Raw genomic sequence first — 53,505 nt, forward strand, 5'->3', positions numbered from 1 at the left:
CCGCGCTTTCCTGTCGATCCCCGCGCGGCACGATGTCGCGCGCCGCGTCGATTGCGCCTTCCTCGCGCGGCTGGTCGCGGAGGGGCGGATGCAGGATTGGGAAGCGGCGGAACTGGCACACGACCTCACCTCGACGCTGGTGCGCAAAGCCTATGGGCTGGACCCATCGCCGCCGGTCGCCGGGGCCGCATGACCCACCGCTTCGCACCGCCCACCTTGCATCGAGACCTGACACCGGTTACCTGGAACGCATTGCCATCATGCTTTATGGGGACGCGCAACGTGGCCGGAATCGCGCCGCTACCCCGCCACCCCCGATTACGAGAGGATTTGAGATCATGAAGATCGCGCTGATTACCGAGAACAGCCAGGCTGCCAAGAACGGCGTCATCCACGACGCGCTGACCGCCGTGGCCGAGCCGCTGGGCCATCAGGTGTTCAACTATGGCATGTATTCGGCCGAGGACAGCGCCTCGCTGACCTATGTCATGAACGGCCTGCTCGCCGGCATCCTGCTCAATTCCAAGGCGGCGGATTTCGTCGTTACCGGTTGCGGCACCGGCATGGGTTCGATGCTCGCCTGCAACGCCATGCCCGGCGTATTCTGTGGCCTGGTGATCGACCCGACCGACGCCTTCCTGTTCGCCCAGATCAACGACGGCAACGCGATCTCGATGCCCTATGCCAAGGGCTTTGGCTGGGCCGCCGAGCTCAACCTGCAGGACGTGTACCGCAAGCTGTTCGACGGCGAGCGTGGCCTTGGCTACCCCAAGGAGCGTGCCGAGATCATGCGCAAGAACCGCGGCATCCTCGCGGACCTCAAGGCGACGACCTGTCACGACATGCTGACCGTGCTCAAGAGCGTCGATCAGGACCTGCTGCGCGCCGCGATCGCGGGCGAGAAGTTCGCCGAGCTGTTCTACGCCAACTCGCAGGACGACGCGATCAGCGCCTACCTCAAGAGCGTGACCGCGCAGCCCGCGCTCGCCTGATCGCGACCGCATCAGCACCCTGAACGGAGAGGCCATGTTCGACCGCACTTATTATGCCACGCATCCCGACATGATGGAGTGCGTGTCGAACGACGAGCTTCGCGACCGCTACCTGATCACGGACCTGTTCCGTGAAGGCGAATGCGTGCTCAACTATACCCATGCCGATCGCATGGTGATCGGCGGGGTGCTGGTCGGGTCGGGCGCGGTCAAGCTGCCCGACCAGACCGAACCGCCATCGGCGGCAGGGCATCCGTTCCTTGAGCGGCGCGAGCTGGGGATCGTCAATGTCGGCGCTGTCGAAGGTGTCGTCACCGTCGATGGCGAGACGTTCACGCTGGACAACAAGGATTGCCTGTACGTAACAATGGGCGCGGCGGACGTGCAATTCGCGGGCGCAGGAGCACGCTTCTACCTCGTCTCCTGCCCCGCGCATCAGGCATTCGCGACGCGTCAGCTGGGCATTGCCGACGCCAACCGGCTTGATCGCGGCAGCCTCGCCGAATCGAACGAACGCTCGATCTATCAGCTGGTGATCCCCGGCGTGTGCGATAGCGCGCAGCTGGTGATGGGCCTGACCGTGCTCAAGGAAGGCAGCGTGTGGAACACCATGCCCCCGCACATCCATGAGCGCCGCAGCGAGATCTATTTCTACTTCGAGCTCGACAATGCCGACACCGACCGCGTGATGCACTTCATGGGTGAGGGCGAGGCGACCCGCCATATCGTGATGCAGAATGAAGAAGCGGTGATCAGCCCGCCCTGGTCGATCCATATGGGCGCGGGGACCAAATCCTACGCCTTCATCTGGGCGATGGCGGGCGAGAATCAGGACTATACCGACATGAATGTGCTGGACATCTGCCAGCTGGCGTAACGCCCAAGGACGAGGTTACCCATGAATCCCTTCGATCTCACCGGCCGCGTCGCGGTCGTCACTGGTGCGAACACCGGCATCGGCCAGGGCATCGCCCTCGCGCTGGCACAGGCGGGCGCAGACATTGCCGCAGTAGGCCGCTCCGCCGCCACCGAAACCGTCGAAAAGGTCCGCGCGCTTGGCCGCAAGGCAGAGATCATCAGCGCCGACCTCTCGACGATCGAGCCTGTGGGCCGAATTGTGGACGAAACTGTGGAAAAGCTCGGCGGGCTGCACATCCTCGTCAACAATGCCGGCATCATCCGCCGTAACGACAGCGTCGACTTCACCGAGGAAGACTGGGACGCGGTGATGGACACCAATTTGAAGTCGGTGTTCTTCCTGTGCCAGGCGGCGGCGCGCCACATGATCCCCAATGGCGGCGGCAAGATCATCAACATTGCCTCGATGCTGACCTTCCAGGGCGGCATCCGCGTGCCAAGCTATACCGCGTCGAAGAGCGGCGTCGGCGGGCTGACCAAGCTGCTGGCGAACGAATGGGCGGGCAAGGGCATCACCGTCAACGCGATCGCGCCCGGCTACATCGCCACCAACAACACCGATGCGCTGCAAAAGGACGAGACGCGCAACCGCCAGATCATGGAGCGCATCCCCGCCGGTCGCTGGGGCGATCCGGCGGATCTGGGCGGCGCGGCGGTTTTCCTCGCGTCGCGCGCATCGGACTATGTGCAGGGCCACATCCTCGCGGTAGACGGCGGCTGGCTGGCGCGCTGACGCCGGTTTAGCTGAGGAGACATCATGGCCGGCCGTATCGTCTGTTTCGGGGAATTGCTGCTCCGCCTGACCGCTCCGGGGCGCGAGCTGCTGATGCAGACCGGCAGCCTCGACGTGCATGTCGGCGGTGCGGAGGCCAATGTCGGGATCGGCCTCGCCAATCTCGGCCATGACGTTGCGATGGTCAGCGCGGTGCCCGACAATCCGCTCGGTCAGGCCGCGATCCGCTTCGTGCGCGGACAGGGCGTCGATACGCGCCATGTCCAGCTGCGCGACGGGCGCATGGGGCTGTACTTCCTGTCGGTCGGCGCTGGCCTCCGCGCATCGGACATCGTCTATGACCGCGCCGCATCGAGCTTCGCCACCGCGCCCGCCGATGCGTTCGACTGGGCCGCGATCCTCGACGGCGCGGCGATGCTGCACCTGTCGGGCATCACCCCCGCGCTCGGCCACGCGACCGCGCAGGCCGCGCTTGCCGCCGCGCGCGCCGCCAAGGAGCTGGGCGTCGCGGTCAGCTTTGATGGCAATTACCGCGCCCGGCTGTGGGAAGCATGGGACAGCGATCCGCGCGCGATCCTGACCGAGCTGGTCGGCCTCGCCGACACGATGTTCGGCAACCATCGCGACGTGTCGCTGCTGCTTGGCAAGACCTTCTCGGGCGACGGCGCCGATCGCCGCCGTGAGGCCGCCGAGGCCGCCTTCGCCGCCTTCCCCAACCTTCAGCGCATCGCCTCGACCGCGCGCCATGTCGATGACGCCGACAGCCACCGCATCGCCGCCCGCGTCGATACGCGCGAACGCGGCTATCAGACCGACGAGGTCGTGGTTGCAGGCATCGTCGACCGCATCGGCGGCGGTGACGCCTTTGCCGCGGGCATCCTCCACGGCGTATTGTCGGGACAGGATCTGGAGGCAACCGTCGCCTCGGGCCTCGCGCTGACCTGCCTCAAACACTCGCTCCCCGGCGACGCCTCGCTGTTCGGGCAGCGCGACATCGATGCGTTCCTCGAAGGCGGCCTGGACGTGCGCCGGTGATGGATCGGCGGACGCTGCTGGGGGCGGGAGCGGCGCTGTCCGCCCTCCCCTCCGCCGCGTTCGCCAAGGGCGATCCGGTCGCCACCGGCACCACCGGCCGATGGCAGGGCAAGGCCGACGGCGCGACCCACGCGTTCCTCGGCATCCGCTACGGTAGCGACACCAGCCGCACCCGCTTCCGCGCGGCGACCGCGCCCGCCCGCATGCGCGAGACGATCCGCGCGACCGAGTTCGCGGTGAACTGCCCCCAGCGCAGCAATCTGCCCAATCAGGCCGAGGACTGCCTGTTCCTCAACGTCTGGACGCCGCACGCCAACCCGAACGCGCGCCGCCCGGTGATGGTCTATTTCCACGGGGGCGCTTACTCCAACGGCACGGTGATCGAGCCACAGGTGTTCGGCCAAAAGCTGGCGGAACAGGGCGATGTCGTCGTCGTCACGGTCAACCACCGGCTCAACGCGCTCGGCTATCTCTACCTCGCCCGGCTCGCCCCGCGCTTCCCCGACAGCGGCAATCTGGGACAGCTCGACCTGATCCTCACGCTGCGATGGGTGCGCGACAATATCATCGGCTTTGGCGGCGACCCCAATCGCGTGATGGTGTTCGGCCAGTCCGGCGGCGGCGCGAAGATCGCGACGCTGATGGGGATGCCCGCCGCCAAGGGCCTGTTCCACAGCGCCGCGACGATGAGCGGCCAACAGGTCACCGCCAGCGGCCCGCTCAACGCCACCGCCCGCGCCAAGGCGCTGCTCGCCAAACTCAACGCCACCCTCGGCGACCTGATCGACATGCCGGTCCAGCGGCTGATCGAGGGGCTGTCCGCCGAAGACCCGATCCTGGGCGGCGGCGTCTATATGGGCCCGGTGCTCGACATGAAGTGGCTGGACCGCCACCCCTTCTGGCCCGACGCCAATCCCTTAAGCAACGGCATCCCGATGATCCTCGGCAATACCCGCGATGAGACCCGCGCCTTCATCGACCCGAAGGGCGAGGCGGTCCGCACGCTCGACTGGTCGAACCTCGCCGAACGCATCACCCCGCAATTGCGCATCGGCGCCCACCCCGAATGGGTCGTCGCCGAATATCGCCGCCAGTTCCCTGACTGGACCGCGCAGGACATTTTCTACGCCGCCACCACCGCCGGACGCAGCTGGCGCGGGCAGGTGATCGAGGCGGAGGAGCGCGCCAGAGCCGGCGTCCCCGCCTGGGTCTATCAGCTCGATTTCCAATCCCCGGTCGCACCCGAACGCGGCGCGGCGCACACCCACGACATTCCGATGGTGTTCGGCACGATCGGCGCAGAGGGCACAGTCTCCGGCACCGGCCCGGGCGCGCAGGCGGTCTCGGCAGCGATGCAGCGCGCCTTCGTCAACCTCGCCGCCACCGGCAATCCCAATGGCGCAGGCGTGCCCGACTGGCCCAGGCACACCCTGCCCGAACGCCAGACAATGATCTTCGACGCCACCAGCCGCGTCGAGAGCGACCCGCGCAAATGGCAGCGCGAGCTGTTCGCCCGCATCCCCTATATTCAGCCCGGAACCTGATCGGCCAGCACCGGCGCGAGCACCAGCCGGTCGAGCATCGCCGCCACATCGTCCGCCGCCGTCTCCGGCGCGCGGTCGAGCCACCAGGTCAGGATCGTCAGCGTCGCGCCGACCAGATGCGTCACCGCCAGCTCGCGCGGCAGCCCGCCCGGCGTCTGCGTCGGCGCGGCCATCGCCTGATCGATCGCGCGCCGCGTGATCGTCTGCCGCATCGAATCCCCCGCTCCAGTCAGCAACGCATGGGCGAGCTGCCGCCGCGCCGCCACTTCGGCGGTCAGCGCCCGCATCACCGCCAGACCGTCACGGGCGCGCAGCAGCGGCACCAGCAACTCCAGCAGCTCTGCGATCAACCCATCGGCGACTTCGGCCAGCACCGCAGCCAGATCGGGATAATGGCGAAAGAAGGTTGCATAGCCGACCCCCGCGCGCTCGGTCACCGCCGCGACGCTGATCTCCGCAAAGGGCCGCTCGCCGACCAGATCGACCAGCGCCGCACGGAGCGCCGCCCGCGATCGGACCACGCGCGCATCGCTTGAAACTGCGCCGCGCTTCGCTATCTTATGATCCATAGTGTATCATATATCGGAGTTCGTCATGTCCGCCCAGCTGCAACCCGCATCGGCCCGATGCCCGATCGACCATGCGCGCGACGACCGCAAGTCTGCAAGCGCGGCGCAGGGCGGCCTGCTCGCCGCACCCGAACTCACCAGCTTCGATGCGGTCCGCGCCGTGCTGCGTGACACCGATGCGCGCCAGGCGGGGTTCAAGGCGGAGGTGATCCTGCGCTATCGCGGCCGGGCCCGCCCGCCGATCCTGTATCTGCATGGCGAGGCGCATCGCCGCCAGCGCAGCGGCACCGCGCGCTTCTTCACCCCGCGCGTGGTCGAGACGCGCTATCGCGACCTGATGGAGCGGACCAGCGACGCGCTGCTCGCCCGTCTCGTCCGCGACGGCAGCGCCGATCTCGACCGGCTGTCGCTCGAAATGGCGGTGACGGTCGCGGCGGAGATCGTTGGGCTGACGGAGAGCGACATTGCGGGCATGAGCCGCCGCCTCGACGCATTCTTCAGTACCGCCTTCCAGACCGGCGGCGGCAAGTTCGCCGAAATCATGAGCTTCCTGCTCGGCCAGTGGCGGATGCGCCGCTTCTACGCCAAGGACGTGAAACCCGCGATCACCGCCCGCCGCGCCAGCCCGCGCGAGGACGTGATCTCGCATCTGCTGTGCGAAGGCTATACCCCGCTCGACATCCTCACCGAATGTTTCACCTATGGTGCGGCGGGGATGGTGACGACGCGTGAGTTCATCACCATGGCCGGCTGGCATTTGCTCGAACGGCCCGAGTTGCGCGCCCAGTTCCTCGCGGCCGATGCCGATGGGCAGATCGTGATCCTCGAGGAAATCCTGCGGCTCGAACCGGTGGTCGGCACGCTATATCGCCATATCGAGGGCGGGACGGTCGCGCTCGATATCCGCGCGGCCAATGGCGACGCCGCTGCGGTGGGCGTGTGCCCGCACGCGCTCGACCCGGAGCGGGAGCGCGCGCCGCGCGTCACCGGCCCGGGACTCGCCTTTGGTGACGGCGAGCATCGCTGCCCCGGCGCGGGCGTGGCACTGCACGAATCCGCCGTGTTCCTCGACCGGCTGCTGCGCATTCCCGGACTGCGGCTGGAGCGCGCGCCCGATGTCGGCTGGAACCCGCTGGTCGCGGGGTACGAGCTGCGCGGCTGCCGGCTTGTCGTCGACGCAACCTAAGAGGCGCTGCGCAGCGCCCCGATCAGCGTGACCATGTGATCGATATAGGTGCCGGTCGAAATCCCGATCGGCCCGTCCTTCACATCGAACGGCGACGTGTCGCTGCTGTCGCCGACATTGGTCGATCGGAAATCGCCGGGTACCACTTCCTTCGATCCGGGGCCGCGATAGGGGTGGCTGATCGCCTTGAGCTGGGTCGGCCACCAACCCTCATCGTTGAGCGAAGCGACCAACTCCGCCGCGCTCTTGCCGCCCGCGACGTTCATGTCCGACCCCGGCTCGACCGCCGCGACCCAATAGGGCGACAGCGGCTGGCGCCCCTTCAGCAGCGGCGAGTCCTTCGACACCGGCCCGCCGGGGATTGCGCGCAGCTTTTCATACTCCCGCCGCAGCTTCGTCACATCGACCGACCGGCGCGGATTGTAGTGGCCGATCGTGTTCGCGGGATCGTGATCGGCATAATATTCGCCGTTGACCACATTCGATCCCCGGCGATGCACCCATAGCGGCTTGTTGGTGCCGATCTCGACAAAGGTCGGGAAATGCCGGTTCCCCACGCGCAATTCCTCGGGCAGCCGGACGCTGTTGAGCCAGTCGAGCGCCGCCGGAATCGGCGCCAGATACTTGGCGTTCCCGGTGAGGCGGTAGAATTCCATCAGGTCTTCGATGTTCGACGCGGTGGTGTGCGTGACCAGCGCCTCGGGCTCATAGGTCCGCGCACCGGCAGGCGAAAAATCCGCGCGGTGCTGCAGGCCCCAACCCGCTTGTGGCGCGGGCTGCTGGGTCTTGAGGTAAATGTCCATCGCCCGCTCGATCGCCGGCAGCACACGCGGATCGCCGATTGCCTGGTGATAGCTCAGCAGGACATCGATATTGTCGTGGATGACCCCGTCGTTGAACGTGATCAGCCCGGTGTAATCGGGTTTGCCGTGCAGCCCGCCGTTGCGCACGTGCGGCCAGCGCTGCGGCCATCCGCCATTGTCGAGCTGGCTGGCGAAGATGAAGTTGATCGCCTTGTCGAGCCCGCGCTTGAACCGCGCCTCGCGCTTTTCGACATAGAGGCGGATCAGGAAGCGGATCGCCTCGCCGGTCCCCTGATCGTCGAACGTCGCGTTGCCCCAATGGTGCTGGAATTCCTCCATCCGCCACGCATTCTTGCCGATCGTCTCGTACCAGCGCTTGGTCGAGGCCGGCCCGCCAAAGTCGATGAAATAGCCCCAGCCGCCGGTCGGCAGCTGGCCGTCGATCAGCGCCTGTGCCGCCTTCGCCGCCGCCTGATAATAGTATTCGTCGCCGGTCGCATGATAGGCGTCGAGGTACAGATGCCCCATCGTCGCGGTGCCAGGCGGCTGCACCCACACCATCGTCTTGTACGCTTCCAGCTCCCCCCAGACGCGCGAGCGGTCGGGCAGGTACGACCAGAGATAGCCGCCACGATAGGCGAGCTTTTCGACCATGAACTGCGTCGCGCGCTTCATCGTTGCTGCGATTTCGGCGCTCGCCGGCGCCTGCGCGCGCGCCATGGCAGGGGTCAGCATCAGTGCGGCGGATGCGGCGAGCAGCTGGCGGCGGGCAATCATTTACGCGGTACTCCTTCAAGCGGATAAGAGACGATCAGCACCAAAGGTGCCTCGCCGATCTGGCGAATGCCGACCTGCGCGCCGGTGTAGAGATAGGCGGTCATGCCCGGCTTCAGCCGCGCGGTCGTGCCGTCGGAGCTGACCTCGCCCTCGCCGGAGACGACCGCATAGACCTCGTCATGGTCGATCGGATGCACGCCGATCGCCGCGCCCTTGTGCAGCGCGCGCTTGCGATACTCCATCATCCGGCCGGGCACGCCGTCGGTGATGCGCCATGCGGTGCTCATGCCGATGCGGCCATGCGGCGGCGGCTCCTCGACGCGCTTGGCCGCCTCGTCGATCACCACCATCGGCCGCGCGCCGCGCTTCGCCGCCCAGTCGATCCCACCCAAGACGTGATCGACCACGCGCGGATCGCTCCACGAGTCTTTGGTGTGACCAAGCCCGGTGTAGAAGACCTGCCCGCCCTCGAAGCGATGCGCCCAGGCGATCGCGCGCGGATTGACGCCCTTCTCCCCGATCGACGCCGGATCGAGCGTCAGCAACGGGCGCAAACGCGGATCGAGATCGTCGAACCAGTACCACTCGTCCACAAGTTCGGCGGTATCCGGAAAGGCGCGGATCGCGGGATGATCGAGCGGCGCGCGGGTCACGACGCCCTTGGGCGTCCCCGCCGGATGCCGGGCAAAGCGCGCACCCATCATCCGCCCATACCAGTCCCAATGGTAATGCGAATCTGCCGCGCCATGCACCCCGACGATCCCGCCGCCGCCGCGCACATAGGCGATCAGAGCGTCACGCCGCGCGCCGGTGAACCACTCGCTTGCCGGGTCGTTCGACCTGGTCGTGGTCGACAGCAGCACGATCGCCGCGAAGCCCTTCACCTGCGTCGCATCATCGAACAGCGCCGGGTCTTCGCTTGCCACGACATGATAGCCCTTGGCCTTTGCGGCCTTGGTCAGCGCCGCAACCGCGGGCTCGATCGAGTCATGCCGCCAGCCGGTCGTGTGGCTGAACAGCAGGACTTCCGGCGGTCGCGGAGGCAGCGACGCACCGCCGAGCAGGATCGCCGCCAGCAGCGTCAGGATCGCCCGCATGTCCCACTCCTTCAAACGCACACCCGCTGGCCGCCACACTGCGGCGCGCGAAGCTTCAGCCCCCGGCCAGCTCGTTCAGATAATCCTCGACATCGCTATAGCCGTTGCCATCGCGATCGCCCGCGGAATCGTCGCGCTTCGGGTCCAGCCCGCGTTTGCGTTCCCACGCATCGGGCATGCCGTCACCATCGCTGTCCTGTGGCGCGGTGCCGCTTCGCAGCACTGGCCAGCCGCCGACGTCGCTCTGGCGATCGATCTGCTTCCCGGTGCGGGTGCGGACGCCCTCGATCACCGCAGCATCGACGCTGTCGCGGCTGCGCGAAGCACCCGCGCGCGCCAGTACCGTCGCCTCGACGCCCGCCGAACCGGCGCAGCCAACCTTGGGCATCTCAACTGGAGCCGACAGCTTCTGCGCTGGGTCGGTGATGCCGCTCACCAGCGACCACGGTTCGGCCGGGACCATCCCGTCCATCGCATTGTCGGCGAAGAAGGATTTCGCGACCGGATTGCCTTCATGAAACGCGATGGCCTTGGTCGATTGCGGCCCGCGGACATAGGCGTTGCCCACGAAATTATACCGCGACAGGCTATCCTTGTCGGCATTGTAGCCAGACCGCCCGCCGCCCCAATTGTAGAACAGGTTGCAGCGGAAATCGAAGAATGCGCCCTCGGGATCGCTCGCCGCCGGGGCGTAATTGCCCGGTCGCGGCATCCGCGCGCTGTGGTTGGCCCACAAATTATGGTGGAAACTCGCCCGCGCCCCGCGCCCGCCGCGCACCAGGCTGCCATAGCCATGCTCGCCCTTCGCGTGCAGCGATTTGGTCAGCGAATCCGCGATGATCGACCATTGCACGGTGACATCGTACCAGCCCTCGCCCGGCTCGGCATAATTGCCCGATACCGACAGCGTCTCGTCCACCGACCAGCTCGCCGAGACATGGTCGAGGATGATCCGCCGCCCCGCACGGATCCAGATCGCGTCCGCCTCGGTCTTCGATTCATCGCCCAGCCGCGACCGGATGAAGCGGATCACCACATCATCGGCCTGCACCACCAGCGGATGGTCGCGCAGCGTGATGCCGCCGCCCGGCGCGCTCTGCCCCGCGATCGTCACCCGCCCCTCGCGCACCGTCAGCGGCTTGGTCAACTGGATCGTGCCGGAGACCGCGAACACGATGATCCGCGGCCCCTTGGCCTCGACCGCCGCACGCAGGCTGCCCGGCCCGCTATCGGCCAGCGTGGTGACGGTCAGCACCTTGCCGCCGCGCCCGCCCTGCGCCAGCGCCCCCGCCCCTTCCGCGCCGGGGAAGGCGGGGAGCGAAGTCCCCGCCCCCGCTGCGGCGGACATCAGGAGCAGCGCACTCAGCATCAGAACGCCGCGCGCACGCCGAACGTCACGATCCGGCCCGTGCTGGCATAGCTGCTCGACACCGGGTTCGCCTCATACATCGTGCGATATTGCGCGGTATTGGTCAGGTTGCGCCCTTCCAGCGAGAAGCGGATCTCCTTGGTGACCGCGTACGACATCGAGAAGTCGAGGTTGAACGTATCCTCGTTATACCCGAAGTCCGCGACGACCGGCGAGTTACACACCCCGCCGCCATTGGTGGTGGTCCCGACCGCGCACGTGCCCGACGACAGCGGGAAGCGGTTCACATATTCCTTGCGATACGCCCCCGACACGCGCGCCTTGAGCGGGCCATGCTCGTAATACAGCGTCGCGTTGAACGAATGCGGCGAGGTGTTGAGGAAGGGCGCAGTCGCGAAGTCGTTGACTGCGGTCGATCCGGTCTGCCCCTGCGTCGTCGAAAGCGCGGTTCCGGTCAGGTAGTTCAGCTCGGACTTGATGTAGGTGTAGTTGGCCGTCACGCCGAACCGCTGAAGGAAGCCCGGCAGGAAGAAGAAGTTCGACTGGACGTTGAGCTCCAGCCCCTGAATCTTGCCACCCGGCGCGTCGTTGAACTGGCGCACCGCGAACACGCCGCCATCGGTGATATATTGCGCCAGCGTCGGGCTGGTCACGCTCGCCAGGATCTGGTCGATCAGCGCCTGCTCATACACGTCCTGCAGCGCGAATTCGCCCGCGACCTGTTGCGGGAAGGAGCCGATGTCCTTCTGGAACAGCGCGAGGCCGACAAAACCGTTGGTGCCCCAGTAGTGTTCGAAGCTGAGGTCGAGATTGGTCGATCGGAACGGGCTGAGATACGGGTTGCCGACGGTGATCGACGGCGCCGCACCCCCGGCGTTGAGGCCGGTCGGGAACGACGTGGTTCCCGGGGTCAGCGCCGCAAGCTGGGGCCGCGACATCGTCTTGGCTGCTGCGAAACGGATCTGAAAATTGTCGCTGACTTCATAGGTCAGGTTACCCGCAGGGAGCACGTCGGTATATTCGTTGCGCGCGGTCACGATCGTGCCAAGCGCGCCGTTGGCGGCACCGCCGACCGAGCCCGTGCCGTCGACGCGGGTGTTTGCGACGCGCACGCCGACATTGCCGCGCAGACGGCGGTCCATGACGTCGAGGTCAAAGTCCATCTGGACAAACCCCGCCATGTCGCGCTCGGTCACCGCATTGCGTTCGCGCCCATCGGTCTGCGCGCGATAGTCGCCCCACTGATTGATGCAGTTGCAGTCGATTGAAAAATAGCGGCGGAACGCGTCGAGATTGGGCGCATAGAAGCTTGTCGGCGTTCCAGCCGGCACGTTCAGCCCCTGGCCAAAGCCAACCGTCTGGCCCAGATCGGTGATCTGCAGCCCTGCTTCGACCAGCGTCGGGTTGATCGCCTCGATCCCCGAATTGCGCCGTCCGCCCAGGCTGTCGAAGTTGAACGTCTTGTAGGTACCGCCGAACTGCAGTGTGAATTGTTCGGACAGGTCCAGCTCGAAATTGGCGCGGCCGACGCGGAATTCGTTGTTCACCTCGTTAGTGAAATAGCGGATCGTCGACAGCCCCTTGACCAGCGTCCACTGGGTCGGATCGGCGACGTTGAAGCCGGGATTGAACACCGGCATGTTGCCGCCGCCGCGCTCATCGAAGACATAACCGTCGCGGTCGATCGCGTTGAATTCGACCAGCATCCCTTCGGCGCGGAACTCGGATTTTGACCAGCCGCCGGTCACCGCGACGCGAAAATTGTCGCTGAACTCATGGTTCACGTTCAGCGTCGCCTGCTTGAAGTCGGTCTGGCCGATCTGCGCGTCGGCAAAGCTGCGCCAGTCGACATTGTCGAGCACCAGATAGTCCGCCTGGCCGGCCGCATTGACATGTGCCGCGCGAATCTGGGTCGAGGGGCGACCGATCAGTTCATCGTAAAAGGCGATACTGTTGGCGTTCGGAATGTAGCCCCGCGACACCGTCGAATTGTAATAGTCGAACGGGTCGAGATTGTTTGGATTGTAGCTCGCACGCGTTCCGGCAACCAGCGTGTTGCCGTACAACGACTGACCGCAATCGAGCGAAGCGTTGGCGTCACAGCGGGCGTAGAGCGCACGCCGGTCCGCAAGGCCGTTGGCGGTGTTGAGCGCACGCAACGTATTCTGCGCGGCACGGGTATTGGTGCCGTTGCGGTTGAGGCCGATCGTGGTGATGCCCTGCGAATTCGAATCCTGACGATAGCGCGAATAGACAAAGTCGCCGATCACCTCGGTGCGCGACGTCGGTTGCCACTGCGCGGTAAACGTCACGCCCAGCCGGTCATATTCCAGATCCTGCCGCCCGATCGAGGGCAGCGCGGGAATGATCGTCTCCGGCGTCACCAGCGCATAGGCGGCGGGGTCCGAACCAAAGGTCGCGCCGGTGCCAGTGCCGGTCGGGCGCGCAAAGCCGAATACGTTCGGGGACACGCCGGCATGCTGCGAGTTGCGATAGGCGAATTCGAACTGGCCGGGATTGCGGCGATAGGAATCGATCTGCTGGCGCTGGTCCTGAAAGGCGACGGTGCCGAGAATGCCGAAGTTATCCGCCAGCTTTTTCGAGAAAAGCGCGGTCAGCCGCGGGTTCCAGCTGTCGCCATTCTCGCGATACTCGGCTTCCGCGCCGATCGCGATGCGGTCGCCCTTATAGGCCAACGGACGGCCGGTAATCAGATCGATGATCGCGCCGAGCGAGCCTTCCTCGTTCGCAGCCGTCACCGACTTGGTGATCTTGACCCCGCTGAACAGCTCCGAGGCAAAGGTGTTGAAGTCGAACCCGCGTGAGCGATTGGCGCCCGCGTCCGACTGGTTGCCGCCCGAGATGTTCTGCGCATCCGCGCCGTTCAGGAACACGCTCTGGAAATCGCCACCGAGCCCGCGCACGGTGATCGAGCGCCCCTCGCCATTGTCGCGATCGATCGAGATGCCGGGAAGGCGCTGGATCGATTCGGCGATATTGGCATCGGGGAAGTCGGCAATGTCTTCGGCTGTGATCGAATCGACGATCTGGTCGGCCTTGCGCTTGTCGCTCAGCGCATTGGCGAGACTGGCGCGGAAACCGGTGACCACCACCTCTTCGCTCTCGGCATCCGACTGACCTTCTGCAGCCGCACCATCGGTCTGCGCAGCCCAGGCCGGGCCCGCCGCAGCAAGTGCCAGCGCAAGCGCCAGCCCGGAGCTCGAGCGACGCACGATATGAAGATGACGAACGGCCATGGGATCCCCTCTCTGATGTCACATCGCGGACATGTTGCCTGTCCGTCGAATGACACCGGTATCAGGCAGTTTTGGGTTTTTCAATCGTCAATCGCGATGCGTAACGACCTTGCGCACTGAAATGGTGCACATTTGTGCGCCACTCCTGCTCGCAATATCGGCCCGACTACCGGACTTCCCCGGGTTGACACCTGGGAAGGAATGGCAGAGAACCGCGATGACACCGGTTTCTCAAGCATGAAACTCGTGTTCGACCGTGAGAACACGGCGAATTTGGAGAGGATCAGGCCGGACGCACGCGATTCGCGACCCGGCACCCCCTCCGCACCGACATCCGGCCTTGAGCGATCCGCAAGGCCATTTGCAGCTACCGGTGTCATCGACACCGTTTGAGAGGGGAATTTCAATGCGGTTCACTGTTCGCCGTGGCGGCGCCCGCCTGCTGGCAGCCACTTCCGCCCTTGTTATCGCTACCGTCGCCCAGGCGCAGGACGCGCCGGCCGATCCCGCGGCCGACGAAGACGAGGAAATCGTCGTCACCGGCTTCCGCGCCTCGCTCGACGCCGCACTGACTGTGAAACGCGATTCGGTCGCCGCGGTCGATGCGATCGTCGCCGAAGACATCGCGAAGTTCCCCGACCAGAACCTCGCCGAATCGCTCCAGCGCATTCCCGGCATCGCAATCCAGCGCGACGGCGGCGAAGGGCGCGCAATCACGGTGCGCGGCCTTGGTTCGCAATTCACCCGCGTCCGGGTCAACGGGCTCGAGACGATCACCACCAGCCATGACGGCGCCGCCTCGAACCGCGACCGCGCATTCGACTTTAACGTGTTCGCATCCGAACTGTTCAGCTCGATTGTCGTCCACAAGACCGCTTCGGCGGACCTCGATGAAGGGTCGCTCGGCGCCGTCGTCGATCTCAACACCGGCAATCCGTTGAAGGGCAAGTACGGCTTCACCTTCGCCGCCTCGGCACAGGGCAGCTACAACGACCTCTCCGACACCTGGGGCCCGCGCGCCGCCGGTCTGATCGGATGGAAGTCGCCCGACGGAACGCTCGGCGCCTCGATCTCGGCTGCCTATCAGAAGACGACGACCAAGGAGATCGGCAACAACACCGTACGCTGGGCACAGGCGCGCTTCGATTCGGTCAATGGCACCAACTGCTGGACTACCGCCAACAGCGGCGGCACCTATGTCCCCAGCGCGGCATGTAATCAGGCCGCAACCTCGTTCCACCCGCGCATCCCGCGCTACGGCGAAGTCACGCATGATCGCGAGCGCCTGGGCCTGACCGGCAGCATCCAATGGTCGCCGAGCGACGCGACGCAGGTTTCGATCGACGCGCTGTATTCGAACTTCAAGGCCGACCGCCGCGAGAAATGGGGCGAAGTGCTGCTGCGCTCGAACGAACGGTCGATCAACGTCGTCAATCCGGTCTACGACAGCAACAACAACATGATCGCTGCGACGCTCAACGACGCATGGGTGCGGACCGAACATTACCTCAAGCAGAGCGAGACCGAATTCTACCAGATCGGCGCGAGCTGGGACCAGGACGTCACCGACAAGTTCCGCTTTACCCTGATCGGGGGCTATTCGCGCTCGAACGCGGATGTACCGGTCGAAACCACGGTCGTGTTCGATGACCGCGATGCGCAAGGCTATAGCTACGACTATCGCAACATGCAGGCGCCGACGCTGACCTTCGGCACCAGCGTCACCAACCCGGCAAACTTCCAGCTTGCTGAAATCCGCGACCGCCCGTCGAACGTGCTCAACCAGTTTCGCAACGCCCAGCTGCGCACCGAATGGGACGTGACCGAGAGCTTCACGGTCAAGGCGGGCGCAGTCTGGCGGCGCTATAACTACGACATCGTCGCCTTTACCCGCGACACGGCGGTGTGCGGTAATGGCGGTGTCGATCGCGTGCTCGGCACCCTCACCTGCTCGCCGACCAGCCTGTTCGGACCCACCGCAGTCTACGGCTTCCCCGTCACCGCGGCCCTTTCGGAGCTGTTTACGCTGACCGGGTCCAATGCGCCTTCGGGCACGACGACCCAGTGGCTGATACCGAACCTCGAAGCTGCCACAGCCTACACCAACCTCTACGGTCGCACCGCGGCCCTCGACGTCGGCAACAATCGCGGTGTCGTCGAAGAGACCACCGGCGGCTATCTCCAGTTCGATGCCAAGGGCGCGCTCTTCGGGCTCGATTATGCGTTGAACGCCGGCATTCGCTACGTCCGGACCGACCAGTCGTCCTACGGGATCAACAGCGGCGTCGTAGTGACCGTGGAGCGCGATTATGAGGACTGGCTGCCCTCGTTCAACCTCGCGCTCTATCCGTCAGAAAACATCATCATCCGCGGCGCAATCGCTAAGGTGATGACCCGTCCCTCGCTCGGCAACCTGACGCCGGGCGGATCCGCCGATGGCTTCAACTATCGTGTCACCAGCGGCAACCCGTTCCTGCTGCCGTTCCGCGCGACCAATTTCGACGTTGCGCTCGAATGGTATTTCGCGCCGCAGTCGATCTTCTCGGTCGCGCTGTTCAAGAAGGATGTGGCGAGCTTCCCGGTCTCGATCACGCGCACCGGAACGTTCACCGAAACCGGGCTCTCGCCCTCGGTGCTCGTGCCTTCGTCTCCCGCAGCACTCAACCCCGCGCAGCTGTCGCAGCCAATCTGGACGATCGCGACCACCGGCAACGGCACCGGCGCATCGCTGGAGGGCGTCGAAATCGCGCTGCAGGCGCCGTTCAAGTTCCTGCCCGGCTTCCTGTCGAACTTTGGCGGCATCGTGAACGCGACCTTTGTCGACAGCTCGGCCACCTATACCCAGCAAGGTCCGGCCACCACGCCGGGCGGCTCGCTTCCGTCGGTATCGCTTGAGAACACGCTCTACGGGCTGTCGAAGAAGCAGTACAACGCGACCCTCTATTATGAGGACAGCAAGTTCAGCGCACGCGCTTCGGTCAGCTATCGTGACGGCTTCACCGATGCAGGTTCGGGCACCGGCAACGTCTTTGAAGGCTATGAAGCGATCACCAATGTCGATGCCTCGGTGCGCTACAAGCTGACCGACTATCTTGAGTTCTCGGTCGAAGGGACCAACCTGACCGACGCCTATCGCGAGCGCTGGACCGACATCACTGCGCGTCGCAATTACGAAAACAACCATTTCGGCCGCACGATCCTGGTGGGCGCGCGGATCAAGATGTGACCGAGAGAGGGGACATGGCGGCCGGGGATGAGGTTCCCCTTCGGCTCGGCCGCCGTGAGTTTCTCGTGACCGCCACGGGCGGCGCGGCGCTGATCGCGTCCGCCGCCCGCGGCCAGACTGCACCGCCGGCCACCGGAACGCCGGGGCCGGCGGGGCTTCCCGACCCGACCGAGACGATCGACCTGTGGCCAAAGGGCGCGCCCGGCCCGCCCGCCACACCCCCGTTCGAAACCGTCATCGAACGCAGCACCGACCGCGACCTGTCCGATCGCTCGGTACTCGGCATCACCCGCCCGCGCCTCGTCGTGTTCCGCCCGCATCGCGCCAATGGCGCGGCGGTGATGATCACGCCCGGCGGCGGCTATCGCCACATCGTCATCGATAAAGAGGGCTATGAGCTCGGCCGCTGGCTGTCGGCGCGCGGCTTCACCGTCTTCGTCCTCTTCTACCGCCTGCCCGGCGAAGGCTGGGCCGCCGGACCGAACGTCGCGCTCGCCGATGCGCAGCGCGCGATGCGCCTGATCCGCCACCGCGCGCGCGGCTATGGCATCGACCCGCAGCGCGTCGCCGCGATGGGCTTTTCCGCCGGCGGGCATCTGTGCGCTGACCTGCTCACCCGCTTCGACACACGCGTGTACGACCCCGTCGACGCCGCCGACCGCCACAGCGCGCGCCCCGATGCCGCTGCCCCGATCTACCCCGTCATCACCATGACCGCCCCGCACGCCCATGCCGGATCGCGCAACTTGCTGCTCGGGGCCGGTGCCGATGCGGCGCGGGAGGCCGCGCATTCGCCCGACCGCAACGCCCCCGCCAACGCCCCGCCAGTGTTCCTGCTCCACGCCGAGGACGACAATGTCGTGCCGGTCGAGAACGCCCTGCTGCTCCGCGCGGCACTGCGGGCGAAGGGCATTCCGGTCGAAACCCATCTCTTCGCCCATGGCGGCCATGGCTTTGGCCTGCGCAAGACTTTGGGCAAACCCGTCGCCGCATGGCCCGAGTTATTTCTTGCCTGGGCCGGCGGCATCCTCGTCTGAACAAAAGGGAAGTACTCATGCGTATGAACCGCCGCGACCTGATCGGCGCAGCCTCGGTCGGCAGCGCGCTTTCGACCCTTCCTTCGGCGCTGGCGGCGCAGACCCCGAAACCAGCAGCCCCCGACTGGAAGCGCGGCTTCGACAATCAGCGCATCCCGGACCTTGGCGACGGCCGCTTCCTCAACCCGCTGATGGCGGGCGACCATCCAGATCCGACGATCCTCAAGGACGGGAAGGACTATTACATGACCTTCTCGACCTTCGATTCCTATCCAGGCCTCGTCATCTGGCACTCGCGCGACCTGATCAACTGGCAGCCGGTCGGCGCGGCGCTGACCAAGAACATCGGTTCGGTGTGGGCGCCGGAACTGTGCAAGCATGATGGCCGCTATTTCCTGTACATCCCGACCAAGGGGCCGAACACCAGCTGGGTGATCTGGGCCGACAAGATCGAAGGGCCGTGGAGCGAGCCCGTAGACCTCAAGCTGCCCAACCATATCGACCCCGGCCATGCGGTGGGCGAAGACGGATCGCGCTGGCTGTTCCTGTCCGGCGGCGACCGCGTGCGCATGTCCGACGACGGCCTCAGCCGCATCGGCGAGCCCGAACATGTCTATGACCCGTGGCGCTATCCCAAGGACTGGGTCGTCGAGGGCTTCGCGCCGGAGGGGCCGAAGATCACCCGCCATAAGGGCTGGTTTTACATGATCACCGCGGTCGGCGGGACGGCGGGTCCGCCGACCGGCCATATGGTTATCGCGGCGCGCTCACGCTCGATCCACGGCCCGTGGGAGAATTGCCCCGCCAACCCGCTGGTCCGCACCACCTCGCTCGAGGAAAAATGGTGGTCGCGCGGCCATGCGACATTGGTCGAGGGGCCGGCGGGCGACTGGTGGAGCGTCTATCACGGGTTCGAGAATGGCTATTGGACACTCGGCCGTCAGGCATTGCTCGATCCGATCGAGTGGACCGATGACGGCTGGTTCCGAATGAAGGGCGGCGATCTGTCGCAGCCGCTGGCCAAGCCCAAAGGCGGGACCAAGACCGGTCCCCACGGCATGGCGCTGTCGGACGATTTCTCGACCCTCGCCATCGGCACCAAATGGAACTTCTTCCGCCCCGCCCCCGATGAGCGCAGCCGTGCGCGCGTCGCGAACAATGTCCTCCACCTCGACGCACGCGGCACCGCGCCGTCCAGCTCCGCGCCATTGCTGCTGATCGCCGGCGACCCCGCCTATCGCTTCGAATGCGATATCGAGATCGCACCGGGCGGCACCGCCGGCCTCATCCTGTTCTACGACGACAAGCTCTATTGCGGCCTCGGCTTCGATGAAAAGCGCTTCGTCACCCACCAGTACGGCATCGAACGCGGCCGCCCCGCCAATCCGCACGGGCGCAAGATGCGGATGCGCGTGACCAACGACCGCCACATCGTCACCTATGACACCAGCGCCGATGGCGGAAAGACCTGGCACCGCTTTGATCGCGGCATGGAGGTATCGGGGTACCACCACAATGTCCGCGGCGGTTTCCTCATGCTCCGCCCGGGACTCTATTCTGCGGGCGCCGGAACGGCAAAGTTCAGCGATTTCCGGTTCACAGCGTTGGGCTGAAGGCCACGCTTCGCAGAGGACTCACAATGGCTGGGTTGGAGCCGGTCAGCCGCCGCTTCCGCCTGAGGCGGCCCCGTCGCTCCTGAGCGCTGCGCCCAGTGACGCCAGCTTGTGGTTCAGCGCCTGCAACTCCTCAGGACGCATTCCCGTCGCCTCCAGAACCGCAGCGGGAATGCAACCGAGCGCCTCGTCGGTCAGACCGCGGCCCGCATTGGTCAACGCAAGCCGGACGACCCGCTCATCCTGTTTGTCGCGCGTTCTCGTCACCAGCCCGGCGGCTTCAAGACGCTTGATGAGCGGGGTGAGGGTGTTCGACTCCAGATGCAACTTTGCGCCGAGCGCACTCACTGTCTGGCCGTCCGCGCCACGCAACGCCACCAGCGCGAGATATTGCGGATAGGTGATGCCGAACCGGTCGAGCAGCGGCTTGTAGACGCGATTGAATGCGAGCCCGGCGGCATAGACCGAGAAACACAGGAACTGGTCGAGCGGTTCGCCTTCGGAGGCGGGGGGGAGCGTATCAGTCATACTGCGGACAATAAATCGCACGCGATTTAATCGCAAGGGTTGACAGTGTGAATCGCCCCGCTATTTAGATCGCACACGATCTAATCGTGTCCGACTCAAATAAGGGACCTTGATCATGCACACCATGCCTCGCCTCGCTGCTCTCGCTTCCACCGCACTGCTGGCCCTGTCGGCTGCCCCCATTTCGGCGCAGACGCTCGAACCGTCGGCCAAGGCGTTCGCCGATGCCGCCGCCGCAGGAAAGCCGATCTACGACCTTCCTTATGCCGACGCCCGCGCCGTTCTGGCGAGCGTGCAGGCCGACAAGGTCGCCGCCTCCGCTGCGACCAACACGCAGGATCTTGTCTGGAAGATCGGCCCCACGGGACAGGTCCGCGTGCGAATCGTGCGCCCGGCCGACGCCAAAGGCGCGCTCCCCGCCGTCCTTTATTATCACGGCGGCGGCTGGGTGATGGGCAATCGCAACACCCACGACCATTTGATCCGCGAACTGGCGGTGCAGGCCCGCGCTGCGGTGGTGTTCGTCGAATATGACAACGCACCGGAGGTCCGCTACCCGATCAACAACGAACAGGCCTATGCCGCGCTCGACCATGTCGCATCGCACGGCGCCTCGCTCGGCATCGACCCGTCGCGACTGGCGGTGGCGGGCGACAGCGCCGGCGGCAACATGGCGATTGCGGTCACGATGATGGCCAAGGATCGCGCCGGGCCAAAGATCGGGCATCAGCTGCTTTTCTATCCGGTGACGGATGATGTGTCGGACAACGCGTCCTACCGCGCGTTCGGCAACGGCCCGTTCCTGACCCGCCGCGCGATGGATTACTTCCTTGAGGCGAACTACCCCGCCGACCGCCGCAAGGATGTGCTTGCCTTCCCGCTGCGCGCCACGCTCGACCAGTTGAAGGGCCTGCCTGCCGCCACAGTAATCGTCGCCGAAAACGACCTGCTGCGCGATGAGGGCGAAGCCTATGGCCGCCGTCTGATCGAAGCGGGCGTGCCGGTCGCGGTTACCCGCTACAACGGCACGATCCATGACTTCGTGATGCTCAACGCACTGGCCGGCAGCGAACCCGCCCGTGCCGCCATCGCCCAGGGCGCCGCGCGCCTGCGCAGCAGCTTTGCCCGCTGATCGCTCCACCAGAAAGGAAGACTGAAATGACCAAGATTCTCTACTCCACCCGCGCCACCGCCACCGGCGGACGCGATGGCAAGGCGCGTACCGATGACGGTGCCTTCGAAGTCGCGCTGGCAACGCCCAAGGAACTGGGCGGCAACGGCCAGGGCAACAACCCGGAACAGCTGTTCGCAGCTGGCTATGCCGCCTGCTTCCTGAGCGCGATGAAGTTCGTTGGCACTCAGGGCACCCATGCCCGATTGCCCAATGATGCCAGCGTCAGCGCGACGGTCGGCATCGGGCCACGCGCGGACAAGGGCTTTGGCCTTGCCGTGACGCTCGACATCTTGCTTCCCGGCCTCGATCGGGCCGACGCCGAAGCGCTGGTGGCGGAAGCCGACACGGTATGTCCCTACTCGCACGCGGTGCGTGGGAATATCGAGGTCACTCTCAACATCGCGGGGAACAGCTGAGCCCCGGCGCGCATGGCCAGGGCATTTATGCCCGAGCCATGCGCGCGACCTTCGCAGACCCTAGTCTGCGGTCGCCCTGGCATCGAACTCAGCCTGGCTGGCATGGATCGTCCGTTCGTGATCCACCACCCAGCGGCCCAGATCCTGGCCAAGCGCGGCCAGCGAATGACCCAACGGGGTCAGCGCATATTCGACCATCGGCGGAACTGTGGGGTGCACCGTTCGGGTCACCACGCCATCGCGTTCGAGCCGGCGCAGCGTACGGGTGAGCATCTGTTGCGAGATCCCCGCCACCGCCCGGCGCAGCCCGTTGAAGCATAGCGTCCCCGTCGCGAGGACGACCACGACCGGCAAGGTCCATCGATCCCCGATCCATCCCAGATGACGCGCGATGTCCCGACACCTGGCGGGATCGTGGGCGGCGGGGGCGGTCATGTCCATGTGACTAGGTCCCGAAAATATGCGTTCTTGGCCGGCCGAAGGGGCACTCTACGTGGTGTGGGCCACGTAAGACAGGAACAGGCCCCATGCACCTACTTCATCTCGATTCATCGATCCAAGGCGACACTTCCGTCAGCCGCACCATGTCCGCCGCGATTGTCGACGCGCTGCGCCGGTCGTCCGGCGAACTTGAGCTATCCTACCGCGACCTCGGCGCCCAGCCGCTGCCGCATCTGACGCTGCCTGGCTTCGCCACGCCCGAGGCCGCAGCCACGCTCGACGCATTTCTTGCCGCAGACGTCGTGGTGATTGGTGCCGCGATGTACAATTTCGGCATCCCGACACAGCTCAAGGGCTGGTTCGACCACATCCTCGTTTCGGGCAAGACCTTCCGCTACGCCGAGGATGGCGTCGAAGGCCTGGCCGGCGGCAAGCGCGTCTTCGTCGCGCTGGCGCGCGGTGGCCAGTATTCTGACGGTCCTGCAGCCGCGATGGAACATGCCGAAACGCATCTGCGCGCGATGTTGGGCTTCATCGGTATCACGCAGCCCGAGTTCGTGATCGCCGAAGGGGTCGCCTTTGGACCGGACCAGCGAGAGGCGGCAATCACTTCCGCGCTGAGCCGGATTGCTGCGCTCCAGGGCGGGCTCGCCCCGGCCTGATGCCGCCGCCTTAGCCGTGCCGGAATGCGCGCGATCGTTCGCGCGCCAGATCGACGAACACCTTGAACGCGGCGGGCGGATTTCGACGGCTGGGGTAATAGAGGCAGAGTGGCGCCAGCACAGGCGTCCATTCCTGCAACAACGGTACCATCCGCCCCGCTTCGATATCCGCGCGCACGTCGGATTCCATGAAGAACCCGATCCCGACTCCTTCCAGCACGGCGATGCGTGCGACGCTCGCTTCGTCCAAAATGATCGGTCCCTCGACGTCCAGCTGGATCGGCTGGCCGTCCTTCTGAAACGGCCAGCGATACATCGACCCATTGGGCAACCGGATTCGGATGCAGGAATGGGTCAGCAGATCGAGCGGAACACGCGGAAAGGGCCGGTCCGCAAGATAGGCCGGCGCGGCGACGACGGCATAGCGGCGGGCCGGACCGATCGGGATGGCGATCATGTCGGAGGGAACCAGATCCCGGCTGCGAATCCCGAAGTCGAACCCGTTGGCCACGATATCGGTGAGTGCGCCTTCGGTGACCAGATCGATGCTGACCTCAGGAAAGCGCTTCAGGAACTCCAGCACCAGCGGCACCAGCATTTCGCGCGCCGCCGTCGCGAAGCTGTTGATGCGCAACGTCCCGGATGGCGTATGCTGTTGCGACCGCACACCGTCGAGCGCCAGATGAATGTCGCGCAGCGCTGGCGTCATCTGGTCAACGAAGTGGTGCCCCGCCTCGGTCAGCGACACACTGCGCGTCGTCCGGTTGAACAGCCGAACGCCCAATCGCCCCTCCAGCTTCGCGATCGCGTTGCTGAGTGCTGTGGCCGACATGCCCAGATCGATCGCCGCCGCGCGGAACGATCCGCGGCGGGCGATGGCGAGAACGGCGTCAAGCTCGTGCAGACTATATCCGGCCATTGTCCCGAAATCCGAAACTCCTTGTCCCACTTTATCCCGGTTATCTGAACGACCGTAAAGCGCCATCTGCGTGGAACCGCGCGATGTCCGCGCCGGGCCGCGAGGAGAATGACCATGCCCGTGCAACTGCCCAAAGCGATCGCGGCGTATTTCGCCGCCGACAGAAAGGGCCAGCCCCAGGCGACGTCCGAATGCTTCATGCCGGAAGCCGTCGTGATCGATGAGGGCAACCGCTATGTCGGCCGCGATGCCATCTGCCAGTGGATGGCAAATGCGTCCACCCAATACAGCTATACCGTCGAACCATTCGACGTTGCTGGTGACGATGGCCGCATCATCGTCACCAGCCATCTCGTCGGCAATTTTCCCGGCAGCCCGGTCGATTTGCGCTATTGCTTCGTGCTCGATGGCGACAGCATCGCTCAGCTGGAGATCGTCCCATGACGCCGTTCATCACCCTTGCAGGGAAGCGGGCGCTCATCACCTCGGGCACGCGCGGGGCGGGCGCGGCGACGGTTGCCCTGTTCCGCGCGCTCGGTGCGCAGGTGCTGACCACCGCGCGCAGCAGGCCCGCGCACATGCCGGACGCGCAGTTCGTCGCCGCCGACCTCACCACCGCCGAGGGCTGCGCCGCCGTCGCTGATGCAGTCCATGATCAGCTCGGCGGTGTCGACGTCGTTGTCCATATGCTCGGCGGATCGTCCGCTCCGGCGGGTGGCTACCGCGCGCTCGATGACAGCCAATGGCGCCGCGAAATCGCCCTCAACCTGATGCCAGCGGTCCGCCTCGACCGGGCCTTGCTACCGGCGATGACGGACCGGGGATCGGGCGTGGTGATCCACGTCACCTCGATCCAGCGGGAATTGCCGCTTCCCGAGGCAACCACCGCCTACGCTGCGGCCAAGGCGGCACTATCGACCTACAGCAAGAGCCTGTCGAAGGAAGTCTCGCCCAAAGGGGTCCGGGTGGTCCGCGTGTCGCCGGGCTGGATCGCTACCGAGAGTTCCGTGGACCTCGCTAAACGTCTTGCGACCGAACATGGTGTTGACGTCGAAGGGGGGAAGCGAATGATCATGAATTCGCTTGGCGGCGTCCCGATCGGTCGTGCGTCGGAGCCGGAGGAGATCGCCAATCTGATCGCCTTTCTGGCATCGGACAAAGCGGGGACGATCACCGGTACCGAATATGTCATCGATGGCGGGACCATTCCCACGGCCTGAGCCGGCGCCATATCGTGTGGATCCATGCACCGGCGGCGGGAATTTCAAGCCGGGCCCAAGGCTTCGTCGCGAGACTGATCGAGACGGAGCTCCCCCGCCCACAGGCTCTGGGTCGCCCCCCGAAGGGATGGTTTACCGTGCAGGTTTCTCTGGATTGGTGGAGCTGAGGGGAATCGAACCCCTGACCTCTGCAGTGCGATTGCAGCGCTCTCCCATCTGAGCTACAGCCCCGCTCCACGTCCGGCACCGCCGAACGGCGGACGATCTAGCTTTCCGTCTCGCGCTTTGCAACGGCAAAGACGCCGCGCCACCCGCCGCGCGCGGGGTCGTCCGTCAGTCGCAAATCGGCTCGGCCGACAGGATTTCGATCGCCTCGGCCCGGCCATTAAAGTCAATCAGCTCCCCGACTTCGGCGCCGATCATCGCCGCGGCGAGCGGGGCCTGGAACGCGATGCGGCCCGCCGCGGGATCGGCTTCGTCATGCCCGACAATGTCGATCGCCCGCTCGCGCCCGCCCATGCGAAAGCGCACGCGCGAGCCGATCGCCGCCACGCCCGCCTCGGGCAGCGCGGCGACTTCCGCCGTCGTCTGCCGCGTATGCCAGTAGCGCAGGTCGCGCAGCAGCGGCGCGCGCGCCTCGTCCCCCTCCAGCCCATCCAGCTGCGCCTCAAGATCGCGCACCTGATCGTCGATCAATGCGCGACCCCGCGCGGTGACGATGTTCGGCCCCGACGGGATCGGCAGTTCGAAACGAGGCTCCTTATGCTCCTCGTCGCTCTCACGACGGAATGCGACGCTCATCGGATCATGCTCATACCGCGCCGCTGAACGTGTCGCACGCCGCCGGGCTGCCGCTCTCAAGCCCGCGCTTGAGCCACTTCATGCGCTGTGCCGACGTGCCATGGGTAAAGCTCTCGGGCACGATCGTCCCGCGCGCCTGTTTCTGCAGCGTGTCGTCGCCGATCGCCTCGGCCGCGCGCAGCCCTTCCTCGATATCGCCCGCTTCCAGCCGGTCGCGATTCTGCGCCGCCCAGACGCCAGCGTAGCAATCCGCCTGAAGCTCGACCCGTACAGACAGCGCATTGCCCTCGGCCTGGCTCATCCGCGCCTGGCGTGCGCGCACCTGCTCCATCGTGCCGGTGACGTTCTGGATATGGTGGCCGACCTCATGTGCGATCACGTAATTCTGCGCGAAGTCGCCCGCCGCGCCGAACCGCGTCGCCAGCTCGCGGAAGAACGCGGTGTCGAGATAGATGCCGCGATCCGCCGGACAATAGAACGGCCCCGCCGCTGAGGTCGCCTGACCGCAACCCGACTGCACGCCACCCTCATAAAAATTGAGCACCGGCGCGGGGTAACGCTGCCCGTCTGCCGCGAACAATTTGGTCCAGGTCTGCTCGGTGCTGGTCATCACGCGGCATGCCTGCAATTCCTCGGGCGTGTCGCACGCCTTTTGCTGCGCGACCTGCTGCCCGCCGCTGCCGGTCGTGCCGCCGCCGCCGCTCAGCAACGCGCCGCCACCACCCAGCGTCATGAAGATCGCCGCACCAATGCCGATCAGTGCGATCGTGCCACAGCCAAGGCGGCTACCCAGCAGCATCGGCAGCAGCGCGAACAGGATGTTGCCACCCCCGCCGCCAAAACCGCCGCCACCGCCCGAGCCCAGATCGCGGACATTGTTGCTGGGATCGAGATCGTCGAGCCGCATGGCCCATCCCCTTTTATCGTTTCCTTCCCGCCACAATGCCCCAAGCGGCATCGCGTTGCATGAAGAATCCCGCATTGCCCTTCGCGCCGCGTTGCACCACATGTTCGCCATGGCCGACGCCGATCCACAGCGAAGCAGGAAAGTGGGCCGCGACGCCCCGCTCCCCCTCCCCGGCTGCGTTGCGCTGGTGCTCCAGGGCGGCGGCGCGCTCGGCAGCTATCAGGCCGGGGTGATCGAGGCGCTGGCGATCGCGGACATCGAACCCGACTGGGTCGCCGGCATCTCGATCGGGGCGATCAATGCCGCGATCGTCGCAGGCAACCCGCCCGAACGCCGGGTCGAACGGCTCGACGCATTCTGGAGCCGCGTCACCAGCGGCCTGCCCAGCTTCCCGATCTTCCCGCAGGATCAGGTGCGCGAGCTCGTCCATGAATGGTCCGCCGCAGCGGTGCTGATGCAGGGCGTCCCCGGCTTCTTCCACCCACGCACCGTCCCGCCCTTTCTCGCGACGCCCGGCAGTTGCGCCGCGCTCAGCTATTATGACAGCGCGGCCCTGCGCGAGACGCTCGATTCGCTGATCGACTGGGATCTGCTCAACACCGGCCCGGTGCGCCTGTCGGTCGGCGCGGTCGAGATCGAGAGCGGCAATTTCCGCTATTTCGACACCACCACCGACCGCATCGACGCGCGCCACATCATGGCCTCGGGCGCGCTGCCGCCGGGCCTGCCCCCGGTCGAGATCGACGGCAAGTTCTACTGGGACGGCGGCATCGTCTCGAACACCCCGCTGATCCATGTCCTCGACCATCAGCAAAGTGCGATGCTGGTGTTTCAGGTCGACCTGTTCTCCGCCGCCGCGCCGATGCCGCACACCATCACCGACGTGATGGCGCGCGAAAAGGAAATCCGCTTCTCCAGCCGCACCCGCCAGGTCAGCGACGAGCGGCTCAAGCTGCGCAAGGAGCGCGAGCTGATCCGCAAGGTGCTCGCCAAGCTGCCGGACAGCCTCGCCGACGATCCCGACGTCGCAGCGCTGCGCAAGGCGGCGGACGAAAAGCCGGTCAGCCTCGTCCACCTGATCTACCGCGCCAATGCGTGGGAGGGCGGCAGCCGCGACTTCGAATTTTCCGCGCGCTCGATGCGCGAACATTGGCAGGCTGGCGGCGACGATGTGGCGCGCACCATGGCCAATGCCCGCCTGATCGCCAGCAACATCGCCGACGGCCGCACCGCTGCCTTCGACCTGACCAAACGCTAATCAGGAGTATCCCATGTTCCTCAAGGGCAAGTCCGCCATCGTCACCGGCTCCACCTCCGGCATCGGCCTCGCCATCGCCAAGGCGCTGGCCGCCGAGGGCGCGAGCGTGATGATCAACGGGTTCGGCGATGCCGCCGCGATCGAGACCGAGCGCGCGGGGCTTGAGAGGATCAGCGGGGCAAAGGCGCTGTACGACGGCGCCGACATGAGCAAGCCCGACGCGATCTATGCCATGGTCGAACGCTGCCATGCCGAACTCGGCGGGCCGGACATCATCGTCAACAATGCCGGCATCCAGCATGTTGCAAAGATCGAGGAGTTCCCGACTGAGAAATGGGACGCGATCATCGCGATCAACCTGTCCTCGGCCTGGCACATGATGCGCGCCGCGGTGCCGCATATGAAGGCGGCGCAATGGGGCCGCATCATCAACACCGCCTCGGCGCATTCGCTCGTCGCCAGCCCCAACAAGTCCGCTTACGTCGCCGCCAAGCATGGCGTGGCCGGCCTGACCAAGACGATCGCGCTCGAAACCGCGACCGACGGCATCACCGTCAACTGCATCTCGCCCGGCTATGTCTGGACGCCGCTTGTCGAGAACCAGATCCCCGACACGATGAAGGCGCGCGGGATGACGCGCGAGCAGGTGATGAACGACGTCCTGCTCGCCGCCCAGCCGACCAAGGAGTTCGTCCTTCCCGAACAGGTCGCGGCGCTGACGCTGTTCCTGTGCGGCGATGCGGCGCGTTCGATCACCGGCGCGAACTATGCGATGGACGGTGGGTGGACCGCCGCATGACCCGCGCCACGCTCCTCGCCCTGCTCGCCGGAGCCGCGCTCACGGGTTGCGCCCGCGACGGCCTCAGCCTGGTCGAAACCCCGCCGGAGACGCGCTGGCGCGCCGTCACCACCGATCAGGACCGCGACCGGCTGCGCGACTGGCGCAAGGCATGGGTCGCCGCCCTGCCCGCCGCCCGCACCGCCGACACTGGCGTCATCGAACGCGAGGGCGCGCTGTTCGAACCCGACCGGGCGATGGCCAACGCCATACCGCCGGCCGGCGACTATCGCTGCCGCACCTTCAAGCTCGGCGCGCGGCGCGAGGATCTGCGCAATTTCGCGATGCTCCCCTGGGCACGCTGCCGCATCGGGCGCGAAGGCGAGATGCCGGTGTTCGCGGTGCTGGAGGGCGATCAGCGCCCCTCGGGTACGCTCTATGCCGAATCCGACGCGCGCGTCATCTTCCTCGGCGCGCTCGAACTCGGCGATGAGACCAGAGCGCTGACCTATAGCCAGGACCGCAAGCGCGACATGGCCGGCTATATCGAACGCGTCGCCATCGGCCGCTGGCGGCTGGTGCTGCCCTATCCCAGTTTCGAATCGCAGCTCGACGTGATCGAGATGGTCCCGGCGGGCTAATCCCTCTTGGCCGTTGCGTCGCTGCGGGGTCGGGCTAGGGTATCGCCATGAAGACCCTCCTTGCCGCCACCGCCGCGACGCTCGCGCTCGCGCTCGCCACCCCAGCTGCCGCCGACAGCGTCCGCGACGCCACCACGCGCGAGCTGCCGTCGCTGATGACGCTGTATCGCGACCTCCACGCCAACCCCGAGGTCAGCCTCGCCGAGGTCAAGACCGCGGCCAAGCTCGCCGCCGAAGCGCGCAAGGCCGGCTACACCGTCACCGAACAGGTCGGCGGGACCGGCGTCGTTGCGGTGCTGAAAAATGGCGACGGCCCGGTGGTGATGATCCGCGCCGATATGGACGGTCTTCCGGTGACCGAGGAAACCGGCCTCCCCTTCGCCTCGAAGGTCCGCACGCGCACGCCCGAAGGGGTCGAGAGCGGCGTCATGCACGCCTGCGCGCACGACACCCATATGACCGCCTGGGTCGGCACGCTGCGCAACCTCGCGGCGATGAAGGACCAGTGGCGCGGCACGGTGGTGATGATCGCACAACCCGCCGAGGAAAATAGCGCTGGCGCGCTCGCGATGCTCAAGGACGGGCTCTACACCCGCTTCCCCAAGCCGACCCACGCCATCGCCTTCCACAACAGCGCCGCGCTTCCCGCCGGGACGATCGGCATCCGCAGCGGCCCGACCTTCGCCAGCGTCGATTCGGTCGATATCGTGGTGAAGGGCGTCGGCGGTCACGGCGCTTACCCGGCGACGACCAAGGACCCGATCGTGCTGGGCGCGCGCATCGTCTCGGCGCTCCAGACGCTGGTAGCGCGCGAGATCGACCCGCTCGACTCCGCCGTAGTGACGGTCGGCAGCTTCCAGGGCGGCACCCGCCACAACATCATCCCGGATCAGGCGCTGCTCCTGCTCACCGTGCGCGCCTACACCCCCGAAGTGCGCAAGCAGCTGCTCGACGGCATCGCGCGCATCGCGAAAGGTGAAGCGATCGCGGCGGGCGTGCCGGAGGATCGCATGCCGATTGTCACCGTGCGCGAACCCTTCACCCCGCCGGCTGTCAGCGACCCTATCTTTGCGGGGCAGCTCGAGACGTTGTTTACCGCGCGCTTCGGCGAGGCGCGGGTGCAGGACATCGCCCCCACGATGGCGGGCGAGGATTTCGGCCGTTACCCGATCGCCGATCCGTCGGTGAAGGCGGTGATCTATTGGGTAGGCGGCGTTCCGCAGGACGCGTGGGACAAGGCACAGGCCAATGGCGGCGCCGGCCTTCCCTCGCTCCACAGTCCCAAATGGGCGCCCGATGCGGAAAAGGTCATCGGCACCGCCGCGGAAGCGATGACTGCTGCGGCGCTGGATGTGATGAAGCGTTAGGACGGAAACACCGCCGTTTGCCCTGAGCCTCTCGAAGGGCCGAAGCCACCGCTGTCAGTAGCCGCCATTCGACAATGACCAGGTGAAACGTCCCCCGGACGTTTCAGCCAAAGCCGGGGGCTTTGGCGACCTGGTCATCAGGGCAAACGGGGGTGGAAGTACCCTACTCCGCCTCGTCCTTCTGCTTCGCCAGCTCGGCTTCTTTCTCGGCATCATAACCGGTCGAGGTCGGCGCTTCGTGCGCATGAATCGGCTGCGTCCCCGAAGGCGGGTCGGACGCATCCATCGATTCATCCAGCGCGCGGTCCAGCCGCGCCTGCTTGCTCTCGGGGTTCTTCTCCAGCCGTTCCGCGATGCTCTCGTCGGTCCCGGCGTCGCCGCGCTGCTTGTGGTCTTCCATGATCCTGCTCCCAATGGGGTGGACCATCACAACGCCCGCCCAACGAACTGCGTTCCGCTCCCGAAACGCAGAAAGGCCCGACCATTGCTGGCCGGGCCCTTCCGCAAATCAGTCCTGACGCAGCGATCAGTCGCGCGAGGTGCCGATGAGGCTGAGGATGAACTGGAACATGTTGATGAAGTCCAGATACAGCGTCAGCGCGCTCATGATCACTGCCTTGCCGATCATGTCGGTGCCGGCGACATACTGATACATGCTCTTGATCCGCTGCGTGTCATACGCCGTCAGACCCGCGAAGATCAGCACGCCCGCGATGCTGATGATCAGCGACAGGGTGCTCGACTGGGTGAAGATGTTGATCACCGACGCAACGATGATGCCGATCAGGCCGACGATCAGGAAGCTGCCCATGCCGGACAGGTCCTTCTTGGTCGTGTAGCCGTACAGGCTCAGACCCGCGAAACCGGCTGCGGCGGCGAAGAACGCCTGCGCGACCGACGTCCCGGTGTAACGCAGCAGCAGGGTCGAGAGCGAAAGGCCCATCAGGACCGTGAAGCTCCAGAACATCCCCTGCAGAGCGGGCGTCGAAAACTTGTTCTGCCCAAAGCTCATCGCCAGCACGATCGCCAGCGGCGACAGGATGATCAGCCAGACCAGCGGCCCGCCGCTGGAAAACACCGAATAGGCGATCGATTCGCGACCGCCCCAGCTGAACATCAGTGCGACGATGCCGCTGAGCAGCACGCCCGACGCCATATAGTTGTAAACCGAAAGCATGTAGGACCGCAGCCCCGCATCATACGCGGCGCTATCCCGCGTACCTGCGGCCGTCGCGTACGGCGCGGCGGTCGTGTGGGGGTCAGACCAGTTAGCCATCTCAAACTCCTTTGCCCGGCGGTCTCTGGATATCGGCCGCCCGGATGTTACCGAATATCATGCTTTGTAGAGCCAGATTCAAGGAAAACCGGAATCGCCGACTCTGACGAAGTGGGTTAACGCGCTCCGCATGCACCGTTTGTTCGTCGCCCTGCGGCCTCCAGCCGCGATTCGTGACCTGCTCATCGACCTGATGGACGGGGTCGATGGCGCCCGCTGGCAGGACGATGACCAGCTTCATTTGACCCTGCGCTATATCGGCGAGGTCGATTCGCGCACCGCCGACGATGTCGCCGCCGCGCTGACCAGCATCCGATTCGACCTGCCCGCGCTGCGCCTGTCGGGCTGTGGGATGTTCGACACACGCGGCAGGCCCAACGCGCTGTGGGCCGGGGTCGCGCCGCGCGAACCACTCGCAATCCTGCACAAAAAGGTCGATCAGGCGCTGATCCGGGCGGGGCTTGAGCCCGAACATCGCGCCTATGTCCCGCACATCACCCTGGCGCGGCTTCCCGGATCGGCTGGCCCGGTCGACGGCTTCCTCGCCCGCCACGCCGCGCTGAGCAGCGCGGACTTTTCGATCGCGCACATGACGCTCTACGAAAGCCATCTCGGCAGCGCCGGGGCCAGCTACGAGCCGGTCGAACGCTACGCGCTGACCGGCTCGTAACGCCTTAGGTCATCCCGCCGCGAACACGCCGCATGCAACGCGGTCGCCGCTATCGCCCGATGGGTCGGTCTTCTGATCATCCTTGCCCGCATGAACCACGAACGCCGATCCGTCGGCGTCGAGCAGCTGCGCCATCGTGCCCGAACGCAGCGTGAAGCTCAGCGTCCCGGTGCCGTCATCAGCGACATTCAAGTTCGGCATGTCACCGGCATGCGCGCCCTGCGGATTGTCGAGCCCGTGCTGGGTCGAGGCCGGGTTCCAATGGCCGCCCGCAGTGGTGAAGGCGGGCGCGTCGCACTTGCCGGTCATATGGACATGCACGCCATGCTCACCCGGGGTGATGCCGGTCACCGAAACGGTCACGGTCAGCCCTTCCGGAGTCGCGGTCGCAACCGCGCTACCCGCCGCGCTGCCGTCCGCCATGGCCAAAGCTGCCGTCGCGCTTTCGCTGGCGACGCTGCCATTTTCGATCGGCAGCGCGACATTCTCCATCATCATCGCGTCATTGGCGGGCGCCGCCGTATTGGTGGTGCCACCGCCGCACGCTGCGGTCAGTGCAAGCGCGGCAATCGCGCATCCGGTCCGGATCATCTCGTCTCTCCTGTTCTGCTATCCCGCGACCCCAATGGGCGAGCGGGGAAAGGGTTCCGGACTCACGCGCGCGGATGGGCGTTGCGATAGACGTCGAGCAGGTGCGCCGCGTCGACCGCGGTATAGATTTGCGTCGAGCTCAGGCTGGCGTGGCCCAGCAATTCCTGCAGCGCACGCAGATCCGCCCCGCGCCCCAGCAGATGCGTCGCAAAGCTGTGGCGCAGCGCATGCGGCGTGGTCCGCTCGGGTAGCCCCAGCCGCACCCGCGCCGCCCGCACCGCGCGCCGCACCAGCGCCGGATCGAGCGGCCCGCCACGCGCGCCGCGAAACAACGCTGCGCCGGGCGCGGTGCCATAGGGGCATTGCCGCACATACTCCTCCACCGCCGCGCGCACCTGCGGCAACAGCGGCACGATCCGGGTCTTGTCGCGCTTGCCCGTGACCCGCAGCGTCTCCCCCAGCGGCAGCGCCGCGCCGGTCAGCGCCATCGCCTCACCGATCCGCAGGCCCGCGCCATAAAGCAGCAGCAGCACCGCCAGGTCGCGCGCGCCGATCCACGGCTCGCGCGCATCGTCCGCCACCTCCTCGGCCAGCGCCACTGCCTCATCGGGCGACACCGGGCGCGGCACGCCCTTGCGCACGCGCGGCCCGCGCAGCCGGGGCAACTCCGCCTCCTCACCGCCCGCAAAGGTCAGAAACGCCCGCACCGCCGACAACTCGCGCGCCGCGCTGGCATTGCCGATCCCATCATTGCGCCGATGCGCCAGATAGGCGCGCAGATCGGCAGCGCTCACCTTGGTCAGCGCCGCACGATCGACCGCCCCGCCCCAATGCCCCGACAAAAACGCAATCAACCGCGCCGCGCTCGCCTCATAAGCCCGCACCGTATGCACCGACCGCCGCCGATCCCGCGCCAGATGCGCGCCGAAGAGAAGGGGAAGCGGGCGATCGTCCATCGCGTCACCCTAGCCACGCGGGACACGCGCGTCATGGTTCAATCGGCGAAGCTGTATCGACCTTCAATTCCCCTCCCTGAAAGGGAGGGGCTAGGGGTGGGTTTAGCGGCAAGCGAGGCTCGATGCCTCGATTGCCGCTGTTTTGCTGCGCGGCCAGTTTGAGTCTGTTCGGCGCGCCGACGCGCGCACCCACCCCCAACCCCTCCCTTTCAGGGAGGGGAGTGAAGGTCGCAAAACTTGCCGATGCCCTCTAAGACCCCTCCCATGATCAACACCGCCGGCCACCGCCTCGCCTATCGCCACAGCCCCGGCACCGGGCCGACGATCGTCTTCCTCCCCGGCTATGCCTCCGACATGAGCGGGAGCAAGGCGGTCGCGATCGAGGCATGGGCGCAGGCCAACGGCCGCGCCTTCCTGCGCTTCGACTATGCCGGATGCGGCGAGAGCGAAGGCGCGTTCGAGGATCAGACGCTGGCAAGCTGGCGCGACGACGTGCTGTTGCTGATCGACCGCCTGATCGACGGACCGGTCATCCTCGTCGGGTCCTCGATGGGCGGGTGGATCATGCTGCTGGTGGCAAAGGCGCGGCCCGATCGGATCGCGGGCATGATCGGCATCGCCGCCGCCCCCGACTTCACCGACTGGGGCTTTACCCAGGCGCAGAAGATGACGTTGCTCAACGAAGGCCGCCTCGAACAGCCGTCCGACTATTCGCCACAGCCGACCGTCACCACCCGCGCCTTCTGGTCCTCGGGCGAGGCGAACCGGCTGATGCACGGACCGATCGACCTGCCCATGCCCGCGCGCCTGATCCACGGCCAGCGCGACCCCGACGTGCCATGGGCGCGCAGCGTCACGCTCGCCGGCCTGCTGCGTTCAGACGATGTGCAGACACTTCTCGTCAAGGACGGCGACCACCGCCTGTCGCGCCCGCAGGACATCGCCCTGATCCTGCGCACCCTTGAGGACCTACTCCCCACATCATGATGCTCCTCCTTCTCGCCGCCGCAGCCCAGACCACCCCCGTCGGCCCGCCCTCGCCCGAGGAGCAGCGCTGGGAACGCTGCGTCGAACTCGCCGTGGACGATCCTGCAGCGGGCATCGCCGAAGCCAATCGCTGGCGCATGGCGGACGGGCGCTTCCTCGCCGAGCAGTGCCGCGGCATGGCCTATGCCCGGCAACAGCGCTGGGTCAGTGCGGGCGGCGCATTCGAAACCGCCGCGCGCGAGGCCGAAGTCGCGCGCGATCGCCGCGCATCCAAGTATTGGGCGCAGGCCGGCAATGCCTGGCTCGCCGCCGGGGAGGCAGCCAAGGCGCGCACCGTGCTCGACGCCGCGCTCGCCACCGGCACGCTCGAGGGGCTCGAACTCGGCGAAGCCCATCTCGACCGCGCCCGCGCCCTCGTCGCATCGGGCGACCTTGCCGGAGCGCGCAGCGACCTCGACAAGGCGCTTGTCCATGCGGCGAAAGACCCGATGGCGTGGCTGCTTTCCGCCAACCTCGCCCGCCGCACGGGTAACATCCCGCTGGCGCGCGAGCATATCGCAAAGGCCGTGGAAAAGGCCGGCGACGACGCCTCGGTCCAGCTCGAAGCCGGCAATATCGCCGCCGTGGCACGCGACGAAGCGGCAGCCAAAACCGGCTGGACCCGCGCCGCTCAGCTCGCCCCCGATGGCCCGATCGGCGCCTCCGCCCGCGCCGCGCTCCAACAATTTACGACTGAGGAATAGCAACCGGGGCGTTTTTCCCTATCTCTGGCCCAAACCAGCGACAGGGACTCCCGATGCACTACCTCCACACCATGATCCGCGTGACCGACCCGGACGCCTCGATCCGCTTCTTCGAGCTGCTCGGCCTTCAGGAAACCCGCCGGATGGAGAGCGAGAAGGGCCGCTTCACGCTGATCTTCCTCGCCGCCCCTGGCGATATCGCGGCGGACACGTCCGAAGCCGATGGCCGCCCGCGCGCGGAAGTCGAACTCACCTACAACTGGCCGCCCGAAGATGGCAGCCCCGCCGAAACCTATACCGGCGGCCGCAATTTCGGCCATCTCGCCTATCGCGTCGAGAATATCTACGAAACCTGCCAGCGGCTGATGGACGCCGGCGTGACGATCAACCGCCCCCCGCGCGACGGCCATATGGCCTTCGTCCGCTCGCCCGACGGCATTTCGGTCGAACTGCTGCAGGACGGCCACCTTGCTCCCGCCGAACCCTGGGCGTCGATGCCGAACACCGGGGTCTGGTGATGGCAATCGAGGTCGTCCGCATCCCAGCGCTCAGCGACAATTATATCTGGCTCGCGCATGACGCCGCGTCGGGAGAGACGATCGTCGTCGACCCCGCCGTGGCAGAGCCGGTGCTGGAGGCTGCCGCAGCGCGCGGCTGGACGATCTCGGCGATCTGGAACACCCATTGGCATCCCGATCACACCGGCGGCAACGCCGCGATCAAGGCCGCGACCGGCTGCACCATCATCGCCCCCGCCGCCGAAGCCGCGAAGATCCCCACCGCCGACCGACTGGTGGCGGAGGGCGACACGGTGACGCTGGGCGCGTTCAAGGCAGAGGTGATCGACGTCCCCGCGCACACCGCCGGCCATATCGCCTATCATCTGCCCGAGGGGAGACTCGTCTTCGTCGGCGACACGCTGTTCGCAATGGGCTGCGGCCGCCTGTTCGAGGGGACAGCGGCGCAGATGTTCGCGAACATGCAGCGGCTCGCCGCGCTACCGGGCGACACGACCGTCTATTGCGCGCACGAATATACCCAGTCGAACGGCCGCTACGCGCTAGTCGCCGAGCCGGGCAATGAAGCGCTCGCCGACCGGATGGAACAGGTGGACGCCTTGCGCGCCCAAGGCCTGCCCACCGTCCCGACCACCATCGCGCTCGAACGCGCGACCAACCCGTTCATGCGCGCCGCGTCAGCAGAGCAACTCGCCGAACGCCGCACGGCCAAGGACAGCTTCCGGGGCTGAACCAGCCCTCGCTCCGTTTGCCCTGAGCTTGTCGAAGGGCCGCAAGCGAAATGTCTGTTGTAGCTGGCCCTTCGACAGGCTCAGGGCAAACGGTGGTCGGGGTTAACGCACCCGCCGCTTCCAGGTCACCACACGATAGGCCCACACCGCCACCACCAGCACCGACGTCCCGATCGCGACTGGCCCGACATAGACCTGCAGCTCCTCGAACCGCGACCCCAGCAACAGCCCGGCATAGGCCAGCACCGCATTCCAGATCGCGCTCCCCACAAACGTCGCGAGCAAAAAGCGCGGCATCCCCATCTTCGCCATTCCCGCAGGCAGCGAGATCATCGTGCGGAAGGTCGGCAGGAACCGGAACACGAACACGACCCACAGGCCATGGCGGTTGAAGAAGCGGTTAAGCTGCTCGACCTCGTCCCAGGTCATCGTCAGCCAGCGGCCATAGCGATCGACGAACGGCTTCAGCCGCGCGATCCCGATCCAGCGCCCGACGCCATACCAGAACACATTGCCCAGCGTCGTTCCCAGCGTCGCCACGATCAGCAACGGGGTCATGTCCATGTCGCCGCGCGCCACCGCCATCCCGCCCAGGCCCATAATGACCTCCGACGGAATCGGCGGAAACACATTCTCGAGCGTCATCAGGATGAAGATCCCGATATAGCCGCCCCAGGCGATCAGGTTGAGGATGAATTCGGTCATGAAAGACGCCAAACGCGGATGAAGGACAAAGGATCAGGCGCGCGCAGCGACGCGGCGCTCGATCGCATCCCAGATCATCGCGGCCGTATCCGTCCCGTTGAACTTGTCGATCGCGACGATGCCCGTTGGCGACGTCACGTTGATCTCGGTCAGCCACTCGCCGCCGATCACATCGATCCCGACAAAGATCAGCCCGCGCCGCTTCAGCTCGGGCGCGAGCGCCGCACAGATTTCCGCCTCCTTCGCCGTCAGCTCGGTCTTGGCCGCCGTCCCGCCGACCGCCAGGTTCGACCGGATCTCGCCCTCGCCCGGCACGCGATTGACCGCACCCGCCACCTCGCCATCGACCAGCACGATGCGCTTGTCGCCCTTGGCCACATCGGGAAGGAACGCCTGCACCATATGCGGCTCGCGCCACGCAGTGTTGAACACCTCGATCAGCGACGACAGGTTCGCGCCGTCGGCGTCGATCTTGAAAATCGCCTTGCCACCATTGCCGTGCAGCGGCTTGACCACGATCGCCTTGTGCTTGGCGAGGAACGCCTTGGCCTCATCATAGTCGCGCGTGATCAGCGTCGGCGGCATGAAGCGCGCAAAATCGAGCACCCACACCTTCTCCGGCGCATTGCGCACGCTGGCGGGATCGTTGACCACCAGAGTCCGGTCGGCGATCCGCTCGAGCAGATGCGTCGCGGTGATATAGCCAAGGTCGAACGGCGGATCCTGCCGCATCAGCACGACATCGGCTTCATCGCCCAGATCGAGCGACACCGGATCGCCGAACTCGAAATGATTGCCCGCAACGCGCTGCACGGTCACCGGATGCGCCTTCGCCCACACCCGGCCATCGGCATAGTTCAGCGCCTCGGGCGAATAATGGAACAGCCGATGCCCGCGCGCCTGCGCCGACAGCATCAGCGCGAAGGTCGAATCGCCCGCGATATTGATCGAATCGAGCGGGTCCATCTGGACGGCGACGGTCAGCGGCAAGCGATCCTCCTGTGTCATCGCGCGGAGGTAGGGACACGGGAGGCGAATGTCACCCGATCCCCGCTCACCCGATCCACGCATTCTCGATATGCCGCGGCCTCACGCCGGGCGCGAGCAGCAGCACGTCCACCCGGATATCCTCGCCATGCGTCGCATAGCGCGGCATCAGGACCTCCGCCGCCGCCGCGACCCGCGCCAGCCGCCGCTCGTCGATCGCAAAGTCCAGCTCGGCCGCAGTCTTGCGCGCCTTGACCTCGACAAACGCGATCAGCTTGCCGCGCTTGGCGACCAGATCGACCTCCCCCGCCGGAGTCCGCACCCGCCGATCAAGAATCCGCCACCCCCGCAACCGCAGATACCAGGCGGCGCGGGTTTCCCCGTCGCGGCCCGATTGTTCGGCAAGGCGGCGGTCGCGGGCCATCTAAAGCCCCTCCCCTTCAGGGGAGGGCCTAGCCACCCTTCATCTCCATCGCCCGCGCGTAAAGCGCCTTGCGGTCCAGCCCCAGCCGCTTGGCCACCTCGCCCGCCGCCTTCGATACCGGCAGTCGCGTCAGCGCCTCGGCCAGCGCGGCATCGGCATCTTCCGCGCTCGCCGGGGCAGCCTCTCCGGGCGGAGCGACCACCACGACGATCTCGCCCTTCGGCCCGCCCTCGGCGTAGCGCGCCGACAGCTCGGTCAGCGATCCCGTCACGCATTCCTCGAACTTCTTGGTGATCTCGCGCGCCACCGCCGCCTCGCGATTCCCCAGCCCCTCGGCCAGCGCCGCCAGCGCCGCCGACAGGCGCGGCCCGCTTTCGTAGAACACCAGCGTCGCGCGCACCCCCGCCACTTCGGCAATGGCTTCCGCGCGCGCCTGCTGCTTGCTCGGCAAAAACCCCATGAACAGGAAGCGATCGGTCGGCAGCCCGGCCAGCGTCAGCGCCGCGATCCCGGCGCATGGCCCGGGAATCGTCACCACCGCATGCCCCGCCGCGCGCGCATCGCGCACCAGCTTGTATCCGGGATCAGAGATCAAAGGCGTTCCCGCATCCGACACCAGCGCCACCGCCTGAGTCGCCATCCGCGCGACCAGCCCCGGCCGCACGGCCTCGGCATTATGGTCGTGATACGGCGTCATCGGTCGCTTCGCCCCGAGGTGCCGGAACAGCCCCGCTGTCACACGCGAGTCCTCGACCGCAACCACATCGGCGTTCAGGAGTATTTCAGACGCACGGGGAGACAGATCGCCGAGATTGCCGATCGGCGTCGCGACGATGTAGAGGCCGGGCTCGAGAACAAAAGTCATTGGGGAACGTCATGGCAGAGGCAGCACATAAACGCCAACCGGGCATGTCGAGGATCATTCGCGGAATCGTCATCGGCGCCGCGCTTGCATTGTCTGCCTGCGTCCGCCCATCGGCCCCGCCGCCCGCGCCGACCCGGCCCGAACCAGTCCGGCCGGTCCGCCCCACCACGCCCCTCCCAGTCCGCCCCGGCCTGCCCGAAGCCGACACCGAACGGCATCGCGTCGCTTTGCTCGTGCCGCTGTCGGGCACCAATGCCGGGATCGGCCGCAGCCTCGCCAACGCGACCCAGCTTGCGATCCTCGATCTCAAGGCGGATAATGTCCGCATCACCACCTACGACACCGCGCTCGGCGCGACCGCTGCGGCGACCCGTGCGCTCGCCGATGGCAACAAGCTGATCCTTGGCCCGCTGCTGGCGGAAGACGCCCGCGCCATCGCCCCGCTCGCACGCCGCGCCGGGGTTCCGGTGCTCGCCTTCTCGAACGACACCGGCGTCGCCGGCAATGGCACCTATGTCATGGGCTATGCCCCGGCCCAGTCGATCGAGCGCGTGGTCGACTATGCGCGGCGCAGCGGCGTGACCGACTTCGCCGGCCTGATGCCCACCGGCCTGTATGGCGAGCGCGCCAGCACCGCCTTCCTCCGCGCAGTCGAAGGCGCGGGCGGCAAGGTCACCGCGCTCGAAACCTATAACCGCGGCGCGCCCGCGATGAACGCGGCGATCGCCCGCCTCGCCCGCTCGCCGTTCCAGGCGGTGCTGATCGCCGACAGCGCGACCGGCGCGGTCACCGCAATCCCCGCCATCCGCCGCGCCAATGGCAATGCCAAGGTGCTCGGCACCGAATTGTGGAACAGCGATTCGGGCGTCGGCGGGATGACCCCGCTGACCGGCAGCTGGTTCGCCAGCGTCTCGGACACGCTCTACCGCACCTATGCCGGTAAATACCGTGCCCGCTTCGGCGCCGCCCCCTATCGCCTGTCCACGCTCGGCTATGATTCGGTGCTGCTCACCGTCCGCATCGCGCGCGACTGGCGCCCGGGCGACGCCTTCCCGACCGACCGCCTCGGCGATCCCGGCGGCTTTGGCGGCATCGACGGCGCCTTCCGCTTCGGCCGCGACGGCGTCGCCGAACGCGCGCTGGAGGTGCAGGAGATTCGCGGCGGCACGACCGTCACGGTGTCGCCAGCCCCGCAAGGCTTCGGGCGGTAACCAATTCCTCCCCTGAGCTTGTCTCAGGGGAGGGGGACCGCCGGCGAAGCCGGTGGTGGAGGGGCGGCCGCGCAGACGGCCGTGAACAGCTCGGCAAATTCCGCCCTCTCCGGGGCGGCCCCTCCGTCATTGCTGCGCAATGCCACCTCCCCCAGCAAGCTGGGGGAGGAACCTAAAGAACCACCTCGCGCAAGATCCCCTCCAGCACCGGCATCCCCGCATCGGTAACCCGCAGCCGCTCCCCCTCGCGCACGATCAACCCATGCGTCGCAAGCCGCTCCACCGCCGCCAGGTCAACAAACCCCGCCCCGATCCGCGCCAGATCAACCCCCTCGGCCAGCCTTAGCCCCATCACCAGCGCCTCGGTCGCGCGCTCGGCGGGGGTCAGCGCCGTCTCCTCCTGCGCGCCATGCCCGTTGCGGGTCACAGCGCCGATCCAGTTCTCCGGCTTCTTGTGCCGCACCGTCGCGTATCCGCCGCGCCGCCCATGCGCCCCCGGCCCGACCCCGGCATAATCGGTGTAGCGCCAGTAGCTCAGGTTATGCCGGCTTTCCGCCCCGCGCCGCGCATGGTTCGACACCTCGTACAGCGGCAAGCCCGCAGCGCCGGTCAGCGCCTGCGTCACATCCCACAAATCCGCCGCCGCATCGGCATCCGGAATAACCAGATCGCCTTTCGCCGCCAGCGTCGCAAAGCGCGTCCCCGGCTCGATCGTCAGCTGATACAGCGACAGATGCTCGGTCCCGAAGGCCAGCGCCCGTGCGAGCTCCGCCTCCCACGCCGCCACCGACTGCCCCGGCCGCGCATAGATCAAATCAAAGCTCACCCGCCCGAAATGCCGCTGCGCCGTCGCCAGCGCCCCCAGCCCCTCGGCCACCCCATGCGCCCGCCCCAGAAACGCCAGCGCTTCATCGTCCAGCGCCTGCAGCCCCAGCGACACGCGATTGACCCCCGCCGCCGCCAGATCGGCGAACCGCGCCGCCTCGACCGATGACGGGTTGGCTTCCAGCGTCACTTCCAGATCGCCCTGCGGCGTCCACGCCGCCACCGCCGCATCGATCACCGCCGCCACCGTTTCGGGCGGCATCAGCGACGGGGTGCCGCCCCCGAAAAAGATCGACCCCAGCCGCCTACCGGGCAGCAACGCTGCCTCATAAGCGAGGTCCGCGAGCAGCGCCTTGCGCCACGCGTCCTGGTCCACCACCTCGCGGACATGGCTGTTGAAATCGCAATAGGGACATTTGGACACGCAGAACGGCCAGTGGACGTAGAGCGCCAGCGGCTCGGCATCGTTCGGTTGGGCAACGTTCATCTGGCGCGCGCTATGCGCCGGATCAGGAATTTCCGAAAGATGCTGCTGCTCCCCCTCCTGATCCTCGCCGCCTGCTCGCCGCAGAGCGAAGCGCCCAAGACCGAAGCACCCAAGGAGTTCGTCGAGCGCCGCGAGTCGATGACGCCCGCCCCGCGCGGTGCCGAACGCCTGCGCACCGCGATGCTCGACGCCCACAACGCCGCGCGCGCCGCAGTGAAGGTGCCGCCGCTGACCTGGGACGAGACCCTCGCCCGCGACGCCGCCAGCTACGCCCGCGTCCTCGCCCGCAGCGGCAAGTTCGAACACGCCAAGCAACCGCGCGGCGCCGCCGCACAGGGCGAAAATCTCTGGAAAGGCACGCGCAGTGCCTATCGCTATGAAGAGATGGCCGGCCATTGGGTCGCGGAGAAACGCGACTATCTCAACCGGCCGATCCCCAACATCAGCGCCACCGGCCGCTTCGTCGACGCCGGCCACTATGCCCAGATCATCTGGTCACGCACCACCCGCGTGGGCTGCGCGCTGGCGAGCAACGCGCGCGAGGACGTACTGGTCTGCCGCTACTCCCCCGCAGGCAATGTGATGGGGCAGGTGGCGTTGCCCTGACCCAAATCGTCACCCCGGCCACCGTGCCGGGGTCCACTGTGCGGCAAGCGCACCGCTCCAAGCTTGAGCGTCGGGTCTAGTGGCGCGGTGGACCCCGGAACAAGTCCGGGGTGACAAAGTTCATTGGTCGCGCCGCAACCGCTCCACCCGCGCAAACGAAGCTTCCTCCCGCCCGAACAGCTGGAACTTCGACGTCCGCCCCGCCGCCTCATCCGCCTCCAGCCGCCGCTCCAGTTTGCGAATGCCGAAACTCCCCTTGAGGCAGCAGACGCACCCGCAGGGCGGCGTCCCATTGGCCCCCGGCATATACCGCCAACCGGTCACCTGCGGCAGCATCTTGAAGCGCAGGATTTCGCTCCGCGCGATCGGCCGCGCGATCGTCACCTGAAACCCCTCGGGCGAGGATGGCAGCGCGCGCCCGCGCAGCACCGCCTTCGACGCCTTGTCCGCCACCCGCGCCGCGACCGGATCGCGCTGCTCGGCGGCGAGCATCAGCGCCACCGCCTCCGCCGCGCGCATCGCCACCGGGGTGCCGTTGAAATGCGACACCTCGACCATCTCGTCATCGGGAATGCGGAAATAGACCCCCGCGATCGTCCCGCCGCCCATCCGCCGCAACTCGCGCAGCCATTGATGCGCAATGTTGAACTCGCGCGTCACCGGCAGCGCATAGATGCGGTCGGGCCGCCATCCGTCCGTCTTGACGAATCCGATCCCGCCGCGCCGGATGCCGGGCAGATTGCGGTGACTGGTCAGGTGGACAAAGGTCGCCATTCGCCCACCCTAACCAGTTTAGAACACTGCTGCGACCAGCTGACTGAAAGCGTCGGCGCGATGGCTCATCGCGTGCTTCGCCGCCGGGTTCATCTCGCCAAAGCTGCGGTCATGCCCCTCGGGCACGAACATCGGGTCATAGCCAAAGCCACGGTCGCCACGCGGCGGCCAGATCAGCGTGCCATCGATCCGACCCTCGAACCATTCGACATGCCCGTCGGGCCAGGCGAGTGCCAGCGCGCACACGAAATGCGCCGCGCGCGACGTGCCCTCGGGCAGCGCCTCGAGCAGCGTGTTGACCCGCCGCATCGCGCGGTCGAAATCGCGGCCCTCCCCCTCCTCGGGGGCCAGCGCGGGAATGCCCGGATCGGGCAGCCCCCAGCGCGCCGAGAAAATCCCCGGCTCACCGCTCAGCGCATCGACGCACAGCCCGCTATCATCGGCCAGCGCGGGCAGGCCCGACAGGTCCGCCGCCTGCATCGCCTTCAGCTCGGCATTGGCGACGAAGGTCGTGCCCGTCTCTTCCGGCTCAGGCAGGTCGAGCGAGGCCGCACTGATCGGCTCGATCCCAAAGGGGGCGAGCAGCTCGCGGATCTCGCGCACCTTGCCCTCATTATGGCTGGCGATGACCAGCTTGCCGGGAACCAGCTTGCGGATCGCCTGCGGCTCCCGGCCCTCGCCGCTCATCGTCCCGCCGCCTTCAGCTGCGCCGCAAAAATGTCGGTGCACCCGATCCGCGCCAGCCGCAGCAGGCGCAACAGCCCTTCCTCGTCATAGGTCGCGCCCTCGGCGGTCGCCTGCGCCTCGGCGATCTTGCCGTCGGCCAGCAGCACGAAGTTCGCATCCGCATCCGCCGCGCTGTCCTCATCATAATCGAGGTCGAGCACCGGCGTGCCCTGATAAATACCGCACGACACCGCCGCGACCTGCTGCACGATCGGATCGGTGGTCAGCTTGCCCTCCGCCATCAACTTGTCGACCGCGAGACGCAGCGCGACCCATGCGCCACTGATCGCCGCCGTCCGCGTCCCGCCATCGGCCTGGATCACGTCGCAATCGAGCGTGATCTGCCGCTCGCCGAGCAGCTTGAGGTCGGTCACCGAGCGCAGCGAACGCCCAATCAACCGCTGGATCTCCTGCGTCCGCCCCGACTGCTTGCCCTTCGCCGCCTCGCGATTGCCGCGGGTATGCGTCGCGCGGGGCAGCATGCCATACTCGGCGGTCACCCAGCCCTCACCCTTGCCGCGCAGCCATGGCGGCAACCGCTCCTCGACGCTCGCGGTCACCAGCACCTTGGTATTGCCAAAGCTCACCAGCACCGATCCTTCGGCATGGATGGTGAAGTTCGGCTCGATGCTGATCGCACGCATCTGATCGGGGGCGCGGCCGCTGGGGCGCATAGGGTATTCTCCTGATTGGTCTGGCCGCCGAACTAGACGCGATGAAACGAACGCGCCAGTCTGACGCTTCGCCCCGTCGGAGAAACGACATGAAACGGCTTGGATTGATCATGGTGCTGGGACTGGCGATGGCAGGCTGCGCACGCACGCCCGGCCTGGAAGCGCCGACACCCGCCGCCGCAGTGACGCAGATCAGCTACAGCACCGGTCCCTGTTTCGGCGCCTGTCCGGTCTATGCCTTCACCGTCCAGGCGAATGGCGATGGCAGCTTCGAAGGCAAGCGCTTCACCCAGACCGGCGGCACCAAGACGTTCAAGCTCACCCGCGCCCAGTTCGACGGGTTCGCCGCCGCACTCGCCCCCTACCGCCCCAAGCCCGGCACCAGCCGCCGCACCGTCCCCGGCGAGAAGGGCTGCGAACGCGCCGCGACCGACATGCCCAGCGCCGAAATCAGCTGGACCGGCCCGGCGGGCAAGAGCAGCCTCTCCTATTATTTCGGCTGCGACATGGAGGCCAACCGCGCCATGGCCGACGCCATCGGCAACGCCCCCGACCTTATCCCCGCGCTCGCCCCGCTGATCGGCGAGCGGCCGTGAGCGCGCGCGTGGCGTCGGCGCGGCTAACGGTCGCAATGCTCGCCATGCTCACCACCGGGTGCGTAGCAATCCCGGAACCGTTCGCTCTGGGCACCGACGAGGGGCCGATGATCCCGCCGGATAAGCTACGCGATCGTCGAATTGAAATTGCGAATACGTCCTGCACGCACTTCGATGTCTGCAAAACCTATCAGATTTCGATCAATCACGATGGCACCGGCGATATGGTGTTCTATCGTGACGGTCGGCGGGAAGTCCGCAGTTTTCGCATGTCGCCTTATGCCTTCCGGAAGACACAGCTACTCGTCGAGCATCTAAGGCCGACTTCAAACGTGTCGGCTCCGGTCGAGTTCGACGGCACCCATCGGCGCGGTTGCGATCATTGCCGGTTCGTCGAAACCTCGATCGTTCACTGGCACCGCGACGACGGCGACATTCTCTGGTCTGGAGTCCAAGTCACGCTGCAGGACGATCAATGGGCAGAGGGTGTGTTGCGCGCGCAGAATTTTCTGTTGGAAGGGATGTTGCCTTCGCTGTTGGGCCATCCGCAAAGCCAGCCTAAATAGAACGCATGACCACCCCGCCGATCACCGAGCTGACCGACCGCGCCCGCGACATCTTCCGCGTCGTGGTCGAATCATATCTCGACGTCGGGCAGCCAGTCGGCTCGCGCACGATCTCACGCGCGCCGGGCCTCAACCTCTCCCCCGCCTCGATCCGCAACGTGATGCAGGATCTCGAGGAGCTCGGCCTGCTCGCCGCGCCGCATACCAGCGCGGGGCGGATGCCGACCGATCTCGGCCTGCGCCTGTTCGTCGATGGCATGATGCAGGCGAACGAACCGTCCGCCGAGGAGCGCGCCGCAATCGAATCGCGCGCCGCGACACGCGGCCCGGTCGAGGAGGCGCTCGCCTCCACCACCGCCGCGCTCTCCGGCCTCTCGGCCTGCGCCGGCATGGTGCTGGTGCCCAAGGCGGAGCGGGTACTACGCCAGTTCGGTTTCGTCCCATTGGGCAACGACCGCGCGCTCGCGGTGCTGGTGGGTGAGGACGGATCGGTCGAGAACCGCGTCGTCGACCTGCCCCCCGGTCTGCCCCCCGGCGCGCTCGAACAGGCCGCCAACTATCTCACCGCCACTTTGGGCGGCCTCACCCTCGCCCAGGCCCGCGCCCGCCTGACGCATCAGATCGCGAGCGAACGCGCCGCCCTCGACGACGCCGCACGCGCGCTGGTCGAACGGGGCCTTGCGGTGTGGTCGCAGGACGGCGACGACCGCCCCGTCCTGATCGTGCGCGGTCAGGCGCGCCTGCTCGACAGCGCCGCCGCCGAGGATCTCGACCGGGTCGGCCGCCTGCTCGACGAGCTGGAGGGCAAGGAAGAAATCGCCCGCCTGCTCGACAGCGCGCGCGAGGGTGAGGCGACGCGGATCTTCATCGGCAGCGAGAACAAGCTGTTCGCCCTTTCCGGCTCGTCGGTGATCGCCAAGCCGGTGCGCGCGCTCGATGGTCGCGTCGTCGGCGTGGTGGGGGTTATCGGCCCGACGCGGTTGAACTATGCCCGCGTCGTGCCCATGGTGGATTTCACGGCATCAACCCTGGCCAGATTGCTGGCCTGAACCATAAGAAAACACGCAGGAACCATGACCGAAGAAAGCAAGACCGAAGCGCCCGACGACCTCCGTCAGGAAACCGCCGAGGCCGCCCCCGAAGTGGCCGAACAGGACCGCGTCGCCGCGCTCGAGGCGGAACTCGCCGAAGCCAAGTCCGCAACCCTCTACGCCCGCGCCGAGGCCCAGAACCTGCTGCGCCGCGCGCAGAAGGAAGCGGAAGACGCACGCAACTATGCCGCCACCGGCTTTGCCCGCGACATCCTGTCGGTCGCCGACAATCTCGGCCGCGCGCTCGCCGCGATTCCGGAAGAGCTGCGCGAAGACGACAAGATGAAGGGGCTGATCATCGGCCTCGAAGCGACCGGGCGCGAGCTCGACAGCGTCTTCGCCCGCCACGGCATCTCAAAGATCAGCGCGCTCGGCGAAGCACTCGACCCCAATCGCCACCAGGCGATGATGGAAATGCCCAGCGCCGACGCTGAACCCGGCACGATCGTGCAGGAAATCCAGTCCGGCTACATGATCCGCGACCGCCTGCTCCGCCCCGCACTGGTGGGTGTGGCCAAGAAGCCGGATTGATCGCCACGCCTTGTGCCTCGCGCCGGTTCGACTAGATTGGTCGGACCGGCTGGAGGTGCTGATGGGTGCTCAGACCAGAGAATTGACCGCCCATGTGCCGGTCGAACTCGCCGACAAGGTCGATCTCGTCGCTGGCCGGCTCGACCGGTCGAGCGAATGGGTCATGCAACAGGCGCTCTCCGCCTGGGTCGATGTCGAAGAAGAGCGGCATCAGATGACGCTTGAGGCTGTGGCCGAAGTCGATGCGGGCAACACGATCAGCCACGCGGCGATGCTCGCTTGGGCCGAGAGCCTTGGAACCGCCACCCCCTTGCCACTGCCCCGCTCCGGTAGATAACGCCCGTGTCTGGTCGGGCAGCCTATGCCGGGCCTGCCGCAACTCCGGCGCCGTCCTCCGCAGCAGCAACGATCTGGCGCGAGCGAAACAGCAGATCGTCGACATCCTGCCGCACCATCTCGATCTGTTCGTTGGATAAATTCCAAGGGGCAGCCGCAACTTGCAGGTATGCAATCCGCTGCTGTGCGCTCATCGACCACCAGCCGCTCCGCGAGCTTTCCGCGAACACCTCTCGGGCGATGCACGCCAAATCATCGCGCGTGAAGCAGTCGCCGCTCTGCCTTGGTGGCAGGTTCGATGCTCCATCCAGCTGTCGGATGAGATCTGCGAGCGGCCTGTGAAACAGGGTTTCGGGATCGAAGCGCTCGCCAAATTTCGCCTTCATCAGCAATGTCAGCATCACTGTGGCGGACCCGTTCAAACGGATCGTATCCGTCTCTGGGTCAAAGTGCAGAAAACCAGCGGTCATGCACCAAGCGTAGGATAGCCAGCGCCACGAGCCAACCATTCGCGTCTCACCAGTAGCGCCCGCCCAACATCTCCCCTATCTCCCCCTCATGTCCGGCCGCTTTGACTCCATCCATCACCGCCGCGCGATCGTCGACCGGCGGGCGCTGGCGGACGATCTTGCCGCGCTCGATGCGCCCGATACGATGCGGCTGCGTCAGGCCGCCGCGCTGCGGCTCAAACAGGCGCTCGAAGAGGGCCGCGCCGAAATCGCCCGCCGCCTGATCGACCACCCGGCCAAGGGGCATGATAGCGCGGCGAGCGGCGCGTTCCTGATGGACCAACTGCTGCGCACCCTGTGGGACTTCACCCTCGCGCGGCTCTACCCCAACAGCAACCCGACCGCGTCCGAACGCATGACGCTGATCGCGGTCGGCGGCTATGGCCGGGGCGAGATGGCGCCGCACAGCGATGTCGATATTGGCTTCATCACGCCCTGGAAGCAGACCGGGTGGAGCGAGCAGGTCATCGAATCGATGCTCTATTCGCTATGGGACATGGGACTGAAGGTCGGCCACAGCTCGCGCTCGCTCGACGAGATGGTGCGCGAGGCACGCGGCGACATCACCGTCCGCACCGCGCTGCTCGAGGCCCGCTATATCTGGGGCGACACCACGCTCTATGACGAGGCCGCGGCGCGCTTCAAGGCCGAGATCCAGAATGGCAGCGCGCGCGACTTCATCGCGCAAAAGCTCGTCGAGCGTGACGAGCGCCACCGCAAGATGGGCGACAGCCGCTATGTCGTCGAACCGAACATCAAGGAGGGCAAGGGCGGCCTGCGCGACCTCCACACCTTGTTCTGGATCGGCAAATACGCCCATGGCGTGCGCGAACCCGCCGATCTGGTCGAGGTCGGCCTGCTCACCAAACTCGAATATCGCCAGTTCCGCCGCGCCGAGAATTTCCTGTGGGCGGTGCGCTGCCACCTCCACAACCTCGCCGGGCGCGGCGAGGACCGCCTGACCTTCGACTATCAGCGCGAGATCGCCGAGCGGATGCGCTACGCCGACCGTCCGGGCAAGTCGAAGGTCGAGCGCTTCATGCACTTCTACTTCCTTCAGGCGAAGATGGTCGGCGACCTCACAGGCGTCTTCCTCGCGCATCTGGACGAGAAGTTTGCGGCACGCGGCAGCCGCTTCGGCCTCCCCCGCATCCGCCGCAGCCCCCGCAAGCTCAAGGGCTTCGTGCTCGATCGCGGCCGCCTCGCGCTCCCCCGCGACGATTTCTTCCGCGAAGACCCGGTGCGGCTGGTCGAGCTGTTCCAGCTCGCCGACCTGCACAAGCTCGAAGTCCATCCGCTCGCGATGCGCGCCGCCAATCGCGACGCCAAGCTGATCGCCGACTGGCGCGACGACCCGCGCGCCAATGCGCTGTTCATGGACGTGCTGACGTCCCCGCGCGATCCCGAAACCGTGCTGCGCTGGATGAACGAGGCTGGGGTGTTCGGCCAGTTCGTGCCGGACTTTGGCCGCGTCGTCGCGCAGATGCAGTTCGACATGTACCACCACTTCACGGTGGACGAACACACGATCCGCGCCGTCGGCCTGCTCAACCGCATCGAAAAGGGCGACCTCAAGGAGGATCACCCGCTCGCCAGCGGCATCCTCGATCAGGTCGCCTCACGCCGCGCGCTCTATGTCTCGGTGCTGCTGCACGACATCGCCAAGGGCCGTGGCGGCGACCATAGCGTCATCGGCGCGGAAATCGCGCTCAAGCTCTGTCCGCGCTTCGGCCTCAGCGCGGCGGAGACCGAGACGGTATCGTGGCTGGTCCGCTATCACCTGCTGATGTCCGCCACCGCGTTCAAGCGCGACCTGAGCGACTTCAAGACGATCCTCGACTTCACCGCCGTCGTGCAATCTCCCCAGCGGCTGATGATGCTGCTGATCCTCACCGTGGTCGATATCCGCGCGGTCGGCCCCGGCGTGTGGAACGGGTGGAAGCGCCAGCTGCTCACCAACCTCTTCGACAGCGCCGAGGAAGTGCTGCGCCTCGGCCACAAGCAAAAGGGGCGCGGCGAACGGATCGCCGCGAAACAGGCGGCGCTAAGCGATACCCTCGGCGGCGATGTCGGCGATTTCGTCCGCCGCCTCGCCGACCCCTATTGGGTGGCCGAGCCCGAGGATGTGATCGAACGCAACGCCCGCTTCATCGCGCGCACTGGCGATGCGCAGCTGTCGGTCGAAGCGACGGTTTATCCCGATCGCGGCGCAACGCTCGTCACTGTCTATGCCGCCGACCATGCCGGCCTGTTCTACCGCATCGCCGGCGCGATCCATGCGGCGGGCGGCAACATCATCGACGCGCGCATCCACACCACGCGCGACGGCATGGCGCTCGACAATTTCCTGGTTCAGGACCCGCTCGGCCGCCCGTTCGACGATCCCGGCCAGCTCGCCCGCATCGAAACCGGCATTGCCGAGGCGCTGGCCAACCGCGCCAAGCTCACCGAACGCCTCGCCGCCAAGCCGCTCCGCCTGCGCGCCGACGCCTTCACGATCGAGCCGAACGTGCTGATCGACAACAAGGCGTCGAACCGCTTCACCGTGATCGAGGTACAGGCGCGCGACCGCCCGGCTTTGCTCCATCACCTCGCCTACGCGCTGTTCCAGTCCAAGGTGACGATCCACAGCGCGCACGTCGCCACTTATGGCGAACGCGCGGTCGATACCTTCTACGTAACCGACCTGACCGGGGACAAGATCAACGCCGTGCTGCGCCTCAAGTCGCTCGAACGCCGCCTGCTCGACGCAACCTCGGGCCAGGGCGAGTTTGCCAGCGCGGCGTGAACGACAGGGTTGCGCCGCGCCACAGGGTGAGTTAGTCCGACAATACACTCAGATTCGGACACCCTTCATGCGCAGCCACGCACTCGACGTCACATCAGAAGTCCCCGTCCGCGCGGGGTGGCGCGGCACCTTTCGCAACCGCTGGGTCCGGGGCGCAGCCGCGCTGGCAGTGCTCGCGTTCGGCGTTTTCATCACGCTCAGCATCTGGGCTGAACCCGGCTCCCCGGTCGTGGTCGATGGCAGCAAGCTGGTGGCGAGCAGTCGGCTGCATCAGGTTCTGAACGATCCCTCGCTCGCCACCCGCGAGGGCAACCCCAGCATCGGCGCGCGCTTTACCGACAAGTCCGGCCACAGCTGCCACCCCTTCGCCCAGGGCACGGTCAATGGCACGGTCTGCCAGATCGAAGGCGACTGGCGCGTGACCGAAGTGCGCCAGCGCTGACACTGGCCAGCCGCGCCGGGAACGCCTAAACTGGCCCTCCAACCGCGAGGAGCAGGCAATGGGTGTACTCGGCATGGGCGGGCTGTTCTTTCGGGCGCAGGACCCGGACGCACTCACCGCATGGTATCGCGAACATCTCGGCATCGGCGCAGGCTGCGTTGCCGAGGATAGCGGCGGCGAGGTCAACGAATGGACCTGGCATACGCAAGGCGGCCCGATGGTGTTCGCCCCGTTCAAACAGGCAACCGACTATTTCGCCGCCGACAAGCAATTCATGATCAACCTGCGCGTCCGCGACCTTGAAGGGATGCTCGAACAGCTCAACGCGGCGGGCATCGACATCATCACCAAGCCCGAATGGGACTCCCCCGAAACCGGCAAATTCGCCCGCATCCACGATCCCGAAGGCAACGCGATCGAACTGTGGGAGCCGCCGGTATGACCGCCATCTGGATCGCCCTTGGCGCGGTCGCGATCGCGCTGATCCCTGCGTTCATCTCGATGAAGGCGGCGAAGGATGCCAAACGCAAAAAGGATAGCGGTGACGGCGGCACCACCTATGCCAGCGACACCGGCGACCGCGACCGTACCGATAGCGACTCGGGCGGGGATGGCGGCGGAG

The 53,505-nt window shown here is 66.6% G+C and carries 58 protein-coding genes, 1 tRNA gene and 1 pseudogene (2 of these 60 cut by a window edge); 35 read left to right on the forward strand and 25 right to left on the reverse strand.

Going from position 1 to position 53,505, the window contains the following annotated elements:
• From uxaC to K9B35_RS16825, 6 genes are all read left to right on the forward strand, one after another.
• On the forward strand, positions 1 to 193 hold the final stretch of the coding sequence (gene uxaC, locus K9B35_RS16800) for a glucuronate isomerase (protein ID WP_224923136.1). The gene continues 1,247 nt to the left of window position 1, outside the view; the window shows 193 of its 1,440 coding nt (coding positions 1,248–1,440); its start codon lies off the left edge, out of view; its stop codon occupies positions 191 to 193.
• 145 nt (positions 194 to 338) lie between these two features.
• Complete coding sequence (locus K9B35_RS16805; protein WP_224923137.1) at positions 339 to 992, forward strand: RpiB/LacA/LacB family sugar-phosphate isomerase; 654 nt, start codon at positions 339 to 341, stop codon at positions 990 to 992.
• Between the two features lie 34 nt (positions 993 to 1,026).
• Positions 1,027 to 1,869, forward strand: a complete 843-nt coding sequence (kduI, locus tag K9B35_RS16810) for a 5-dehydro-4-deoxy-D-glucuronate isomerase (protein ID WP_224923138.1) — start codon at positions 1,027 to 1,029, stop codon at positions 1,867 to 1,869.
• A 21-nt stretch (positions 1,870 to 1,890) separates the two neighbouring features.
• Positions 1,891 to 2,643, forward strand: coding sequence for a 2-dehydro-3-deoxy-D-gluconate 5-dehydrogenase KduD (gene kduD, locus K9B35_RS16815; protein WP_224923139.1), 753 nt, complete (start codon positions 1,891 to 1,893; stop codon positions 2,641 to 2,643).
• A 24-nt stretch (positions 2,644 to 2,667) separates the two neighbouring features.
• Positions 2,668 to 3,678 (forward strand): sugar kinase, encoded by a 1,011-nt coding sequence (locus tag K9B35_RS16820; RefSeq protein ID WP_224923140.1) that lies wholly within the window; start codon positions 2,668 to 2,670, stop codon positions 3,676 to 3,678.
• Positions 3,678 to 5,222, forward strand: a complete 1,545-nt coding sequence (locus K9B35_RS16825; protein ID WP_224923141.1) for a carboxylesterase/lipase family protein — start codon at positions 3,678 to 3,680, stop codon at positions 5,220 to 5,222. The genes K9B35_RS16820 and K9B35_RS16825 overlap by 1 nt, the downstream gene beginning before the upstream one ends.
• On the opposite strand, the gene K9B35_RS16830 is transcribed toward K9B35_RS16825, so the two are convergent.
• Complete coding sequence (locus tag K9B35_RS16830) at positions 5,207 to 5,791, reverse strand: TetR/AcrR family transcriptional regulator (RefSeq protein ID WP_224923142.1); 585 nt, start codon at positions 5,789 to 5,791, stop codon at positions 5,207 to 5,209. The genes K9B35_RS16825 and K9B35_RS16830 overlap by 16 nt on opposite strands.
• A 25-nt stretch (positions 5,792 to 5,816) precedes the next feature.
• Here K9B35_RS16830 and K9B35_RS16835 point away from each other — a divergent pair, with 25 nt between their 5' ends.
• The gene (locus K9B35_RS16835) at positions 5,817 to 6,977 is read left to right on the forward strand and encodes a cytochrome P450 (RefSeq protein ID WP_224923143.1); all 1,161 of its coding nucleotides are present in this window, start codon (positions 5,817 to 5,819) and stop codon (positions 6,975 to 6,977) included.
• On the opposite strand, the gene K9B35_RS16840 is transcribed toward K9B35_RS16835, so the two are convergent.
• From K9B35_RS16840 to K9B35_RS16860, 5 genes and pseudogenes are all read right to left on the reverse strand, one after another.
• On the reverse strand, positions 6,974 to 8,557 hold the full coding sequence (locus tag K9B35_RS16840; RefSeq protein ID WP_224923144.1) for a pectate lyase: 1,584 nt from the start codon (positions 8,555 to 8,557) through the stop codon (positions 6,974 to 6,976). The genes K9B35_RS16835 and K9B35_RS16840 overlap by 4 nt on opposite strands.
• On the reverse strand, positions 8,554 to 8,907 hold the full coding sequence (locus K9B35_RS16845) for a cupin domain-containing protein (protein WP_224923226.1): 354 nt from the start codon (positions 8,905 to 8,907) through the stop codon (positions 8,554 to 8,556). The genes K9B35_RS16840 and K9B35_RS16845 overlap by 4 nt, the downstream gene beginning before the upstream one ends.
• 33 nt (positions 8,908 to 8,940) lie before the next feature.
• A pseudogene (locus K9B35_RS16850) lies at positions 8,941 to 9,654 on the reverse strand (ThuA domain-containing protein); the annotation flags it as partial.
• Between the two features lie 55 nt (positions 9,655 to 9,709).
• On the reverse strand, positions 9,710 to 11,023 hold the full coding sequence (locus K9B35_RS16855) for a polysaccharide lyase family 1 protein (protein ID WP_224923145.1): 1,314 nt from the start codon (positions 11,021 to 11,023) through the stop codon (positions 9,710 to 9,712).
• Positions 11,023 to 14,280 (reverse strand): TonB-dependent receptor, encoded by a 3,258-nt coding sequence (locus tag K9B35_RS16860; RefSeq protein ID WP_224923146.1) that lies wholly within the window; start codon positions 14,278 to 14,280, stop codon positions 11,023 to 11,025. The genes K9B35_RS16855 and K9B35_RS16860 overlap by 1 nt, the downstream gene beginning before the upstream one ends.
• A 406-nt stretch (positions 14,281 to 14,686) precedes the next feature.
• Here K9B35_RS16860 and K9B35_RS16865 point away from each other — a divergent pair, with 406 nt between their 5' ends.
• From K9B35_RS16865 to K9B35_RS16875, 3 genes are read left to right on the forward strand one after another with little or no spacing between them, the layout of a single operon-like run.
• Complete coding sequence (locus K9B35_RS16865; RefSeq protein WP_224923147.1) at positions 14,687 to 17,506, forward strand: TonB-dependent receptor; 2,820 nt, start codon at positions 14,687 to 14,689, stop codon at positions 17,504 to 17,506.
• A 14-nt stretch (positions 17,507 to 17,520) separates the two neighbouring features.
• The gene (locus tag K9B35_RS16870; protein WP_263622702.1) at positions 17,521 to 18,543 is read left to right on the forward strand and encodes an alpha/beta hydrolase; all 1,023 of its coding nucleotides are present in this window, start codon (positions 17,521 to 17,523) and stop codon (positions 18,541 to 18,543) included.
• 17 nt (positions 18,544 to 18,560) lie between these two features.
• On the forward strand, positions 18,561 to 20,156 hold the full coding sequence (locus K9B35_RS16875; RefSeq protein WP_224923149.1) for a family 43 glycosylhydrolase: 1,596 nt from the start codon (positions 18,561 to 18,563) through the stop codon (positions 20,154 to 20,156).
• A 45-nt stretch (positions 20,157 to 20,201) separates the two neighbouring features.
• Here the strand turns inward: K9B35_RS16875 and K9B35_RS16880 are convergent, their stop codons facing one another.
• Positions 20,202 to 20,684, reverse strand: a complete 483-nt coding sequence (locus K9B35_RS16880) for a MarR family winged helix-turn-helix transcriptional regulator (RefSeq protein ID WP_224923150.1) — start codon at positions 20,682 to 20,684, stop codon at positions 20,202 to 20,204.
• 115 nt (positions 20,685 to 20,799) lie between these two features.
• Between K9B35_RS16880 and K9B35_RS16885 the strand changes: the two genes are divergently transcribed.
• Complete coding sequence (locus K9B35_RS16885; RefSeq protein ID WP_224923151.1) at positions 20,800 to 21,816, forward strand: alpha/beta hydrolase; 1,017 nt, start codon at positions 20,800 to 20,802, stop codon at positions 21,814 to 21,816.
• Between the two features lie 26 nt (positions 21,817 to 21,842).
• Complete coding sequence (locus K9B35_RS16890) at positions 21,843 to 22,274, forward strand: organic hydroperoxide resistance protein (RefSeq protein ID WP_224923152.1); 432 nt, start codon at positions 21,843 to 21,845, stop codon at positions 22,272 to 22,274.
• Positions 22,275 to 22,334: 60 nt separating this feature from the next.
• On the opposite strand, the gene K9B35_RS16895 is transcribed toward K9B35_RS16890, so the two are convergent.
• Entirely contained in the window at positions 22,335 to 22,715 is a 381-nt protein-coding gene (locus K9B35_RS16895) for a winged helix-turn-helix transcriptional regulator (protein WP_224923153.1), read from the reverse strand.
• 86 nt (positions 22,716 to 22,801) lie between these two features.
• On the opposite strand from K9B35_RS16895, the gene K9B35_RS16900 reads away from it, so the two are divergent.
• A complete protein-coding gene (locus tag K9B35_RS16900; RefSeq protein ID WP_224923154.1) occupies positions 22,802 to 23,377 on the forward strand; it encodes an FMN-dependent NADH-azoreductase in 576 nt (191 codons plus the stop codon).
• A gap of 10 nt (positions 23,378 to 23,387) precedes the next feature.
• Here K9B35_RS16900 and K9B35_RS16905 read toward each other — a convergent pair whose 3' ends face one another.
• Positions 23,388 to 24,296, reverse strand: coding sequence for a LysR family transcriptional regulator (locus K9B35_RS16905; protein ID WP_224923155.1), 909 nt, complete (start codon positions 24,294 to 24,296; stop codon positions 23,388 to 23,390).
• A 114-nt stretch (positions 24,297 to 24,410) separates the two neighbouring features.
• Here K9B35_RS16905 and K9B35_RS16910 point away from each other — a divergent pair, with 114 nt between their 5' ends.
• Positions 24,411 to 24,740 (forward strand): nuclear transport factor 2 family protein, encoded by a 330-nt coding sequence (locus tag K9B35_RS16910; RefSeq protein ID WP_224923156.1) that lies wholly within the window; start codon positions 24,411 to 24,413, stop codon positions 24,738 to 24,740.
• Entirely contained in the window at positions 24,737 to 25,516 is a 780-nt protein-coding gene (locus K9B35_RS16915) for an SDR family oxidoreductase (protein WP_224923157.1), read from the forward strand. The genes K9B35_RS16910 and K9B35_RS16915 overlap by 4 nt, the downstream gene beginning before the upstream one ends.
• Positions 25,517 to 25,671: 155 nt before the next feature.
• Here the strand turns inward: K9B35_RS16915 and K9B35_RS16920 are convergent.
• The 3 genes from K9B35_RS16920 to K9B35_RS16930 all read right to left on the reverse strand — a co-directional run bounded on the left by K9B35_RS16920 (position 25,672) and on the right by K9B35_RS16930 (position 27,224).
• A tRNA-Ala gene (locus K9B35_RS16920) sits at positions 25,672 to 25,747 on the reverse strand.
• A gap of 102 nt (positions 25,748 to 25,849) precedes the next feature.
• Positions 25,850 to 26,317, reverse strand: coding sequence for a GreA/GreB family elongation factor (locus K9B35_RS16925; RefSeq protein WP_224923158.1), 468 nt, complete (start codon positions 26,315 to 26,317; stop codon positions 25,850 to 25,852).
• Between the two features lie 10 nt (positions 26,318 to 26,327).
• Complete coding sequence (locus tag K9B35_RS16930; protein WP_224923159.1) at positions 26,328 to 27,224, reverse strand: neutral zinc metallopeptidase; 897 nt, start codon at positions 27,222 to 27,224, stop codon at positions 26,328 to 26,330.
• Positions 27,225 to 27,333: 109 nt separating this feature from the next.
• Here K9B35_RS16930 and K9B35_RS16935 point away from each other — a divergent pair, with 109 nt between their 5' ends.
• From K9B35_RS16935 to K9B35_RS16950, 4 genes are read left to right on the forward strand one after another with little or no spacing between them, the layout of a single operon-like run.
• Positions 27,334 to 28,482 (forward strand): patatin-like phospholipase family protein, encoded by a 1,149-nt coding sequence (locus K9B35_RS16935; protein WP_224923160.1) that lies wholly within the window; start codon positions 27,334 to 27,336, stop codon positions 28,480 to 28,482.
• Between the two features lie 13 nt (positions 28,483 to 28,495).
• Positions 28,496 to 29,281, forward strand: coding sequence for a 3-hydroxybutyrate dehydrogenase (locus K9B35_RS16940; protein WP_224923161.1), 786 nt, complete (start codon positions 28,496 to 28,498; stop codon positions 29,279 to 29,281).
• Positions 29,278 to 29,901, forward strand: a complete 624-nt coding sequence (locus K9B35_RS16945) for a DUF4893 domain-containing protein (RefSeq protein WP_224923162.1) — start codon at positions 29,278 to 29,280, stop codon at positions 29,899 to 29,901. Before K9B35_RS16940 ends, K9B35_RS16945 begins: the two co-directional genes overlap by 4 nt.
• Before the next feature lie 47 nt (positions 29,902 to 29,948).
• Complete coding sequence (locus tag K9B35_RS16950) at positions 29,949 to 31,268, forward strand: amidohydrolase (RefSeq protein ID WP_224923163.1); 1,320 nt, start codon at positions 29,949 to 29,951, stop codon at positions 31,266 to 31,268.
• A gap of 163 nt (positions 31,269 to 31,431) precedes the next feature.
• Here the strand turns inward: K9B35_RS16950 and K9B35_RS16955 are convergent, their stop codons facing one another.
• Together K9B35_RS16955 and K9B35_RS16960 are read right to left on the reverse strand one after the other, a co-directional pair.
• Positions 31,432 to 31,668 (reverse strand): hypothetical protein, encoded by a 237-nt coding sequence (locus K9B35_RS16955; RefSeq protein WP_224923164.1) that lies wholly within the window; start codon positions 31,666 to 31,668, stop codon positions 31,432 to 31,434.
• 126 nt (positions 31,669 to 31,794) lie between these two features.
• Positions 31,795 to 32,544, reverse strand: coding sequence for a Bax inhibitor-1/YccA family protein (locus tag K9B35_RS16960; protein WP_224923165.1), 750 nt, complete (start codon positions 32,542 to 32,544; stop codon positions 31,795 to 31,797).
• A 130-nt stretch (positions 32,545 to 32,674) separates the two neighbouring features.
• On the opposite strand from K9B35_RS16960, the gene thpR reads away from it, so the two are divergent.
• Positions 32,675 to 33,214, forward strand: a complete 540-nt coding sequence (gene thpR, locus K9B35_RS16965; protein WP_224923166.1) for an RNA 2',3'-cyclic phosphodiesterase — start codon at positions 32,675 to 32,677, stop codon at positions 33,212 to 33,214.
• Between the two features lie 9 nt (positions 33,215 to 33,223).
• Here thpR and K9B35_RS16970 read toward each other — a convergent pair whose 3' ends face one another.
• Together K9B35_RS16970 and K9B35_RS16975 are read right to left on the reverse strand one after the other, a co-directional pair.
• A complete protein-coding gene (locus K9B35_RS16970) occupies positions 33,224 to 33,805 on the reverse strand; it encodes a superoxide dismutase family protein (RefSeq protein WP_224923167.1) in 582 nt (193 codons plus the stop codon).
• Between the two features lie 62 nt (positions 33,806 to 33,867).
• Positions 33,868 to 34,761, reverse strand: coding sequence for a tyrosine recombinase XerC (locus K9B35_RS16975; protein WP_224923168.1), 894 nt, complete (start codon positions 34,759 to 34,761; stop codon positions 33,868 to 33,870).
• A gap of 264 nt (positions 34,762 to 35,025) precedes the next feature.
• On the opposite strand from K9B35_RS16975, the gene K9B35_RS16980 reads away from it, so the two are divergent.
• From K9B35_RS16980 to gloB, 4 genes are read left to right on the forward strand one after another with little or no spacing between them, the layout of a single operon-like run.
• Positions 35,026 to 35,748 (forward strand): alpha/beta fold hydrolase, encoded by a 723-nt coding sequence (locus K9B35_RS16980; protein WP_224923169.1) that lies wholly within the window; start codon positions 35,026 to 35,028, stop codon positions 35,746 to 35,748.
• Positions 35,745 to 36,491, forward strand: a complete 747-nt coding sequence (locus tag K9B35_RS16985) for a hypothetical protein (RefSeq protein WP_224923170.1) — start codon at positions 35,745 to 35,747, stop codon at positions 36,489 to 36,491. Before K9B35_RS16980 ends, K9B35_RS16985 begins: the two co-directional genes overlap by 4 nt.
• A gap of 53 nt (positions 36,492 to 36,544) precedes the next feature.
• Positions 36,545 to 37,009, forward strand: coding sequence for a VOC family protein (locus K9B35_RS16990; protein WP_224923171.1), 465 nt, complete (start codon positions 36,545 to 36,547; stop codon positions 37,007 to 37,009).
• Positions 37,009 to 37,740 carry a hydroxyacylglutathione hydrolase gene (gloB, locus tag K9B35_RS16995; RefSeq protein ID WP_224923172.1) on the forward strand — a complete coding sequence of 244 codons (732 nt, stop codon included), beginning with the start codon at positions 37,009 to 37,011 and terminating at the stop codon, positions 37,738 to 37,740. Before K9B35_RS16990 ends, gloB begins: the two co-directional genes overlap by 1 nt.
• Before the next feature lie 102 nt (positions 37,741 to 37,842).
• Here gloB and K9B35_RS17000 read toward each other — a convergent pair whose 3' ends face one another.
• From K9B35_RS17000 to rsmI, 4 genes are all read right to left on the reverse strand, one after another.
• Positions 37,843 to 38,445 carry a DedA family protein gene (locus K9B35_RS17000; protein ID WP_224923173.1) on the reverse strand — a complete coding sequence of 201 codons (603 nt, stop codon included), beginning with the start codon at positions 38,443 to 38,445 and terminating at the stop codon, positions 37,843 to 37,845.
• A 33-nt stretch (positions 38,446 to 38,478) separates the two neighbouring features.
• Positions 38,479 to 39,435 (reverse strand): glutathione synthase, encoded by a 957-nt coding sequence (gshB, locus tag K9B35_RS17005; protein WP_224923227.1) that lies wholly within the window; start codon positions 39,433 to 39,435, stop codon positions 38,479 to 38,481.
• A 64-nt stretch (positions 39,436 to 39,499) separates the two neighbouring features.
• Positions 39,500 to 39,856 carry a YraN family protein gene (locus tag K9B35_RS17010; RefSeq protein WP_224923174.1) on the reverse strand — a complete coding sequence of 119 codons (357 nt, stop codon included), beginning with the start codon at positions 39,854 to 39,856 and terminating at the stop codon, positions 39,500 to 39,502.
• 28 nt (positions 39,857 to 39,884) lie between these two features.
• Complete coding sequence (gene rsmI, locus K9B35_RS17015) at positions 39,885 to 40,721, reverse strand: 16S rRNA (cytidine(1402)-2'-O)-methyltransferase (RefSeq protein WP_224923175.1); 837 nt, start codon at positions 40,719 to 40,721, stop codon at positions 39,885 to 39,887.
• 44 nt (positions 40,722 to 40,765) lie between these two features.
• Between rsmI and K9B35_RS17020 the strand changes: the two genes are divergently transcribed.
• Positions 40,766 to 41,932 (forward strand): penicillin-binding protein activator, encoded by a 1,167-nt coding sequence (locus tag K9B35_RS17020; RefSeq protein ID WP_224923176.1) that lies wholly within the window; start codon positions 40,766 to 40,768, stop codon positions 41,930 to 41,932.
• Positions 41,933 to 42,104: 172 nt separating this feature from the next.
• Here the strand turns inward: K9B35_RS17020 and hemW are convergent, their stop codons facing one another.
• Complete coding sequence (gene hemW, locus K9B35_RS17025; RefSeq protein WP_224923177.1) at positions 42,105 to 43,244, reverse strand: radical SAM family heme chaperone HemW; 1,140 nt, start codon at positions 43,242 to 43,244, stop codon at positions 42,105 to 42,107.
• 39 nt (positions 43,245 to 43,283) lie between these two features.
• On the opposite strand from hemW, the gene K9B35_RS17030 reads away from it, so the two are divergent.
• Positions 43,284 to 43,850 carry a CAP domain-containing protein gene (locus K9B35_RS17030; RefSeq protein ID WP_224923178.1) on the forward strand — a complete coding sequence of 189 codons (567 nt, stop codon included), beginning with the start codon at positions 43,284 to 43,286 and terminating at the stop codon, positions 43,848 to 43,850.
• A gap of 120 nt (positions 43,851 to 43,970) precedes the next feature.
• Here K9B35_RS17030 and K9B35_RS17035 read toward each other — a convergent pair whose 3' ends face one another.
• Genes K9B35_RS17035 through rph form a run of 3 tightly spaced genes read right to left on the reverse strand, consistent with a single transcriptional unit; the run spans position 43,971 to position 46,024 of the window.
• Positions 43,971 to 44,624 (reverse strand): hypothetical protein, encoded by a 654-nt coding sequence (locus K9B35_RS17035; protein ID WP_224923179.1) that lies wholly within the window; start codon positions 44,622 to 44,624, stop codon positions 43,971 to 43,973.
• 18 nt (positions 44,625 to 44,642) lie between these two features.
• Positions 44,643 to 45,311, reverse strand: a complete 669-nt coding sequence (gene rdgB / locus K9B35_RS17040) for an RdgB/HAM1 family non-canonical purine NTP pyrophosphatase (RefSeq protein WP_224923180.1) — start codon at positions 45,309 to 45,311, stop codon at positions 44,643 to 44,645.
• Complete coding sequence (gene rph / locus K9B35_RS17045; protein ID WP_224923181.1) at positions 45,308 to 46,024, reverse strand: ribonuclease PH; 717 nt, start codon at positions 46,022 to 46,024, stop codon at positions 45,308 to 45,310. Before rph ends, rdgB begins: the two co-directional genes overlap by 4 nt.
• Before the next feature lie 89 nt (positions 46,025 to 46,113).
• Between rph and K9B35_RS17050 the strand changes: the two genes are divergently transcribed.
• The 5 genes from K9B35_RS17050 to K9B35_RS17070 all read left to right on the forward strand — a co-directional run bounded on the left by K9B35_RS17050 (position 46,114) and on the right by K9B35_RS17070 (position 49,145).
• Complete coding sequence (locus tag K9B35_RS17050; protein WP_224923182.1) at positions 46,114 to 46,620, forward strand: DUF6438 domain-containing protein; 507 nt, start codon at positions 46,114 to 46,116, stop codon at positions 46,618 to 46,620.
• Positions 46,617 to 47,186, forward strand: coding sequence for a hypothetical protein (locus K9B35_RS17055; protein ID WP_224923183.1), 570 nt, complete (start codon positions 46,617 to 46,619; stop codon positions 47,184 to 47,186). The genes K9B35_RS17050 and K9B35_RS17055 overlap by 4 nt, the downstream gene beginning before the upstream one ends.
• A gap of 5 nt (positions 47,187 to 47,191) precedes the next feature.
• Complete coding sequence (gene hrcA, locus K9B35_RS17060) at positions 47,192 to 48,235, forward strand: heat-inducible transcriptional repressor HrcA (RefSeq protein WP_224923184.1); 1,044 nt, start codon at positions 47,192 to 47,194, stop codon at positions 48,233 to 48,235.
• A 24-nt stretch (positions 48,236 to 48,259) separates the two neighbouring features.
• Positions 48,260 to 48,808, forward strand: coding sequence for a nucleotide exchange factor GrpE (grpE, locus tag K9B35_RS17065; protein WP_224923185.1), 549 nt, complete (start codon positions 48,260 to 48,262; stop codon positions 48,806 to 48,808).
• A 61-nt stretch (positions 48,809 to 48,869) separates the two neighbouring features.
• Positions 48,870 to 49,145, forward strand: coding sequence for a CopG family ribbon-helix-helix protein (locus tag K9B35_RS17070; protein WP_224923186.1), 276 nt, complete (start codon positions 48,870 to 48,872; stop codon positions 49,143 to 49,145).
• A 22-nt stretch (positions 49,146 to 49,167) separates the two neighbouring features.
• Here K9B35_RS17070 and K9B35_RS17075 read toward each other — a convergent pair whose 3' ends face one another.
• Positions 49,168 to 49,614 carry a hypothetical protein gene (locus K9B35_RS17075; protein WP_224923187.1) on the reverse strand — a complete coding sequence of 149 codons (447 nt, stop codon included), beginning with the start codon at positions 49,612 to 49,614 and terminating at the stop codon, positions 49,168 to 49,170.
• An 88-nt stretch (positions 49,615 to 49,702) separates the two neighbouring features.
• Between K9B35_RS17075 and K9B35_RS17080 the strand changes: the two genes are divergently transcribed.
• The 4 genes from K9B35_RS17080 to K9B35_RS17095 all read left to right on the forward strand — a co-directional run.
• Positions 49,703 to 52,441, forward strand: a complete 2,739-nt coding sequence (locus tag K9B35_RS17080) for a [protein-PII] uridylyltransferase (RefSeq protein ID WP_224923188.1) — start codon at positions 49,703 to 49,705, stop codon at positions 52,439 to 52,441.
• 67 nt (positions 52,442 to 52,508) lie between these two features.
• A complete protein-coding gene (locus K9B35_RS17085; RefSeq protein WP_224923189.1) occupies positions 52,509 to 52,883 on the forward strand; it encodes a hypothetical protein in 375 nt (124 codons plus the stop codon).
• 58 nt (positions 52,884 to 52,941) lie between these two features.
• Complete coding sequence (locus K9B35_RS17090) at positions 52,942 to 53,325, forward strand: VOC family protein (protein WP_224923190.1); 384 nt, start codon at positions 52,942 to 52,944, stop codon at positions 53,323 to 53,325.
• A protein-coding gene (locus tag K9B35_RS17095) for a hypothetical protein (protein ID WP_224923191.1) crosses the window boundary here: on the forward strand, positions 53,322 to 53,505 show its 5' portion. It continues 32 nt past the right edge of the window; only the first 184 of its 216 coding nucleotides appear in the window; the start codon lies at positions 53,322 to 53,324; its stop codon lies off the right edge, out of view. The genes K9B35_RS17090 and K9B35_RS17095 overlap by 4 nt, the downstream gene beginning before the upstream one ends.

The sequence above is a fragment of the Sphingomonas sp. R647 genome, assembly GCF_020177055.1.
Lineage (GTDB): Bacteria > Pseudomonadota > Alphaproteobacteria > Sphingomonadales > Sphingomonadaceae > Sphingomonas.

What these genes read in the sequence shown, in the direction of transcription:
- K9B35_RS17075 (WP_224923187.1), bottom strand. Translation starts at nt 49,614, where the DNA reads ATGACCGCTGGTTTTCTGCACTTTGACCCAGAGACGGATACGATCCGT.
- K9B35_RS16835 (WP_224923143.1), top strand. Translation starts at nt 5,817, where the DNA reads ATGTCCGCCCAGCTGCAACCCGCATCGGCCCGATGCCCGATCGACCAT.
- K9B35_RS16930 (WP_224923159.1), bottom strand. Translation starts at nt 27,224, where the DNA reads ATGCGGCTCGACGATCTCGATCCCAGCAACAATGTCCGCGATCTGGGC.
- K9B35_RS16990 (WP_224923171.1), top strand. Translation starts at nt 36,545, where the DNA reads ATGCACTACCTCCACACCATGATCCGCGTGACCGACCCGGACGCCTCG.
- K9B35_RS17000 (WP_224923173.1), bottom strand. Translation starts at nt 38,445, where the DNA reads ATGACCGAATTCATCCTCAACCTGATCGCCTGGGGCGGCTATATCGGG.
- K9B35_RS17020 (WP_224923176.1), top strand. Translation starts at nt 40,766, where the DNA reads ATGTCGAGGATCATTCGCGGAATCGTCATCGGCGCCGCGCTTGCATTG.
- rsmI (WP_224923175.1), bottom strand. Translation starts at nt 40,721, where the DNA reads ATGACTTTTGTTCTCGAGCCCGGCCTCTACATCGTCGCGACGCCGATC.
- kduD (WP_224923139.1), top strand. Translation starts at nt 1,891, where the DNA reads ATGAATCCCTTCGATCTCACCGGCCGCGTCGCGGTCGTCACTGGTGCG.
- K9B35_RS16935 (WP_224923160.1), top strand. Translation starts at nt 27,334, where the DNA reads ATGGCCGACGCCGATCCACAGCGAAGCAGGAAAGTGGGCCGCGACGCC.
- rdgB (WP_224923180.1), bottom strand. Translation starts at nt 45,311, where the DNA reads ATGAGCGGCGAGGGCCGGGAGCCGCAGGCGATCCGCAAGCTGGTTCCC.
- K9B35_RS16860 (WP_224923146.1), bottom strand. Translation starts at nt 14,280, where the DNA reads ATGGCCGTTCGTCATCTTCATATCGTGCGTCGCTCGAGCTCCGGGCTG.
- rph (WP_224923181.1), bottom strand. Translation starts at nt 46,024, where the DNA reads ATGCGCCCCAGCGGCCGCGCCCCCGATCAGATGCGTGCGATCAGCATC.
- K9B35_RS16975 (WP_224923168.1), bottom strand. Translation starts at nt 34,761, where the DNA reads ATGGACGATCGCCCGCTTCCCCTTCTCTTCGGCGCGCATCTGGCGCGG.
- K9B35_RS16895 (WP_224923153.1), bottom strand. Translation starts at nt 22,715, where the DNA reads ATGGACATGACCGCCCCCGCCGCCCACGATCCCGCCAGGTGTCGGGAC.
- K9B35_RS16890 (WP_224923152.1), top strand. Translation starts at nt 21,843, where the DNA reads ATGACCAAGATTCTCTACTCCACCCGCGCCACCGCCACCGGCGGACGC.
- K9B35_RS16885 (WP_224923151.1), top strand. Translation starts at nt 20,800, where the DNA reads ATGCACACCATGCCTCGCCTCGCTGCTCTCGCTTCCACCGCACTGCTG.
- K9B35_RS16845 (WP_224923226.1), bottom strand. Translation starts at nt 8,907, where the DNA reads ATGGTGGTGATCGACGAGGCGGCCAAGCGCGTCGAGGAGCCGCCGCCG.
- K9B35_RS16880 (WP_224923150.1), bottom strand. Translation starts at nt 20,684, where the DNA reads ATGACTGATACGCTCCCCCCCGCCTCCGAAGGCGAACCGCTCGACCAG.
- K9B35_RS17070 (WP_224923186.1), top strand. Translation starts at nt 48,870, where the DNA reads ATGGGTGCTCAGACCAGAGAATTGACCGCCCATGTGCCGGTCGAACTC.
- K9B35_RS16985 (WP_224923170.1), top strand. Translation starts at nt 35,745, where the DNA reads ATGATGCTCCTCCTTCTCGCCGCCGCAGCCCAGACCACCCCCGTCGGC.
- K9B35_RS16840 (WP_224923144.1), bottom strand. Translation starts at nt 8,557, where the DNA reads ATGATTGCCCGCCGCCAGCTGCTCGCCGCATCCGCCGCACTGATGCTG.
- thpR (WP_224923166.1), top strand. Translation starts at nt 32,675, where the DNA reads ATGCACCGTTTGTTCGTCGCCCTGCGGCCTCCAGCCGCGATTCGTGAC.
- K9B35_RS16855 (WP_224923145.1), bottom strand. Translation starts at nt 11,023, where the DNA reads ATGCTGAGTGCGCTGCTCCTGATGTCCGCCGCAGCGGGGGCGGGGACT.
- K9B35_RS17080 (WP_224923188.1), top strand. Translation starts at nt 49,703, where the DNA reads ATGTCCGGCCGCTTTGACTCCATCCATCACCGCCGCGCGATCGTCGAC.
- K9B35_RS16865 (WP_224923147.1), top strand. Translation starts at nt 14,687, where the DNA reads ATGCGGTTCACTGTTCGCCGTGGCGGCGCCCGCCTGCTGGCAGCCACT.
- K9B35_RS17035 (WP_224923179.1), bottom strand. Translation starts at nt 44,624, where the DNA reads ATGGCGACCTTTGTCCACCTGACCAGTCACCGCAATCTGCCCGGCATC.
- K9B35_RS16875 (WP_224923149.1), top strand. Translation starts at nt 18,561, where the DNA reads ATGCGTATGAACCGCCGCGACCTGATCGGCGCAGCCTCGGTCGGCAGC.
- K9B35_RS16805 (WP_224923137.1), top strand. Translation starts at nt 339, where the DNA reads ATGAAGATCGCGCTGATTACCGAGAACAGCCAGGCTGCCAAGAACGGC.
- K9B35_RS16970 (WP_224923167.1), bottom strand. Translation starts at nt 33,805, where the DNA reads ATGATCCGGACCGGATGCGCGATTGCCGCGCTTGCACTGACCGCAGCG.
- K9B35_RS16905 (WP_224923155.1), bottom strand. Translation starts at nt 24,296, where the DNA reads ATGGCCGGATATAGTCTGCACGAGCTTGACGCCGTTCTCGCCATCGCC.
- K9B35_RS16825 (WP_224923141.1), top strand. Translation starts at nt 3,678, where the DNA reads ATGGATCGGCGGACGCTGCTGGGGGCGGGAGCGGCGCTGTCCGCCCTC.
- K9B35_RS16950 (WP_224923163.1), top strand. Translation starts at nt 29,949, where the DNA reads ATGAAGACCCTCCTTGCCGCCACCGCCGCGACGCTCGCGCTCGCGCTC.
- K9B35_RS16870 (WP_263622702.1), top strand. Translation starts at nt 17,521, where the DNA reads ATGGCGGCCGGGGATGAGGTTCCCCTTCGGCTCGGCCGCCGTGAGTTT.
- gloB (WP_224923172.1), top strand. Translation starts at nt 37,009, where the DNA reads ATGGCAATCGAGGTCGTCCGCATCCCAGCGCTCAGCGACAATTATATC.
- K9B35_RS17030 (WP_224923178.1), top strand. Translation starts at nt 43,284, where the DNA reads ATGCTGCTGCTCCCCCTCCTGATCCTCGCCGCCTGCTCGCCGCAGAGC.
- K9B35_RS16830 (WP_224923142.1), bottom strand. Translation starts at nt 5,791, where the DNA reads ATGGATCATAAGATAGCGAAGCGCGGCGCAGTTTCAAGCGATGCGCGC.
- K9B35_RS16940 (WP_224923161.1), top strand. Translation starts at nt 28,496, where the DNA reads ATGTTCCTCAAGGGCAAGTCCGCCATCGTCACCGGCTCCACCTCCGGC.
- K9B35_RS17050 (WP_224923182.1), top strand. Translation starts at nt 46,114, where the DNA reads ATGAAACGGCTTGGATTGATCATGGTGCTGGGACTGGCGATGGCAGGC.
- K9B35_RS17085 (WP_224923189.1), top strand. Translation starts at nt 52,509, where the DNA reads ATGCGCAGCCACGCACTCGACGTCACATCAGAAGTCCCCGTCCGCGCG.
- hemW (WP_224923177.1), bottom strand. Translation starts at nt 43,244, where the DNA reads ATGAACGTTGCCCAACCGAACGATGCCGAGCCGCTGGCGCTCTACGTC.
- K9B35_RS16900 (WP_224923154.1), top strand. Translation starts at nt 22,802, where the DNA reads ATGCACCTACTTCATCTCGATTCATCGATCCAAGGCGACACTTCCGTC.
- hrcA (WP_224923184.1), top strand. Translation starts at nt 47,192, where the DNA reads ATGACCACCCCGCCGATCACCGAGCTGACCGACCGCGCCCGCGACATC.
- K9B35_RS16960 (WP_224923165.1), bottom strand. Translation starts at nt 32,544, where the DNA reads ATGGCTAACTGGTCTGACCCCCACACGACCGCCGCGCCGTACGCGACG.
- grpE (WP_224923185.1), top strand. Translation starts at nt 48,260, where the DNA reads ATGACCGAAGAAAGCAAGACCGAAGCGCCCGACGACCTCCGTCAGGAA.
- K9B35_RS17010 (WP_224923174.1), bottom strand. Translation starts at nt 39,856, where the DNA reads ATGGCCCGCGACCGCCGCCTTGCCGAACAATCGGGCCGCGACGGGGAA.
- kduI (WP_224923138.1), top strand. Translation starts at nt 1,027, where the DNA reads ATGTTCGACCGCACTTATTATGCCACGCATCCCGACATGATGGAGTGC.
- K9B35_RS17090 (WP_224923190.1), top strand. Translation starts at nt 52,942, where the DNA reads ATGGGTGTACTCGGCATGGGCGGGCTGTTCTTTCGGGCGCAGGACCCG.
- K9B35_RS16910 (WP_224923156.1), top strand. Translation starts at nt 24,411, where the DNA reads ATGCCCGTGCAACTGCCCAAAGCGATCGCGGCGTATTTCGCCGCCGAC.
- K9B35_RS16820 (WP_224923140.1), top strand. Translation starts at nt 2,668, where the DNA reads ATGGCCGGCCGTATCGTCTGTTTCGGGGAATTGCTGCTCCGCCTGACC.
- K9B35_RS16945 (WP_224923162.1), top strand. Translation starts at nt 29,278, where the DNA reads ATGACCCGCGCCACGCTCCTCGCCCTGCTCGCCGGAGCCGCGCTCACG.
- K9B35_RS16915 (WP_224923157.1), top strand. Translation starts at nt 24,737, where the DNA reads ATGACGCCGTTCATCACCCTTGCAGGGAAGCGGGCGCTCATCACCTCG.
- K9B35_RS16925 (WP_224923158.1), bottom strand. Translation starts at nt 26,317, where the DNA reads ATGAGCGTCGCATTCCGTCGTGAGAGCGACGAGGAGCATAAGGAGCCT.
- K9B35_RS16955 (WP_224923164.1), bottom strand. Translation starts at nt 31,668, where the DNA reads ATGGAAGACCACAAGCAGCGCGGCGACGCCGGGACCGACGAGAGCATC.
- K9B35_RS16980 (WP_224923169.1), top strand. Translation starts at nt 35,026, where the DNA reads ATGATCAACACCGCCGGCCACCGCCTCGCCTATCGCCACAGCCCCGGC.